We start from the raw sequence: 55,859 nt of genomic DNA on the forward strand, positions 1-55,859 counted from the left end.
GGGCTTCCAGATGGTGACCGATCTGGGCGCGATCATCGGCCCGATGTGCGCCGGCCTGCTGGCCGACTCGTTCGGCTTCGAGGCGTCGTTCGCCATCACGGGTGCCGCGCTGCTGCTGTCCGTCGCTTTCTGGCTCGTTTCCCCCGAGACCCTGCCCACACATGAGGAGGAGCACACGGCCGTGGCCGTCGCACCGGAATGCGGCTGCCTGGACGAAAGTGCCGAGATCCCGACGGGCGAGCGCGTGGGAGGCAAGCCACGTCACCCGGAAGCGTGATTGCGCCCTCAGCTTCTTTTTAGTTTGGCTCGCTACCCTCGTCGCCGTGGGTGGTGCAGAGCGCAGTGCGCGGAAGAAGAAGCAGGCCGCGCGTGCGGTGGCCCAGGCCCGGACCTCGGGCGGGGATCGAACCAAGGTGATCGCCGGCATCGCGGTCGTGGCGGTGCTCGCCGTCGCGGTCATCGGCTACGTCGTGTTCCAGCAGATGAAGCCCTCGACGTCCACGGCGGACGGAATCCCGCTGGCCCCGGCCGACCACGTGATCTCGGCCCCGGCGGTCCGTGACGGCAACACGGTGCTGGTGGGCAAGGACACCGCCACCGTGACGGTCGACGTGTACGAGGACTTCCTGTGCCCGATCTGCGGCACGTTCGAGAAGACCTACGGCACCGACATCAAGAAGGCCGTGGAAGACGGCAAGGTGAAGGTCCGCTACCACATCCTGCCGATGCTGAACCGCCTCTCGAAGCCGGAGGGCTACTCGACCGACTCGGCCAACGCCGCCCTGTGCGTGGCCGACGACGGCAAGTTCAACGCCTACCACGCGGCGCTGTTCGCCAAGCAGCCAGAGGAAGGCGAAGCGGGCTACACCAAGGACCAGCTCATCAAGCTGGGCAAGGACGTCGGCGTCACGTCCGCCGGTTTCGAGGCCTGCGTGCAGAACCAGACCTACAAGTCCCAGCTGGACGAACTGATGTCGAAGACGAGCAACGACCCGGTGTTGAAGGACCCCGAGACGGGCCGCTTCCGCGGCACGCCCAGCGTCGCCTCCGGTGGCAAGCTCATCGACCTCGACAACAAGAACTGGCTCTCCGACCTGACTAAGTGAGCCCGTCGATCGGCGCCTGGCCCTGAGTCCACCGGGCCAGGCGCTGTGCTTTGCCCACCTCGGTGCGCGGCAGCTTGCCGGGCTCCAGCACGTGCACCCGGCACGTGACGCCCAGGCGCTCCTTGAGCTTGTGCGTCAACGTGTTCCCGATGTCCTGTGTGGACTCGACCGCCACGTGCAGCTGCGCCGTGGTCGTCCTGCGATCCTCGACGATCAGGTAGTGCGGGCTCGCGTGCTCCAGCACGACCGCCTCGATCTCCGTCGGGAACACGTTCACACCGCGGATGACGAGCATGTCGTCCTTGCGCCCCTTGAGCTTGCTCATGCGCCGGAGAGTCCGCTCACCTGCCGGCTCGTGCAACGTCGCCACGTCCCCGGTGCGGTACCGCAGAAGCGGCATGCCCGTCTTGGTGAGCGTGCTGAAGACGAGCTCGCCGTCCAACGTCTCGGGGTAGAAGTGATCCTCCGCGATGTTGAGAAGCCCTTCGGAGTCAAGGGATTCGCACGCCACCCCAGGACCGATCACTTCGGACAGTCCGTAGATGTCCAACGCCCTGATCCCGAGCCTCCGCTCGATCTCCTGCCGCATCTCCTCGGTCCACGGCTCAGCGCCGAAGACGCCGACCTGGATGCTGTTGTCCTCGCCGAGGTCCTCCGCCAGGCGCAGCGCGTACGACGGCGTGCAACAGAGCACGTCCGGCCTCAAGTCGTTGATGAGCCTCACCTGCCGCTCCGTCATGCCGCCCGACATGGGGATGACGGTGGCCCGCAGTCTCAGCCCACCGTGGTGCACACCGAGGCCGCCCGTGAAAAGCCCGTAGCCGTAAGCGTTGTGGACGACCGACCTCTCGGTGGCCCCGGCCCCCTTCAACGCCCTGGCCATCACCTCGGCCCAGATCTCGACGTCGCCGGCCGTGTACGGAATCAAGGTGGGCCGCCCACCGGTCCCCGACGACCCGTGTACGCAGACGACGTCCTCCTCGGCCGCGATCCGCAGCCCGAAGGGGTAGTGGTCCCACAGGTCCTGCTTGCTGATCGTCGGCAACAGGTGGATGTCGTCGAGCCGCACCTCTGTGCCGCGCATCACTCCAATTTCCCGGAGCCTCCGCCCCTGGAAGTTGTCGGTGCCGAGAAGACGATCAACGAGCCCCTGCAACCGCTGTTCCTGCAGCTCGCGGCGTGCCTCGGGGTCCATGCACTCGATCTTGGGGTCGAACGGCGCTCCGGCGGTCATCACCCGGTCCTACCAGGCCGAATGCGCTTTGGGTACCCCCGATTTTTATCTCGTGGACCTCTTGATGTACGGTATTGCCACACGAGAACGGAAGGGAAACCTCCCGGGAACGTGGACCTTCAAGGGGCTGTGGCGCAGCTGGTAGCGCATCACACTGGCAGTGTGAGGGTCAGGGGTTCGAGTCCCCTCAGCTCCACGCATCGAAGGCTCGTGCTCGCAAAGAGCGCGAGCCTTTTTGCGTTCCGCAGTATCTTCTGGGGGACGACCCCCAGACCCCCGCGGGCTCAGGCGCTGCGCGCCTTCGCGACAGATGTTGGAGTAAGTCCCCGCAAGGTTCACTCCACTCGGAGCGAGTTGTGTTCGCGGAAAGCGCGAACCTGCTCGCTCCGTTGTGTTTTCTGGGGGTGCAACCCCCAGAAACCGCCCGGCGGGCTTCGCACCCGGACCCCGGCCGATTGTCGTGGAGTTGTTGTCTGGCTTCGGGTGCGACATGGATTTTGTTGCTGGAGCAGGCGTGCAACGGGTTCAGCTGGATCGCGACCTGATCGCACGGTGATATGGGATGTCCTTCACGCCCATCGGCGGGTTTACTCCGGGCGGCCCAGAACCTTCACGGTGTCGACGAAGAATTCGACGAGGAAGTAGAACGCATACCCGCCGTGTCGCCGCCGCCGGCGACCACGACCGGATCGATGTTGTGTGCGAGCGTGACGCCCAGCCGAGCTTGGTGCAGCCCGGCAACGGAGCCGGCTCGTCGGCAGGTCAGCGAAGGTGCGTCGGACGGGTTCGTGTCGAGGGCGACCTGAGCTACGCGCCGGAGTCGGGCAAGGGGCGTCGGCACAGTTCGCGAGCTTCGTCGGCGGACAGGCCGAACATGCGCAGGAGATCCTCGGTGACCTGGTCGGTCGCCGCGGCGGCGTCACGGTCGGGCTGGTCGTGCAGCAGCCGGCCGAGGCACAGCATCGCGCCGGCCGCGGTGACCATGGCGAGTTCGGGGTCGCGCACGGTGAATCGGCCCGCTTCGACGGCGGCCTCGATGTCGCGGCGGGCTCTGGGTGCCAGCCCGCGTTCGGACGTTGCCAGGCTGAGTTCGTTGTTCAGCAGCACACGGCTCAGCTCGGGTTGCAGGCGGTGCAGGCGGCCGCTCAGCCGGAAGCTCTGCGCGAACGCCAGCGCCGGGTCGTCCAGCTCTGCGGTCAGTTCGTCGAGCAAGGCGCCGTAGCGGTCGAGCGCGTCCTCCACGGCGGCCTGGTAGAGCTGCTCCTTGCTCTCGAAGTGGTTGTAGAACGAGCCCATTCCGACGTCGGCGGCCTGCGTGATCTCCAGGATCGGGACGTTCGTGTTCCCGGCCGCGATGAAGGTCTGGGCTGCCTGGAGCAGCGCGGCACGGGTGCGCGCCTTGCGTCGCGTCAACCGGTCGCCGGTCACCTGCTCGGCCATGCCCTCACCTTAGCTGATCGTCACAGAACTGAGGAAATCGTCAGAGTCGCTTGACTGACGATACGGTCGTAAGTGACGATATCGTCAACTAGAAGGGAGGGGCGATGATCGATCACCACGCTGACCTGCACAGCGAGCAGGGCGCGTTGCCAGGGGAACATCCGGGGAGGGCGGGCAATCCGGTCATCAAGGTGCACGACCTGGCGTGGCTGGAGTTCGAGAAGCCGGACCTGGGCAAGGCGGAACTGTTCGCGCACGCCTTCGGTTTCACCACGTCGCTGCGCACCGCGGACGAGCTGCAGTTGCGCGGCACCGACCCTGGTGCGCCCTGCGTGCTGATCCGGCGCGGCTCGCGGTCGCGGTTCACCGGACCGGCGTTCCTGGCCGCTGACCCGGCGGACGTGCTTCGCCTGGCGGACGCGACCGGGCGCCAGGTGACGCGCCTGCCGGAGAGCCTCGGCGGGGTCACCGCGGACCTGCACGACCCGAGCGGCGCCCGAGTGCGGGTCGTGTCCGGCACGCACGAACTCCCGGCGTTGCCGGGGCAGGAGCCGCTGACCTTGAACTTCGGGCACGACGTCAGGCGGGTGAACGCCACCCAGCGGCCGCGGCGGGAGCCGGTCAGGGTGCAGCGGCTCGGTCACGTCGTGCTGCAGACGACGAAATACCGCGAAACGCTCGACTGGTACCTCAGCCACCTCGGCCTGATCGTGAGCGACTTCCTCTACTACCCGGGCCGGCGCGCACGGGGACCGGTGATGAGCTTCATCCGCTGCGACCGCGGCGACACCCCCACCGATCACCACACCCTCGCGCTGGTGCTCGGACCGGCGAACCGGTACGTGCACTCGGCCTACCAGGTGCCCGACCTCGATTCGCTCGCCGCCGGCGGCGAGTACCTGCTCGACCAGGGCTACCGGCGGTCGTGGGGCATCGGCCGGCACGTCCAGGGCAGCCAGCTGTTCGACTACTGGCGCGACCCCGACGGGTTCCTCGTCGAGCACTTCAGCGACGGCGACATGTTCGACTGCTCGCTGGAGCCGGGCTGGGCGCCGATGACCGCGTCGGGGCTCGCCCAGTGGGGGCCGCCCGCCACCAAGGACTTCCTCGGCGTCAGACCCGGCCGGGAGGCGTTCAGTGAGCTGCGCGCCGTCATCGACGCGCTGCGCGAGGAGAACGAGTTCGACTTCGACCGCCTTCGCGGCCTGCTGAAAGTAGCTGTGTCATGAGCATTTCCGTCCTGCGCACCGCCGACGCCTGGTGGGTGGCCACCCCGGCAGGGGCGGCCGAGGTCGCCACCGACGCCACGACCACCGCACAACTGCTGGCCGACCGGGAAGCCCTCGACGTTGCGGCGGCGAGCGGGCCCACGGTCGACGTGGCGACCCTCGACCTCGTCTCGCCGGTCACCGCCCCGTGCCGGCTGGTCGCCCAGATGACCAACTTCGCCTCGCACGTCAAGGACACCGGCGGGAACCCGGACACCGTGCCGCTGACGTTCTTCCGCAAGTCGTCCGGCTCGATCAGCGGTCCGCACGACGACGTGGTGCGGCCCGCCCACGTGCGGCTGCTGGACTACGAAGTCGAGATCGGCCTCCTCATCGGCGCGGAGATCCCGGTCGGCACGGAGATCGGCGAGGACGTCTCCGGGTACGTCGCGGGTCTCGTCGTGACCAACGACATCTCCGCGCGCGACATCCAGCTGCCCCAGACCCAGTTCTATGAGGCCAAGTCCTACCCGACGTTCACCCCCACCGGGCCTGCGCTGGTCCTGCTCGACGCCGACGAGCTCAAGCGGTTCACCGATCTGCGGTTGACGCTGACCGTCAACGGCGAAACCCGCCAGAACCAGTCGGTCGCCGACATGATCTACCAGCCGGCCGAGGCCCTCCGTGCCCTCACCCGCTTCCAACGGCTCGATCCGGGCGACCTCGTCCTGACCGGCACCCCCGTCGGCACGGCGTTGTCCGCCCCGCCCAAGCCGGTGGAGATCATCGGTTCTCTCCTGCCACCGGCGCTCAAGTGGAAGCTGTTCTTCCGCGGCCAGCAACGGAATCCCCGCTACCTCCAGGACGGCGACGTCATCGAGGCCACCGTGGCCACCGACGACGGCGCGATCGACCTGGGCACCCAGCGCACGGTGGTGAGGCACGCCCGATGACCGGAAACCTGCTGTGGCCGGAGTACTCCGCCCCCACCGACATCGCCGCGATCGAAGCAGTGCACGGGCACGTCCTCGACGGCCTCGACCCCGACGGGTTCGTCCACCTCGCCGGCCGCGCCAAGGACCTCATCATCCGCGGTGGCCACAACATCGACCCCGCGCTCGTCGAGGACGCCCTGCTCGCCCACCCCGCGGTCACCGCCGCCGGTGCGGTGGGCCGGCCGGACGTCCACTCCGGCGAGGTACCTGTCACGGTGCTCGACGCCCTGCCGCTCACCGACCTCGGCAAGCCGTACAAGGTCGCCTTGCGCGCCGACGCCACCCGCCGCGAGCTCATCGAAGCGCTGGCCGGCGTGCCCGGCGTGCTCGACGTCGAAGCCGAGATCGACGAGGGCTCGGTCATCGCGGCGGTGCGGACCTCGGACGACGCCGACGAGCCGGCGAGCAAGGCGGTCCTCGGTCGCTACGCGATCGGCTGGCGCCTGGCGGGTGCCTCGTGACCGACGTTCCCGTGGTGATCATCGGCGCGGGCCCGACCGGCCTCACCGCCGCCACTTTGCTGGCCCAGTACGGCATCGAGTCCCTCGTGCTCGACCGGTGGGAGACGATCTACCCGCAGCCACGCGCCGTCCACCTCGACGACGAGATCTGCCGCGTGCTCGGCCGGCTCGGCCTCTACCAGGAGTTCTCGCAGATCTCCTGGCGCTGCAACGGTTTGCGGCTCGTGGACCGGGACATGCGCGTGCTCGCGGAGTTCCAGCGCGACGCGGCGAACGGCAGGCACGGCTACCCCGAGGCCAGCATGTTCGACCAACCCGAACTGGAAGCGCTCCTGCGCAAGGGACTCGAGCGGCACCGCGCGGCCACGATGCGCGGCGGTGTCGAAGTGACCTCACTCGCCCCGGAGTTCGACGGTGTGCGAGTCGCGTTCACCGACTCGGCCGGACGGCCGGACTCGGTGCGCGCGCAGTACGTGCTCGGCTGCGACGGAGCGAACAGCCTGACCCGGACCTCGATCGGCGCCGTCATGCGCGACCTCGGGTTCACCCAGCGCTGGCTCGTCGTCGACATCCGCACCGACGTCGAGCTCGGCGCCTGGGAAGGGGTGCACCAGGTCTCCGATCCGGTCCGGGCCGCCACCTACATGCGCGTCGGCGAGAACCGCTACCGCTGGGAATTCCAGCTGACCGACGGCGAAACCGCAGACGACTACCGCGAACCGGCCGCGCTGCTCCCGTTGATCAAGCCGTGGACGGGGGAGGCGCCTGCCGACCGGTTCGAGATCGTCCGCGTCGCCGAGTACACCTTCCGCGCCCAGGTCGCCGACCGCTGGCGCGATCGGCGGGTCTTCCTGCTGGGCGACGCCGCCCACCTCACCCCGCCGTTCATCGGGCAGGGCATGGGCGCCGGGATGCGCGACGCCGTGAACCTCGCCTGGAAGCTCGCCGGCGTGCTGGACGGGACGCTCGCGGACACCGTCCTCGGCAGCTACGAGGCAGAACGCAAACCCCACGCCACCGCCATGATCCGGCTCGCCAAGCTGATCGGCACCGCGATGACAGAAGGCGGCGAACTCGGCAACCTCCTCCGCCGCGTCGCCGCACCGCGCCTGCACCTCGTGCCCGGCCTGCGCAAGCGCGTGCTCGCCACCGAAACCCCGGCCCTGCACCGCTCCGCTCTGGTCGTGCGCCCGCGGCTGGGGCACTCCCTGGCCGGGCGGCAATGCCCCAACGCACCCGTCGGTGGCGGCCGCCGTCTCGACGACGTGACAGCGGGCCGGTTCGCCCTCATCAGCACCACCGAGCCGGCACCCGCCCAGCGCGCGGACATCGAACGACGCGGAGCCGTGCTCGTGGTGGCCCGGCCGGGAAGTCCCCTGCACCACTGGCTGCGCCGCGGCTTCGCCCACGCCGCGGTCGTCCGTCCTGACGCGACAGTCCACAGCGCAGGCCGCGACCTGGCCGCCCTCTGCGCGGCGATACCTGCTCGCCAGCCGAGCAAAACCCCGTGAGACGGGGGACCACACGCGTGGCCGCGACAGCGCGGCCGCACCGGTCGACGGCGCCCGGAAGCGCTCGACCAGCTCGGCGAGGTGACCGGCGGGGCCGTGAACGTCGGCCTCACGATCCTGCACCACCCGGCGCTCGCGCTACCAGCCGTTCGGCCCCGGTTTCCTCACCGACGGGATTCTCCCGGCCCGCGAACGGGAACTGGTCACCCTCCGCACCTCCTGGCGGTGCCGCAGCACCTGCGAATGGGCCCACCACACGAAAATCGGCCAGGCCTGCGGGATTTCCACGGAGGAGTTCCGCCGGGTCACCTCCGACGACCTCAGCGAGGGCCGGGTCCGGATGCCGATCTCCTGGACGCCGTCGACGCCGTGGTGCGTGATCGTTCGCTGCCCGAAGCGCAGGGGACGACTCTCTCCGGCCACTACGCGATGCTGGCCGGAGTTCTCAACAGTGCCGGCACCCGCATCGAACCGGGCATCGAAGTGCCGGTGCCGTTGAGCTGACGGAGCACGCTGTGACGGTAGGCCGGGCTCGTACGGCGGTGTACGAGCCCGGCGCCGTTCACCGCATCGCTTGCGCCACCAGTGTGGCGATTCTCTTCTCCACGGCGGGTGTCACGTCGGTCAGCGCGAAGGCCGTCGGCCACATCTGGCCGTCGTCCAGGGCGGCCTGGTCGCTGAAGCCCAACGTCGCGTAGCGCGACTTGAACTTCTCCGCGCTCTGGAAGAAGCAGACGACCTTGCCGTCGCGGGCGTAGGACGGCATGCCGTACCACAGCTTCGGCTCCAGAGCCGGTGCGGTGGCCGTGACGACGGCGTGGACGCGCTCGGCCAGCACGAGGTCCGCCGGGGCCATCTCGGCGATCTTCGCGAGGACGTCCCGCTCGGCCTGCGCGGCCTTGTCCGCCAGGGAGGCGCGCCGGGTGGCGGCCTTCAGCTCCTTGGCGTGCTCCTTCATCGCGGCGCGCTCTTCGGCCGTGAAGGTGCTCATGTGAATCCTCCTCAGGCTTTTCGGCACGGTGCGTGCCGATAAGCGTAATAATCATCGGGCGGTCGGCGGGCTGTCAATGGCACGGTGCGTGCCGATAGGCTCGGGACATGGCCGAGGAACCGCGGCGGCGAGGCGCCGCCCGCACCGACGAGCTGCTCAGGGTGACCCTCGAGCTCGCCACCGAGAGCGGCTACGCCGGGCTGAGCATCGAGGCCGTCGCACGCGCGGCAGGTGTTGGGAAGCACACGATCTACCGGCGCTGGCCGTCGATGGCGGCGCTGCTGCTGGACGCGCTCAGCCGCGTGTGGACCACGGACCTCGACTACCGCGACACCGGCGACGTCCGCGCCGACCTGCGCGAGCAATTCCTGCGGTCGGTCCCCGCACTCGCCGCGCCGCCGATCGGGCCCGTCTACCGCGCGCTGATCGCGGAAGCCCAAGGGGACGAAACCCTCAGGGCCACGCTGTACGACCGGTTCCTCCGCACCGTCGAGGAACGCACGCTCGCCAGGATCGTCAGGGCCCAGCTGGCCGGGGAGCTCGTGGCCGGCGTCGACCTGACGTTCCCGGCCGAAGTCCTGTGCGGCGCGTTGTACTACCGCCACCTGCTGTCGACGCGCCTTCCCGACGAGAAGGCCGTCGACGCGTTGCTGGACATGTTCATGGCCGCGTACGGGCGTTAGCCGGAAGGTCTCAGCGGAGGTGCTTCGCCGGTGTGGTGGCGAGGTTGAGCAGGTACTCCAGCGGTCCCCTGCGGAAGAAGCGGGACCAGATCCAGGCGAACACCACGGCCCCGAAGATGAAGACGAGCACCGGCGTCCAGGACGACTGCGACTCCGTCCCGGCGGGCACGGCCATCTGGGACGACAGCACGAAGTGGCCGACGTAGGCGGTCAGCGACATCGTGCCCACCGTGATGATCGGTGCGGCCAGGCGGCGCAGCAGCGGCAGGCGGTCGACCGCCGCCATCGCCAACACGATCACGGTGATCGCGACTCCCACGCAGCCGATGATGTCGAACGTCATTCCGCTGTGCGGTCCCGCCGTCAGCAGCGACCAGGCAGATCCGACGGCGTCGGGCGGCATCATGTCGCCGGCGGAGCCCAAGTCCTTCAAGCCGGAGCCGGAGCCCGGGCCCGCGGCGCTCTGCATCTCCGCGGCTTCGCGGACGCCGTCGATCAGCTGGGACAGCAGCCAGGAGGTGCCGTAGGCGAACACGACGAGGGCGGGACCGACCACGGCCAGCCGCCGGCGGACGTTGCCGGACGTCAGGTCCAGCCGTCCCAGTGCCATGCCGGCGATGACGAACGCCATCCAGGTGATCGCCGGGTAGAAGCCGGTGAGCAGGAGGTCCAGCACGCCCACGCCGCCGATGCGGTCAAGCGGGTCGTAGGCCTTGAGAGCCGCCGTGATGTCCTCGGTGAGCAGCGAGCGGAGGGCGAAAGCGAGTGGTGGCATGACGACGGCGAGGCCGGCCGCGATGATCGCGAGCGTCCTGGCGCTCAGTCGCACCAGCGGCAGAGCCAGCAGGAAGTACAGGCCGTAGAAGGCGAGGATCACCACGCCGCCGTAGGCCATCGCCATCACCGTGCCGAGCGCCAGCAGGATCACGGCCCGGATCGCGATCCTGGCTTTGGCCTGCCGGCCGGCCAGGCCGGTCTTCGGTTCCAGGCGGCCCGCGATGAGCATCAGGGAGAACCCGGCGAGAGTGGCGAAGAGGGCTGCTGAGCGGCCTTCCACCAGGTGCCGCACCACGGCGCCGACGCCGTCCGCGTTGGCCGCCGAGGGACCGAGGTGCACGACGTACATCCCGAAGACGGCCAGCGCGCGGGCCAGGTCCACCCCGACCAGCCGTGCCGTCGACGGAGCGGGGTCCGGCTGCGGCCCAGGAGGCGATGTCTCCGGCGCAGCCGAGGTGTCCTGCGGGGGTGGAGTCTTCGTCATACGTCGACTTTCGCGGTGCGGCTGGGCGGCGGGACATCCGTCAGGTCGCGGTACCGACCCCGCCGACCGGCCGGATCCGGTGAGCCGGCCGGGTCGGTCCACTGTGGTCGATCACGACCGGGCGATCATCTTGGCGGCCAGGCGGAAGCCCTGGCGCGGCGTCACGTGCGGCAGGTAGGCGCGGCTGACCGCGTTGGCGATGCGGGGCAGCGCGGCCGCGTCCGGGTAGGCCAGGTACAGCGGCCGGCAGGTCGGCTGGAACTTCGCCTTGAACGCGAACAGCGAGCGGAACCCGTAGACCGGTTCCATCACCTGTCCGGTGACGTCCAGCACCCGCTGCAGCAGGCGAGGGCGTTCGCCCCGGTCCAGCCGGGCGAGCGGTGCACCGGACAGGCTCAGGAACCGGACTCCCTCGGCCTTCAGCTCCAGGGCCGCCGAGGCGATCAGGAACTCCATCGTGCCGCGGAAACCGTTGGCGCGGCGGCGCATGAAGTCGAGCGTGTAGCCGACGACCTCGCCGTCGGCGTACACCGGTAGCCAGCTCGTGACGCCGTGCACGGTGCGGTCGGCGTCGATCGCGAGCAGGCAGCGCACGCCGTCGCCGGTGAGCTCGTCGAGGCCGCCGAGCGTGAAGCCCATCTCGGGCAAACCCTTGTCCGCCACCCACTCCGCGGAGATCGACCGGATCTGGTCGGTGATCGCGAACGGCGCTTCGGCGTAGGTGCACCACTCGGCGGTGATGCCTTCCTTGGCCGCCTTGTTCAGCGCGGTGCGCACGTCCTGCCACTTCTTGCCGGTGAAGGCCAGCGAGCCGAGCTCGATCACGGTGTCCTCGGCGACCTGCACCGCCGGCCAGCCGAGCGAGGCGACCTCGTCCCTGGTCTCGGCGCCAATGCTGTACAGGCACGGCGTCCAGCCGTTCTCCTGGCAGAACTCGGCGAAGCCGCGGACCGCGTCGAGCCGCGCGGGCCCGATCGGGTCGCTGACGGTCAGCGCGATCGTGGCCACCACCCGGTACGCGATCACGGTCTGGCCGTCCGGGGTGAACCAGTACTGGTTGCCGCGCCAGGTCGTCATGTACGACAACGACGAACCTCCGTGCTGCCGCATCAGTTCGCGGGCACGGGCCGCTTCTTTCTCCGACGACGACGGCCACGCGCGCCACGAGGCCATCAGCAGACCTGCCAGCACGATCAGCCAGAACACCACGCCGGTGTACTCGAACAGCAGCGTGCCGGCGAACCCGTTCGCCTTGAACCGCAGCGGTGTCAGCCCGAGGTAGCCCGGCGGCAGGAACCGCGCCGGCAGGTCCGCGAGGAGCTGCGCGAATCCCGGCTCCGGTGAGAACTGGTCGCGCACCAGGTAGCCGCCGAACACGTACAGCGCGGACAGCAGACCGATGCTGCCGAGGGTGAACCGCCAGAACTTCCGGATGGCGTGCCGAGGCAGCCGCACGGTGAAGTACTTGCGCGTCAGCAGCAGCACGACGGCGATGGCGAGCGGCGCCAGGATCGGCACACCGTAGGAGAAACCGACCTCCAGGTCACCGACGTCCGGGAACCGCGCGGCCTCCACGACGTACCACCCGGTGACCGCCGCGTACGCCGCGGTGCAGCCCAGCGCCGACCACCAGGCGAACCGTCGTCCGCGCCGCAGCCCTTCCGCGAGCACCAGCAGCAGCAACGCCGGCAGCAACGACATCACCAGCGCCGGGAACCGTCCGTAGGACAGCTGGATCAGCATCGTGCGGCATTGTTCGACCGCGTCCGAGGCGCACGCGAGGTCCACGTCCTCCTGCGCCGGCTGGGCGACGGCCACCACGTCGGAGAACCACGACAGCGGGCCGTTCGGGGACGGCGACATCATCGCCACCACCGGTCCGAGCGCCGACGCCGCCACCAGAAGACCGACGAGGACCCGCTTCTCCGTCAGGGTTCCCGGCGTGCGGGCTTCGTCGCCGCGCAGGAAGAACACACCGATCAGCAGTCCGGCCACGCCACCGGTCAGCCTCAGCAGGTCCTCCAGCCAGCCCGAGTACAACGTGAGCACCAGCAGTGCCAGGACGGTGATGAGCCGGACGCGGCGCCGCCACAGCACCGGCATCCGGAACGTCAGCGCCAGCGCGAGTCCCACCCCGCCGATCGACGGGCCGGCCGCGACCGCGCCCGTGAGCGAGGCGAGCCAGGACCAGCCAAGGACGCTGCCGAGCAGCACCACCCCGTGTCCCAGGAACACACCGATCACGTGGGAGGCGAGGAAGATCGCCGCGGTGCGCAGCGTGCCGAGCTCGCGTTCCGCCAGCGTTCCGAAGACGAGCAGCAGCGCGGTGGTTGCCACGTAACCCGAGAGGTCCATGGCCCACAGCGCGGAGGTAAATGCCGTCCACAAAGGACTTCCGATGCCGGAGCCGATGTGCTCCAGCAGCTCGTCGTCCGGACCGGTCAGCGCGCCGACGGTCCAGAACGCGATGAGGAAGACGCACGTCAGCGGAGCGGTCCGGAACAGCCTGCCGATCAGCCTGGTGATCCGGTCCATCTGTGTGCTCATCGCTCTCGTTTCCTCGTGGTCACCGCGGTCATCCGCTCAGGCCCGTTCGCGCGGCGAGCCACGGCAGGGAGTCGTAGAGGCCTGGTCGCCAGACGTTCCAGTCGTGCGCTCCCGGCAGTTCCTTCCACCGCACGTCCATCCCTGCCCTGCGGCAGGCCTCGAACACCTCGGCGTTCGCCTGGCGGTAGAGCAGGTCGTCCCGTCCCGCGACGATCACGCCGGCCGTCTGCGGAAACTGTTGGCGGGCAAGGACGTCCATCGGGTTGACCCGCACGAACGCGTTTTCGTCGCCGCCGAACGCGGCCTTGACGGTGTCGGCGCGTGAACCGAGTGAGGGCTCGCGCTGGCCGGTGAGGTCGATGAAGTTGCCGTACACGTCCGGCGCGCGCACGGCGAGTTGAAGAGCGCAGGTGCCGCCCTGGGAGAAACCCGCGATGGTCCAGGCCTCGCGGCGTTCGTCGACGGTCAGCCGACGCTTGATCCACTCGGGTACCTCGCGGGCCAGGTACGTCTCCGACTGGCCCAGCTTCGAGTCCAGGCACAGCGGGTTCGCCATGCGCGCGCCGAGCTGGTCGGCCACGACCACGATCGGCGCGAGGCCTTGGTGCTCGCGCGCGAACTCGTCGAGCCGTTCGGAGAGCCGTCCCGCGTCGAACCAGTCACGCGGTGAGCCGGGCTGGCCCGGCAGCAGCACCACGACGGGCAACCGCGGGCGGGGCGTCGCGGCGTAGGCGGGTGGCAGGTAGATCCACGCCGGACGCGCCTTGAACACGCCGGGAATCTCGGCCTCCGAGACCGTGCCCTTCTCCGGAAGGTCCGCTGGCTTGTGCCAGACGTCGGCGAGCCTGCTCCCCGCGGGCATCACGCTGGACGCCGGCTTCGCGGCCTCGTCGAGGTCGACCCGGTTGTTCGTGAACAGCTCGAGCACCGCGCGTGAGGTGGGGTAGAAACCGAAGTACGCGTTCGCCGCCGCTACCGCGCTCGCCGTGACGACCAGCACCAGCACCGCGCTCAGCACCCGCGAGCACCACCGTGCGGACCGCAGCCGTGCGACCGCCAGGCACACCGCGAGCAGCGTCGCGCCGGCCCACCCGGTGAGGACCGCGGGCAGCGGCTCCGGCCACGGCTTCCACACGTGGTCGACCACCAACTTCAGCGCGGCCACCGACACCGCGCAGGCCACCACCACCATCGGCACGGTTCGGGTCCACCACGAACGGTTTCTCCGGATCGTCAGAGCTGCCAGTGCCAGCACACCGGCAACGGTCGCCGTGGCGGGGATCGGCCCGTTGATCAGCGACAGGTCCAGGGAGCTGAGCATGCGTTCCTCGGCGAGGTCTTCCGGTCCGGCAACTGGGCGAGTGCCGTGCCCAGTGTTGTGGGCTCTTCGCGCTGCGCCCAGCTGCCGGACGTCCGGAACAACCCGTCACCCGGCTGGACTCGACCCCGCCAGTCGGCCGGACCTGCCGGGACGAGGACTTGTCCGGTTTGGAGGGACGTGCTGTTCGTGCTACGGGGCCTTGATCACGGTGAGCATGCGGGCGAGCTTCCACGGCCGAAGACCCCAGGCGGCGAGCTTCCCGCCGAGCAGCGGCGCGCCAATTCCCCGGCGGCCGATGAACACCAGCATGAGAGCTGCGGGGTCGGCGGAGATGTGGGCGTCGACGTCACCTGCGCCCGCCGGGTCGAGCGCCAGCGAACCGCGGTCGAAGACCATCACCGTGCTGCCGCCTCCGCGCAGGTGCAGTGCGATGCGAGCCCGGAAGGGGCCGGCCTCCTGATCCACGAAAGCGGTGGGCGGAAGAGCCGAGATGAGCGGGAGCACGCCGCCCTCGACGGCCAGCAGGGCGTGGTGGCGCGGTATCGACCACGGGTGTCCGATGGCGCCGGCGATGTCGTGACCGTGGATCAGGCACTCCACGAGCAGATGACACGCCACTGCGGACGGTGGCAGGCGCACGCCCTGCAGCCAGTCGGCGCTGCCTGGCCGTGGACGCGATGCGACGTCGTCGAACTCCTTCGCCAGCGCGCTGATGCGATCTGCGAGCGCGGCCGGGGCCCGTTCGCCGTCCTCGGTCAGCGCCTTGGCGTTGACCTCGGCCATTCCCTCCGACGTCACGACGGCTTCCGGCACCGGCCTGCCCGCGATGGCGTCGGTGTCGAAGCGGAAGACGTGGGACAGGTGAGCCGCGACGTCGCCCACCGTCCACGTGCCGACCGAACCGGAGTGGGCGTCCGGGATTCTCCGCACCAGCGCGACGAGGCCGGGGACGATGTCCCGCAACGCCGTGCGGGCCTGGGTGAGAACGTCTGGGCAGGTGGTCTTCGTCATCGGCGCGCTCCCACAGCGTGCTGGATGTTTTCAGGCGAGCTTGAGATTGTAAAGTGAACGCGTGAGTCGAAGCTACGGCCAGTACTGCGGGCTCGCCCGCGCGCTCGACGTCGTGGGCGACAGGTGGAACCTGCTCATCGTCCGCCAGCTCCTCATCGCGCCCGCCCGCTACCGCGAGCTGCAGGACGGGCTCCCCGGCATGGCCACCAACCTGCTCGCCGACCGCCTCCGCGACCTCGAGGCCGCCGGCGTGGTCGAGCGCCGCCTGGCCGAGCAGGGCAACGCCATCACCTACGCCCTCACCCCCTGGGGTGCCGAGCTGCGTGAGCCGGTCGAAAGCCTCATCCGCTGGTCGACCCCGCTCATGACACGCGGGCCCGGAGGCGATCACTTCAGCGCCGGGTGGCTCGTCGTCGCCCTCCGGGCGCTGTTCGCCGGCAGGAAGAGGGCACGGCGGTCGTCGACGGTGGGCATCGACGTCGACGGCGACCTGCTCCAGGTGCGGATGACGCGCTCGGGCGTGGAGGTGAGTCCGCACGACGGCCGCGAGCTCGACGCCGTGCTGCGTGCCGACGCCTCGATCGTGCTCGGGCTGGCCGCGGGTGTGCTCTCCCTGGACAACACCACCGGACTCGTCGACGTCGAAGGTGACGATGCTGCCGTGCGGGCGGTCTTCAGCCCTCCAAGCGCTGGGATGTGAGCGTGACCGCCAGGCGGCGGCTCACGGCACGCACCCGCTGCCGTTGCTGAGCCGCAGCTCGGCCCGGACGGCGTCGAGATACGCGCAGCCGTCGCGCTCGTTCGGTTCGATCACGCCGCCTTCGTGCCACTCGTTCCAGGCGTAGAGCAGCACGAAGTTGTCCACAGTAGATGGACGGGTGGAGGCGTCGACGTCGGCTCTGATGTCAGCGAGCAGCCTGGTGAAGGCGGCTCGTGACTGGTCCTCGTACCACCTGAAGCTCTTGTGCAGCTTCGCTTTCGCCTCTTCCGGGCTGTCCTCCGGCTGCACCGGGTCCGCGATGCTGATGCCGATGCGCGGGCGTTCGTCGAAGTCCGAGGTGGCGCACCGGATCAGGCTGCCGGGGATGGTGGCGAACCAGCGGCGTTCCGCGGTCACGTAGTTCTCGTACGAGCCCGTGGCGTAGTCCCACCGGCCGGGGCAGTAGCTGCCGTCGAGGCCCAGTTCCGGCTTGGGGACACCGTTGTCGGTGGTCAGCACGATCAGGACGTCCTCGCCGAGCCTCGTCCTGGCCCGGTCCCTGATCGCGTCGGAGAACTGGCGGACCGCCTCGGCGTTGATCGTGTTGTCGACGGGGCCGCCGTTGGGCTTGCCGATGCCGCGCACGTCGCACAGCTGCAGGAGCGGGCGGCCGTCGTTGGCGCGCAGGATGTTCGGCTGGCTCAGGTAGTCGTTCACGAGGACGTCGGCGGCCTGGCCGATCTGGTCGGACGGCATGCGCAACGTACCGCCGGCGCCGCCGTTCCAGGGGTGGATGCAGGGCAGCACCGTGAACTTCATGGCGGCCCGGTTGCGGGCGGCGAGGAACGCGCGCAAGCCCGCGGCGTACTGCTCGGTGGCGGCGCCGGGGTTCCAGTACCAGTAGAAGGCGAAGTGGTCCAGGCCCGCGCCGGACGCCTGGGTGATCTGGCGTTCCAGGGTTTCGGGCTTCGAGTCGTCGTAGTAGCCGATCGACGGCTTCAGGTGGGAGAAGTCCTCGCCCGGCCAGTGGCCGACCGCTTTGGGGTGGCCGTCGTGGGCGTGCCGGACGCCGCCCCACCAGTCGTCCTTGGCCTCCGGGCCGTAGTACTGCTCGATGCGGTCCATCATCGCGCGGTTGCCGTTGGCGTCGAACGTGCCGAAGTAGATCGCTCCGGCGCGGATCCACCTCGGGTGCACGTGACCCAGCGGGCCGTCGACCTTGTCCCAGCCGAGCGCGCGCATCTCCTCCAGGCGTGAGGCCAGCACCGGGCGCCAGGAGTTGGCCAGGCCCTCCTTGCGCACGCGGTAGAGGATCTCCGTGCCCGGCTGCGAAGCCGCGAACGCGTGGCCCACCACGCCCTCGTTGAGGAACGGCGGATTGGCTCCGGTGGTGAGCTGGTCCCGTTCGGACGTCGACGCGGTGAGCAGGTAGGCGCTCTGGCCCTGCTTGCGCAGCCGGAAGATCGGCTGCGAACCGGAGAAGGGCTGGCGGCGCAGGTAGCCCACCCGCGCGTCGGCTCGCACCCGCATGCCGTACCGGCTGACCGCCGACTGCATCTCCGCCTGGGACAACGTCCAGAACATGCCCTGGTCGCCCGCGGTCGAGAGTTCCAGCAGCGGCACCGGATCTGTGACCTTGCTCTCCGAACCGGTGCCGGCCGCGGCGGTCGGCGTACCGCTCGTGCTCATCGTGATGAGTGATGCGGCAGCGGCGATGGCTGCCACCAGGGAGACATGTGCCCGCACAGCGCGAATCATGCAGGAACTGGCGCCGGACTGTGGCCAACTGCGTCACGTTCTCCGTGCTGGGGACGATCCAGTAGATGTCACCAGGGTGAGGAGAGGCGGCGTCATGAGCAGATCCGGTGCGGATGTGCACGAGGTCGAACGGATCGCGGCGAACACCGACCCCGTCGTTCGGAACTTGCAGATCACCCACTGCTACCACCGGTTGTCACGGGCGCTGGCCGACCGCACGGGTGGCGGCGCGAACTGGTGCACCTTCGCGGTGTGGGCGTCCAAGCAGGTGGGGCAGACCATTCGGCAGGAGGATCTGGCGCACGCGGTGGAGCGGCTGCTCAAGTCCTCGCCCGAGGTGGCTGCCGGGGTCGGCCTGGTGGCGCGCGGTCTGCGACGGGCTGTCGCGCGGAAGGACGTGGACCGTGCGCACGAGCTGGTGCGGCAGGCCGTGGTGACGACCGCGCGGCTCGACGACGTGAGTGCCGCGTCGGCGCGGGGCAACCTCAAGGTCTTCGAGGAGATCGCGCGGGAGTTCGCCCGGTTCCTCGCCGAGTACGAGGACGACGAGCGGTGGATCGCGCAGTTCTGCGACGCGTTGCGGCCCGGTGAGCCGCCGGAGGGGCAGCGCTATCTCCGGCAGGCCTTCGCGCGGTACCACCGTGCGATGCGCACCACCGACCCGAAGCGGCGGGCGGAACTGTTGCTGCTGGCCAACATCGAGGTCGGCCTGCACGAGCAGACGCGGCTGCAGCCGGAGATCGCCGCCGCTCTGGAAGCACCGGTGGTCGATCCCCGTGACCTCGAACGGCGCCTGTTCGACCTGCTCCTGCCGGGCAACCGGGTGGTCAGGTGGCTGCGCCTGGTGTGGCTGACCGTGGTCGGCAGGCGGACCGCCGTGCGCATCGCGAGCGAGCACCTGGCCGACCAGGTGCGTGTGCTGGTCCGTCGGGCGGTCACCGAGCACCTGATGACGCTGGCGCTGCCCGGCGGCGAACTGCTCGACCTGAGCGAGGACCTGCCCGCGACGTTCCCGCCGCTGCTCGCGGAGCTGGCCGACCCGGACCTGCTGGCGTTGCTGAAAGTCGTCGACCCGACCGCGGACAGCGTGCTCGGGACGGCCGCGCGCGACTGGGCCGATCTGCCGGACCGCATGCACTACATCGCGGACATGTTCCGCTGCCACGCCCTGCGCGAAGACCTGCTCGATCCGCCGTTCACCGCGGCGCAGGTCGAGGCGCTGACCAACGGGCGGCGGCCGGACGGACCGCTGTAGGGAGTTCCGGTCAGGACAGGATCTCGAGGTAGCCGTCCGTTCCGTTCACGCGGATCCGTTGCCCGTCCTCGATCAGCCGGGTGGCGTGCTCCACCCCGACGACGGCGGGCAGGCCGTACTCCCTGGCCACCACCGCGCCGTGGGTCATCTGGCCGCCGACCTCCGTCACCAGGCCGGCGATCGCGACGAACAGCGGCGACCAGCTGGGGTCGGTGTACGCCGTGACCAGGATGTCGCCCGGTTCGAGGTCGGCTTCCGCCATGTCCAGGATGACGCGGGCCCGGCCCTCGACGGTTCCCGCGGACACCGGCAGGCCGACCAGCGCACCGCTCGGCAGGTCGTCACGCCGGTACGTTCCCGAGATGCCCTCGCCGTCCGAGGTGAGCACTCGGGGTGGCGTGAGGGCCTGGTACGACCGGAACGCCTCCCTGCGCTGCCGGATGAGCTCGGCGTCGGCCTCCTTGGTGCGGACGACTTCCTGGAGTTCCTGGAACCGCAGGAAGAAGATGTCCTCCTTCTCGTCGAGCACTCCCGCGCGCACCAGGCGCTCGGCCTCGTCGAGCAACGCCTGCTTGTAGACGAAGTAGCGGCTGACCATGCCGTACTTCGGGTACTCGCGATACCCGGCGAACGTCCGGACGCGGTCGATCATCCGCTTGGTCTCCTCGGCCTTCCGCTCGCCGTCCGGCAGGGCTCGCAGGCGCTCCAGCACTTCCTGTTCCTTCTGCCACGCCTCCTGCCGCCCCTGCTCGAAGCGGCGCTCACCGGCACCCGGTTCGAAGTTCCTGACGTTGGAGAGGATCAACGGCAGCAGCATGGCCGGGCGTTCGCTCCAGCGCGGCCTGGTGATGTCGATCTCGCCGACGCACCGCATGCCGTACTTGTCCAAATAGGACTGAATGGCGGCACGTGCCTCCTTCCCGCCGTCGAACTCGGGCAGCTCGTCCAGGAAGCCGTCGCCGGCGTTCTCCAGGAAGGCGACGACCTCCGGATGCGGGCGGATCGCGTCGGCGACGTCGAGGAGAGCCAGCCCCATCTCCGACGTGACGTTGTGGGGGACGGACTGCGTGAGGACGTCGGCCGCGTTCTTCTCGCCCAGCCAGTCCCGCAGGTGCTCGCCCAGCCACCACGACGCCTGCATCCCCGCCATGATCACCTGGTGGCTGCGCGGGTCGAACAGGATCCGCCTGAGTTCCTGGAAGTCCGCGAGGACGAAGTCGAGCAGGTCCGCACCTGACCTGTCCCGGATGTCGCGGCGCAGCGCGGCGACGGACGCCTCGCTCTGCTCGATCAGCTCGGTGACGACGGCCGGGTCGGTCTCGATCGTGGCCGGTGTGGCGCCGGGGATCGGCTGGCCGGGGGCGTCGTCGTGCAGCGACGGGACGAAGCCGCGTTCGAGGACGGTCCGCAGCGCGTCACCGATCAGTGTGTCGGACTTGCCAGCGACGTCCAGGAACCCCGCGCGGCTCGTCGGTGAGGCCAGGATCTGGGTGATGTCGACGAACAACCGCCCGCCGGCCTCTGCCATGGGCCTCGGGGTCGTCAGCTGCCACACGGAGAGCCCCAGCGGCGTCATGGCGTCGGTCATCATCTGCTGGTGGCCGACCGAGACGTAGACGCGGTTGGCCTGGTCCGGGGCCTCCGGTACGGGGAACAGCGTGGTGATCGGCCTGCTCTGGACGAACTGGAAGTCGCCGCCGGCGAGGCACCACTCGATGTCCTGGGGGCTGCCGAAGTGCGCTTCGATCCGCCTGCCCAGTTCCGCGAGCCGCACGACCTGTGCGTCCGTCAACGTCGGCTCGGAGGCCACGGTCCTGGCGATGACCTCGCCGTCGCGCACCTTGTAGCTGTCCGGGTTCACGAGACCGGAGACCAGGTCTTCGCCCAGGCCGAAGACGGCCTCCACGCTGGTGACCTTCCGGTTGGACGTGACGGGGTCCGCGGTGAACAGGACACCGGACGCCTGCGGGGAGACCATTCGCTGCACGACCACGGACATGGTGACCTTGCGGTGGTCGTAGCCGTTGCGCAGGCGATAGGTCACGGCCCGCTCGGTGAACAGCGAAGCCCAGCACCTGCTGACGTGCCGCAGGATCTCCGCCGGCCCCACGACGTTCAGGTACGTGTCCTGCTGGCCCGCGAAGGACGCACCCGGCAGGTCCTCCGCCGTCGCGCTCGACCGGACCGCGTAGGCGGCCTGCTCGTCGAGTGCCCCGGTGATCTCGGCCGCCAGGCCGGGAGGGATGACGATTCCCTCGATGGTCTCCCGGATCTCCGCGCTGCAGGCGCGGATCGCGTCCCGGTCGTCCGGGGCGACGCGCGCCAGCCGGTCCAGCTGGTCGGCGATCGACGGCTCCACGACGTCGCGGAACGCGTCCGTCGTCACGCAGAAGCCGTCCGGCACGCGGATGCCCTCGATCCGTGACAGTTCGCCCAGGTTCGCACCCTTGCCGCCGACGACCGCGATCTGAGTCCGGTCGATCTCGCCGAGAGCGAGCACGTAGCTGCTCATTCGTTCGTCCCCCTGTTGCTCATGAGTCCAGTGTGCCCGTGTCCGGCGCTGACTGTCCGGTGACTTCGGGTGTCAGCGAGATGTCAGCGGCCGTCGAGATGCTGCGTCCAGCGGAAAACAAAAGCTTCCCTGCACCAAGTGGGCTCCGGCGATTTAAGCGGGGCCGGATCCTGCGAAGAAGAGAAGGACGCATCGTGCTCAAGAAATTGGCCCTCGCGACGATGATGGGCGCGCTGATCAGCGCGTCTTTCGGTGCGGCCGCGGCAAACGCCGCCACGGACCGCAACGGTGTCTGTGAGTCGGGCGAATTCTGCCTGTACTACAACAGCAACCAGGAGGGGTCGGTTTCCGACTTCGACACCTCCATTTCCGACTACGGCGACGAGCAGCCCAGCTGCTACGAGTTCAAGGGCGCCGGCAACGGCAAGGGCAAGTGCGTGAAGAACGAGGCCGCCTCGGTCTGGAACCGCACCGGCCACCCCGTGACCGTGTACTTCAACAGCGGTTACGCCGGTCCGAAGCAGACGATCGCCGCGAACACCAAGGCGAACCTGAACTCGGACCTCAAGAACGAGAACGCCTCGCACAAGCTCAACGACAGCGGCAGCGGTGGCGGTGGTGGCGGCGGTACCTACGGCGCGCCGGACAACAACCCGCACCCGTCGGCGGCGGCCCGCGCGCCCCAGGCGACGAAGCGCACGCAGTTCGTCGACGACGAGATCCGTCGCCTGACCGGCGAGAAGGACTGCTGGGTGGGCGACTACCGCAGCAACGAGCCGTCGACGAGCAACCACAACACCGGTAACGCCCTCGACTGCACCATCTCCAACGCGATCGGCACCTACCCGACGGCGGCGCAGAAGGAGCAGGGCTGGAAGCTCGCCAACTGGCTCAGGAAGTACGCGAGCAAGCTCGACGTCCGCTACGTGATCTGGCAGGGCAAGATCTGGAGCGTTGCCCGCGACGACGAGGGCTGGCGCAACTACACCGCCGGCACCGGTGTGACCGCTGGTCACTACGACCACGTGCACGTCTCGATCCAGAACCCGTACGGCGACTGATCTCCAGCCGCTGAACCGGAACAGCTGAAAGGCCGCCTGATCTCTTCCGATCAGGCGGCCTTCTCGCGTTCACGGGCGCAGGTCGTGGACGATCAGCGACGCGGCCAGCAGCCGGATGTCCGCGGGATCGGCCGGGTTGTAGCCGGTCAGTTCGGTGACGCGGCGCAGGCGGTAGTTCAACGTGTTGCGGTGCAGGTGCAGCTTCTCGGCCGTGCGGTGGCGGTTGTGGTCGCTGTTGATGAACTCCCGCAGCGTGTGCAGCAGGTCGGGGTGTTCGGCCAGCCGGTCCATCACGCGGGCGAGCCGTTTGCGGCCGGGACCGGGACGGCAGAGCTGGTACTCGAGCAGCACGTCGTCGAGGACGTACGCACCGGGCGGACGGCCAAGGCGCTGCACCAGTTCGGCGATGTCGGCGGCCTGGCGGGCGGCCGTGGGGATGTCCTCGCGGCTTTCCGCGGCGGCGATTCCTCCCACCAGGCCGATGCCCGCGGCGGTGTGCAGATCGCGGACCAGGTCGGCGGCATCGGCCAGTTCCTGGTCGAGGGTCTCGGCCGTGGTGGGCAGGAGAACCGTGCCGCCGTCGTGGTCGAGTGCGGAGAGCGCGTGCTTCGGCAGTTCGGCCCGCAGGCGCCGGACCAGGGCCTGGGCGGCGAGCCTCGCTTCCTGACTGCTCGCGCCCTCGGCCAACGGAGGTGCCTCCACCCGAACGGCGAGAACCACGTGGTGGCTGGCCAGGTCGAGACCGATCCGCTCGGCCAGCGGTTCCGCCTCGCGGCCGGTCAGGAGAGCGGCGACCAGGGCGCGGGCGGCCTCGCGGCGTTCGGCGTGCAGGGCCTGCTGCTCGGTGAGGTACGAGGCGGCGACGGCGGGCACGGCGACGCTCAGGTACTGCAGCAGCGCGGGCACGGTCGCGAGCAGGTCGTCGACGTCGTCCTCCTCGGCGACGCGCGCCATCGCGGTCCAGCCGACGTGCGCGGCGACGTGGTAGGTGCTCAGCACGACGTCGAGCGGAACGCCCTGCTGGGCTCTGCGGACGGCCGTGGCGATCTGGGCCGCCAGCTCCTCGGGGGCGGGCGGGCGTTGTTCGCGCAGGGCCCGCAGGAAGACCTGGAGGTTGCGGCTCACCGCCTCGGTGATCTCGCGGTCGACGAGCTGGTGGGGTAGCTGCCGGTACGCCGCCGATCTGGCGAAGAACGCCTCCAGCACCTGTTCGGCGATGGCGGGAATCTGCGTCGCCGCCCGCTCGTACAGCGGGGCGAGCGGGTTCGGTGCCGGTATGTCGACCACCGGCAGAGGCTTGCGCATGCGGCAGGCCCCGTGCCATCGCCCGAAGCGGTCGTCTTTCGTCGGCACTGTGCACGAACGGACGCACGTGGTGTTGTGCATCTGCCCCAAACGGTTGCCCTGATCGAGTGATGGACACCGGGTGGACAGGTGTGTCGGGACAGAATTGGCAGTTCGTACGAGCAGGGGCAGGAGACTTGGCGCACAACGTGAGCAGTGTCCAGGAGTGCATGAAACTGTTGCTGCGGCGTGGATTTCAGCGGACTGTCGTGCAGGACCGGCTGACGTGCGTCAACGCCGTGATGTTCCGTCGCGTGTGGAAGGGCACCAACGAGACGGTGCTCGCGCTCTCCGAATCGGAGGCGCTGGCCTATCGCGTGCGCGAGGACGACGTGGATCCGGCGGACCCGTTCGTCGTGGATCCCGATCTCACGCTGTGGCAGTGCGGCGGCGAGTTCCTCGACGTCGCGAGCCAGCTGCTGGACCTGCCGCCCGTGCCCGGGCAGTCGGCGTTCGCTAGGCGTTCTGGCGGCGCACCATCTCGGTGATCCAGACGGGAGCGAACGGCGACGTGCAGTTCGGCGGCGTCGGGTAGTCCTTGAGAACTTCGAGCCGTTCGCCGATCTCGATCGCGCGGGCCCGGTGCTCAGGGTGCTCGATGCCGATCTGGGCCAGGCAGTGGTTCATCGCCCACTGCAGCCGGTCCGGCGCGCCCTTCATCTCCGCCTCGACGGTGTCGAGCAGCGCGTCGAGATCCAGGCCCTCCGGCTTGCGCGCCACGCGGTCGGTGGTCAACGCCCAGCCCGCGCTCGCGACCACCGGGTCCGGGTCGGAGAACCAGGCGACCCGCAGATCCTCGGCGTGGGCGCTCTTCTTCACCACGTAGTTCACGAGCCAGTCGTGCACCTTGGGACGGCGGGCCTCGCGCAGCATCGTGTCGAGCTGGTCGCGGGAGAACGCCTTGGGGCGGCAGATCAGCAACGCCAGCAGCCTGGCCGCCGTGTCGCCGGTCGCCCACAGTTCCAGTGCCAGGTCCTGCTGGGTCTTGAGGCGCTTGGCGAGCGCGCGGAGCTTGCCGAGGTTCACGCCGTGGTCGTCGCCGTGCTTCTCGTTGACCGCACGTGCCTTCGGGTCCTCCAGCGCGGCCAGTTCGGCCATCACCTCGGCGACCGTCGTCTCCGCCACGTCAGACCTCCTGTCCCGGTGACGGACAGTTTAAGTGGTCGGTGCACAATGTGCCCTCCGCTTCGAGGCTTCGGCGGCTCCTGAGGGGGAGTTCAGTGGTGGAGTTCGGGCTGCTCGGCGACGTCGAGGTCCGGGTGGGCGGCCACGTGGTGGACGTCGGTCACGCGCGGCAGCGGTGCGTGCTGGCCGCGTTGCTGGTGGACGCGAACCGGCTCGTGCCCGTCGACGTGCTGGTCGACCGCGTGTGGGGCGACCGGGTTCCGCACCGGGCGCGCAACGCCGTGGCCGGGTACGTGTCGAGGCTCAGGCAGGTTGTCCCGGACGTGCCCATCACCGGGCGGCAGGGCGGGTACGTGCTGGCCGTCGACCCGATGTCGGTGGATCTGCACCGTTTCGACGCCCTGGTCGCCCGCGCGCGGGCGCGGCCCGGCCAGGCCGTCGTCCTGCTCACCGAGGCGCTCGGGCTGTGGCGGGGCGAGCCTTTCTCCACTTTGGACACTCCGTGGCTCGCGATCGTGCGGCAGGGACTTCAGTCGCGCCGCACGGCCGCGCTGCTGGACCGCAACGACCTGGTGCTGGACCAGGGCGGGCACACCGAGCTGCTGGCCGAGCTGGAGGCGACGGCGGCGGCGTTTCCGTTGGACGAACGCCTCGCGGGACAGCTGATGCTGGCGCTGTACCGGTGCGGGCGGCAGGCCGACGCGTTGCTGCGGTACGAGCAGATCCGGATGCGGCTGGCCGAGGAGCTCGGCGCCGATCCCGGACCGGCGCTCAGGTTGCTGCACAAGCAGATGCTGACGGCGGACGAGGCGCTGGCGGTCAGCTCACCGGCCGCGAGACCCGTGCCGCGGCAGCTGCCGGCGCCGCCGCGCTGGTTCGCCGGGCGAGGCCGCGAGCTGGCCGCGCTCGACGCGATCATGAACGGACAGCACCAGATCGTCGTGTCCGGCACGGCAGGGGTGGGCAAGACGGCGCTCGCGGTGCACTGGGCCCATCGGGTGGCGGAGCGGTTCCCGGACGGTCAGCTGTACGTCAACCTGCGCGGTTTCGACCCCAGCGGCGCGGTCACGGCGCCGGGCGAGGCGGTCCGCGCGTTCCTCGACGCGCTCGGTGTCGACCCGCAGCGCATCCCGGCGAGCCTGGACGCGCAGGCCGCGCTGTTCCGCAGCACGGTGGCGGGCAAGCGCGTGCTCGTCGTGCTGGACAACGCCCGTGACGCCGACCAGGTCCGTCCCCTGCTGCCGGGCAGTCCCGGCTGCGTCGTGCTGGTCACCAGCCGGAACCGGTTGGCGGGCCTGGTCGCCACGCACGGCGCGCACCCGCTCGCGCTGGACCTGCTGTCCACAGTGGAGGCTCGGGCGCTGCTCGCCGACCGCCTCGGCGAGGACAGGCTGCGTGCCGAACCCGAAGCCGCCGACGAGATCATCACGCGCTGCTCCGGACTGCCGATCGCGTTGACCGTCGTGGCCGCGCGCGTCGCCTGCACCAGCTTTCCGCTGCGGGCCATCGCCGCCGAACTGCGCGGAGGCCTGGACCCGTTCGACGGCGGCGACTCGGCCACGGACGTCCGTGCCGTCTTCTCCTGGTCGTACCATGCGCTGGAGCCGGCCGCGGCCCGCCTGTTCCGGTTGCTGGGCCTGCATCCCGGCCCTGACGTCTCCGCCGCCGCTGCCGCCAGTCTCTTCGGTGCCCCGGTCCGGCCTGTGCTCGCCGAACTGACCCGCGCGCACCTGCTCACCGAACACCAGCCGGGTCGGTACGTGCTGCACGACCTGCTCCGGGCCTATGCCGCCGAGCAGGCTCGGATCCACGACTCCGACGCGGAACGGCGTGCTGCCACGACACGGCTGCACGACCACTACGTGCACACCGCGCACACCGCGACCCGGTTGCTGAGCCCGGCCCGTGAGGTGATCACCCCGCCGTCGCCCCAGCCCGGCGTGCGGCCGGAGAGGCTCGGCGACTTCGACCAGGCGCTGGCGTGGTTCACCGCCGAGCACCACGTGCTGCTCGCCGCCGTCGACCACGCCGCCGCCACCGGTCTCGACCCGCACGCCGGGCACCTGGCCTGGGCGCTGGCGGAGTTCCTCGAACGCCGCGGCCACTGGCTCGACCTCGGCGCCGTCGGCCACGTCGCCCTCGCGGCCGCGCTGCGCCTCGCCGACCCGCTGGCCCAGAGCCACGCCCACCGCTTCCTGGCCCGCGCGAGCACGCAGCTCGACCGTCTCGACGACGCGCACCTGCACCACCGGCGCAGCCTCGACGTGGCCGGTGACCCGATCGGCCAGGCGCGGTCCCACCGCGAGCTCGCCTACGTGTGCGAACGGCAGGGACACCTCGGCCAGGCCCTCGACCACTCCCGGCAGGCCATGGAGCTGTACGAGGCGGCAGGCCACCGGCGCGGTCAGGCGGGCGCGCTCAACGCCGTGGGCTGGTACCAGGCGTTGCTCGGCGACCTCGAGCAGGCGCTGACGTCGTGCCAGGCGGCACTGGCGTTGCTGGAGGAGCTCGACGACCCCGACGGCGAGGCGTCGACCTGGGACAGCCTCGGCTACATCCACCACCACCGCGGTGACCACCCCGAGGCGATCGCCTGCTACCGGCGTTCGCTCGACGTGTTCCGGTCGCTGGGTGACCGGTACTGGACCGCTGACGTGCTCGTGCACCTCGGGGACAGCCACCTCGCGGCCGGTGACCCCGGATCCGCCCGTGCGGTGTGGCAGGAAGCGTTGGGAATCCTGGAGGATCTCGGCCATCCGCACGCCGGCGCTGTCCGGGCGCGGATCAGTTCTCGTTGAGCGCGGCGATGATCGGGCACTGCTCCCGCACGCCGTTCTCGGCCACCTCCAGCAGGGCCAGGCGCACGCGGTCCAGGTCGCGGATGCGTTCCTCGATCTCGGTGACCTTCTCGGTGATCACGTCGCCGAACTCGTCGGCGTCGAGGAGCTGCTCCAGCTCGGTGAGCGTGAAGCCGAGACGCTGGGCGCGGCGGATGAACTTCAACCGCCGCAACGCCTCCTGGTCGTAGTGGCGGTATCCGCCGTGCGTGCGGGCCGTGGGCACGACGAGGCCGCGCCGCTCGTAGAACCGCACGGTGCTGACGCCCACTCCGGCAGCGCGGGCCAGTTCGGATATGCGCACCACCGGAAACTACCTCCGCAGCAACGCGCGCAGCTGGGCCGCGCCCCAGAACAGCTCCAGCACCAGGAAGAGCGCCAGGACCGGCGTCTGCCCGTGCCACAACGCCCACGCGAACCAGAGGCTGAACAGTCCGCGTCCGACCGTGTCGATGCCGATCAGCAACGGCTCCGGGCGCCGCCACCTGGCGACCGACCACATCACGACCACGGTGCCGAACAACGTGGCGAACAACAGGGTCATGGGGTCCTCGGTCGTGGTGCCGAACAAGGTCAGCATCCCGGCCGCGGTCCAGGGCGTCACGAAGGCGATGCTCGCCACCAGGTCGTACAGGGCACCCGCCCGGCCCCACCGGGCCACGTCTCGCGTCATGGCGATCACGATGGACCCTGAACCGTGGTGCAGGGTCAAGCCGCGAGGAGGAAGGTGGTGACAGGACAAGTACTTCGGGGGTTCCTGTGCACGACTTCATCGTTGCCGGGGCCGGAAGTGCGGGGTGTGTTCTCGCGAACCGGCTGAGTGAGGATCCGGCGAGCCGGGTGCTGCTGATCGAGGCAGGACCGGAGGACGACGCGCAGGAGATGCGCGTGCCCGCCCAGGCCGCGACCCTGTGGCAGGGCCGGTTCGTGTGGGACAACATCACCGTGCCGCAGGACGACGCCGGGAAGCGGCAGGTCCCGTGGCCCAGCGGGCGCACGCTCGGCGGCAGCTCGTCGATCAACGGCATGATCTACATCCGCGGCAACCGCGCCGACTACGACGCGTGGCGCGACACCTACGGCTGTGCCGGCTGGGGTTACGCCGATCTGTTGCCGTACTTCAGGCGCGCCGAGGACCAGGGACGCGGGGAGTCGGTCCACCACGGCGTCGGCGGGCCGTTGTCCGTTCAGGACGCCCGGTACGTCCACCCGCTCGTGCAGGCCTGGCTGCTGTCGGCGCAGGAGCACGGGCTGCCCGCGAACAGCGACCACAACGGCGCCGAACAGGACGGCGTGGGGCCGTACCAGGTCACGCAGGACAACGGGGAGCGGTGTTCGACCGCCGCCGGCTACCTGCGGCCCGCGCTGGACCGTCCCAACCTGACGGTGCTGACCGGCGCGCAGGTCACGCGGGTGCTGATGGAGGACGGCCGGGCCGTCGGCGTGCGCTACGTCCGTGACGGCGTCGAGGAGGAAGCGCGGACGACTGGCGAGGTCGTGGTGTCCAGCGGTGCGGTGAAGAGCCCGCAGATCCTGATGCTGTCCGGGATCGGACCCGCCGAGCGGTTGCGCGAGCTGGGGATCGAGCCGGTGGTGGATCTGCCGGTGGGAGAGGGGTTGCAGGACCACCCGCTGTGCATCGCGCAGTGGGCGACGCCCGAGGTGCCGAACTTCTTCGAGGAGCTCACGCCAGAGGCGATGGAGGTGTGGCAGCGGGAACGGCAGGGGCCCTTCGCCTCGCACTTCGCCGTCGCCGGCGGGTTCGCCAGGACCAGGCCCGATCTGCCGGCGCCGGACGTGCAGTACGACGCGGTCGCCGTGGCCGCGTCGATGGGGCCGGACGGGCTGGTCATCGATCCGGAGAAGCGGGCGGTGTCGCTCGTCGTCGTGTCCGCGCAGGTGCGCAGCCGCGGCCGGGTCGCCTTGGCTTCGGCGGATCCGTTCGAGCGGCCGTTGATCGACCCCGGCTACCTCTCCGATCCCGGTGATCTCGACACGCTGGTGGCCGGGCTTCGCGAACAGCGGGAGATCGCCGCCTGCGGGCCGCTCGCCTCGTTCGTGACGGAGGAGTTGTTGCCGGGGCCGGACGTGCAGACCGACGAGGAGCTGCGGGCCTACGTGCGGCAGACCGTGACGACGGTGTGGCATCCGGCCGGCACCTGCGCGATGGGTTCCGTCTGCGATCCGCAGCTGCGGGTGCTGGGTGTGGACGGGCTGCGGGTCGTCGACGCGTCGGTGATGCCGGCGGTGCCACGTGGCAACACGAACGCGCCGACGATCGCCGTCGCCGAACGCGCCGCCGACCTGATCAAGGGGTGCACGCCGCTGGAACCGATCTACGATTAGGCGTCCGCTGGAGCCGAGGGGGAGGCGTGACCGGCCAGATCCTCCGCCATGCCTGCCACATCGAGGCCGTGCGCGTGCGGTTCGCGGCCGTCCACCGGGCCAGCGCGGTCGTCGTCGGCGACGAGACCGTGTACGGGCGGCTGTGCCGGTGGATCATCGGGCTGGTGCTGGAGAAGCACGTCAGGCAGGACGAGCTGGTCTCCTACGTCGAGGAGAACCTGCGGCTCATCGTGGCCGGGCTGTGCGACCTGGCCGGCGAGAAGCCACCGGAACCGGATCCCGTCCGCGAGGCCGCCGTGCCGTCGCTGATCGCGCCCGCACGGGAGACGGCCAGCTCGGCCATGGAGCAGATCGGGCCGCTCAGGGACGTGCTGGACGAGCTGACGGGACTGCCGGACGTCATCGCCGCGCACGCGACGACCTGGTGGAACATCGCGGTCGAGCAGCGGGCCATGGCCGACGAGCTCGCGGACTTCCTCGAACGGGACGTGCCGGCGTGGGACGGCGCCGCTGAGCACCAGCGGCTGATGGGGCACAACATCGACGCGATCAGAGGGCTCAGCTCGGTGTCGGCGGCGTTCGCGGAGATCACCGAGAGCGTCGGGGTGCTGGTCGCGCAGACGCGGCGGCTGGTGCGGGAGCTGGTGATCAGCCTGGTGGTGGCGCCGTCCGACGTGACGTTCCAGCGGCTGACCTGCCGGATCGCGGTGTACGGGGTGGCGTTGAACGCCACCCTCACGCACCTGGAGAACCGGCTCGAAGGCTAGGCGGCGGCGCGGCGGGCGCGGCGCTTCGCGATCGACGGCAGGAACCACATGTAGACGCCGGTGCCCATGAGGATGAACAACGGCAGCAGCGGCACGTAGGACACCCACACCACGGAGTTGTCCACGGTCAGCGCGACGGCCGTGAAGACGACGGTGGCCATGAAGATCATGCTGACCACGCGGTGGAACTGCCGGATTCGCTTGGTGCCGCTCATTTTCGCTGTCCTCCAGTTTGCTCTGGTCCGTTGCGGACAACGTTAGGAGCGGAGGGATCGACCGTGCTTCTCGATTCCTGACCACTAGGGTCTCGGGCCATGCGGTACACGTCCCCCGTGCTCGTGGGCAGGAGCGAGGAGGCAGCGGCACTGCGGGCCGCGGTCACACGGGCCGAACACCGTCGCGGCGGCGCGATGTTCCTGGTGGGGGAGCCGGGAATCGGCAAGTCGCGGCTCGCGTCGGAGATCGCCGGGCACGCCTCGCAGCGCGGCTTCCGCGTGCTCAGGGGGCGGGCGAGCCGGGCGGTACCGCTGCGGGCGCTGTGCGAGGCGGTGCTGTCGGCATTCCGGCGGACCGTGCCGGACGAGGAGCAGCTCGGCGCCTATCTGCCCGTGCTGCTGCGGATGACGCCGGACGCGCCCGCCGGTGTGCCGGATCCGGCCGTGGTCAGGGCCGAGGCCGTTCTCCGGCTCGTCACGGCAGGGAAAACCGTTGTGCTGCTGGAAGATCTGCACGACGCGGACGGCGAGACGCTGGCCGTGGTCGACTACCTGCTCGACAACCTCGCCGGCGAACCGGTCCTGCTGCTGGCGACCCTGCGACCGCATCCCGATGCCGCGCAACGACTCGCTGACGAGGCCGCGGCGCGCCGGGTCGCGGATGTGGTGCGGCTCAACGGGTTGGCCGACGCCGACGTCGCAGAGCTCGCCCGCCACTGCCTCGGCACACCCGCGCCCGCGGACGTCCTGGCCACGCTCACCAGGATCGCCGACGGGGTGCCGTTCGTCGTCGAGGAGCTGCTCAACGCCGATCTGCGAGCCGGTGTGCCGCCCACGGTCGCCGCGGCCACGGTGCAACGGGTCGACGCGCTCGATCCCGCCTGCCGCGCGCTGCTCGACGCCGCCGCGATCTTCGGCCGCACGTTCCCGCTCGACGTCGTGGCCGCCGTCGCCGATGTCGGCAACGCGACAAAGCTGTTGCAGGAAGCCGAACGCGCGCAACTCGTGCACGGCCACAGGTTCCGCCATGCGCTGACGGCCGACGCCATCCGCGGCCGGATGACCCCGACGGCCCGCGCCGCGCTCGCCAGAAGAGCGGCACGAGCCACGGAAGCGTTGCGGCCCAACGAACTGGAGCTCATCGCCGAGCTGTGGGAAGCAGGCGGTGACATCGAGCGGGCCGTGGGGTGCCTGGTGCGCGCCGGACGGCACGCCGCCGCGCTCGGCCGGTTCGGCACCGCCGTCGAGCTGCTCGAACGCGGCCAGGCGATGACCGACGACCCGGACCTCGCCGCAGATCTCCTCGACGCGCTCGCCGCCGTGCTGCCGTTGGCCGCGGTGGTCGTGCCCGCGGACAACGGCGCGCGGGCTTTCGCGTTGGGAGAACGGCTTCAGCAGTCCCTCACCGCGCACCACAGGCCCGAGCGACAGGCCGCTGTCCGGCTGGCGCAGGCACGGGTGGCGGCCGTCGCGGGTCAGTGGGAACGCGGGCTCGACCTGATCACGGCGGCCGAGGAGCCCTGTGCGGCCGTCGTCAAGGCGACGCTCCTGCTCGGACTCAACCAGCTCGACCTCCTGCCGCAGGCCCGCGCGCTCGCCGAACGCGCCGCCGCCACGGGAAGCCCCGAGATCGTCTGCGAAGCCCTCGAAGTGCTCACCCGGTGCACGCGAGGGCACGATCTCGCCGAGGCGCGGCAGCACATCCAACGCTGGCTGCGGGTCGCAGAAGAGCACGGGCTCGCGGCGTGGCGGCTGCGGGCGTTGCTGGAACTGGGCATCACCGACAAGTACCTGACCATCGGCGTCGACACCCTGCTGGCAGCGCGGAACGCGGCACTGGACGCCGGGGCCATCGTGATCCTCATCGCCGCCGACCTGCACCTCGGCGCCACCTATCTCGTGCGCGGTCAGTACGACGAGGCCGCGAAACACGGTGCCAGTGCGGGTGAAGCCGCAGAGAAGCTCGGGCTGCACGCGTTGAAGTCACTGGCGGTCGCCATCGAGGCGGGCATCGCGTCCCTGCACGGCAACCGCAAGGCCACCGACCAGGCGCTGGCCCGGTTGCGCGACCACGGCGGGTCCGAGGAGATCTGGTCGTACAGCTCGGCGATCTGCGCGTTGATGGAGGAGCAGCACGACCGCGCGCTGGCCGAGTTCGACGAGATCGAGAAGACCGTCACCGAACCCCGCATCCTGCGCGGCACCTTCTACCAGGGATCACGGCTGCTGGTCAGGGTCGCGCACGGGCTCGCGGGCTGGCCGGAGTACGAACTGCTGGCCGCGTCCCACCTCGCGCAGGTTCACCTGCACCGCACGTACTTCGCCTGGAGCCGGGCGATCCTGCTCGGCCGTGACGGCAGGACCAGCGAGGCGACCGAGGCCGCGCGGGAAGCGCTCGACCTCAGCAGCGGACTCGGCCTGCCGCGTCACCTCGGGCTGCGGCTCGCCGGGCCGAGGGCGCTGGCGGAGGGCTGGGGCGAGCCGCTGGAGTGGTTGCGGGAAGCGGAAGAGCACTTCCACCAGCACGACGTGCCCGCCGTCGCCGCCGCGTGCCGGGCGGTGCTGCGCGAGGCGGGCGCACCCCAGCGACGACGCCGGCGCGATCACGGCACCGTCCCGGCCGAACTGCGCAGAACCGGTGTGACGGTGCGGGAGTACGAGGTGCTGCGGCTCGTCGTGGAACGGTTCGGCAACGCCGAGATCGCCGAAAAGCTGTTCCTCTCGCCAAGGACCGTCGAACGGCACGTCGCCAGCCTGCGCGTCCGCACTGGTCAGACGTCCAGGGCGGACCTCATCAGGTACGCCGGGCCACTAATTGAGGGAACCGCCCGCATGTAGCCGGGGGCGGTGATCGTGACACTCTCCGCGACCGGCGGCGCTGGACTCGGTGGGGTGTCCAGCGCCGCCGTGACGCATGGCGGAAGATTTCCCGGCGCGAGATGTCGATTCCCGCCATCTCCCGTTCGACGCACTGATGACAGCACGTCCGAACAGTCAAGGAGAACCCCGATGCGCACCCTGATCGCCACCGCGTTCATCTCGCTCGACGGCGTCGTCGAAGCCCCCGGCGGCGAGCCCGGTCACCGCAGCTCCGGCTGGACCTTCAAGGACATCGAGTTCGACGAGGCCGCCTACGAGATCAAGGGCCGCGAGCAGGAGGAAGCCGCAGCGATGATGATGGGCCGCGTCAGCTACGAGGCGTTCTCCCCGGTGTGGCCGACGCTCGACTACTTCCCGCAGTACAACGCGATGCCGAAGTACGTCGTCTCCAGCACGCTCAAGGAGGACCAGCTCGTCGACAACTGGGGCGACATCACGATCCTCCGCTCGCTCGACGACGTGGCGGCGCTCAAGGAGACCGACGGCGGCCCGATCTCCATCCACGGCAGCGCCACGCTCAACCGCAACCTGTCCGACGCGGGCCTGATCGACCGCTACCACCTGCTGGTGTTCCCGCTGCTGCTCGGCGCGGGCAAGCGGATGTTCAGCGAGACCGACAAGGACAAGCAGATGCTGAAGCTGGTCGAGAGCGAGTCGTACTCGAACGGCATCCAGAAGCTCGTCTACGACGTCGTGCGCTGAACCCCGCATTCGGGCCGGGCGGTGCTCACCGCATCGCCCGCCCCACCGGCGGCAGCACCGAGACCATCGACGCGGTCAGCCACAGCATCAACGCGATGCCCGGCACGATGATGAGCGTGCCGCCGTGGTTGATCGTCAGCCTGATGACGGCGTAGACGTAGTAGGCGACCACCAGGAAGCCCAGTCCTGCGAGGATCCAGCGCGCGAACCCGAGCCGGGCGAGGACCAACGCGGTGAACAGCAGCACCACGCCGCCCGCGACGTAGGTGGCCACGATCGCCGGGTCGCCGTTGCCGATCACGGAGCGGGGGAACGCCAGCCCGAGCAACGCGACCGCGGCTTCCGGGGTCTGCCGGACGCCGTCCGCGGTGTTTAGCCCCGCCAGCACGAAGCACAGCACGGAGACGAGCAGCCACAGTCCACCCGCGAGGAACGCGGGCGCGGTGCTCGGCCTCGGCGGCGGACCCCAGCCAGGTGGCGGTCCATATCCCGGTGGTTGCTGCGGCCAGCCCTGGTTCGGATGCACGGCCCACACGATACGAGCTGACGTGGCGCCTGATCAGCCTTTTCGGACAGCGGCGAGCGCGAGCCGGGTGAGCCGCCGCAGTTCGTCGAGGCCACCTTCGCCGCCCTCGCGCAGCCAGGCCGTGGACGCCGCGTCGAGGCACGCCAGCGCCGTGGCCACGATCGCTTCGCCGACGAGGCCTCGCGGGGCGTCCCCTGTCGACACCCTGCGCTCGACCTCCGGTGCCAGAACCTCCTGCCAGCGCAGGTGTTTTTCCAGATGGGCGGCGCGCAACGCGGGGCTGGTGGCGACCAGCCTGCCGATCATCGCGCCGCGTTCCGGGTTGACCTGCGTGGCCAGCACGCCGAACGCCTGCTCCAGCGCGTCCCAGATCGGTTCGTCGTCGGGGCGTTCGCGCAGCGCTTCGAGGATCACCGGGCCCAGTTCGGCGAGATCACCGAAGACGATGTCCTCCTTCGTGCCGAAGTAGCGGAAGAAGGAACGCCGCGAGATCCCGGCCGCGGCCACCACCTGGTCGACCGTCGTCTCATCGAAGCCGTGCTCCAGGAACAACGCCAGCGCGGCGTCCACGACCTCTTCCTGGACCCGGCGGCGGGTGCGGTCCCACAGACGATCTGACACGTCGGCCAGCCTAGTGCCACCTCGACTCTTGGCGCCCGGATGGCATCTGATGCTAACTTGGCACTCGATGCCAAGGAGGAATTCAGTGACAATCGACTACCGGGGCGCGCGGGTGCTGATCACCGGAGCCAGCGCGGGAATCGGCGCCCAGTTCGCTCGTGAGCTCGCCCGCAGGGGCGCTGACCTGGTGCTCGTCGCCCGCCGGACGGAACGGCTCGAAGCGCTCGCCGCCGAGCTGAAGAACGTCGAGGTGACGGTGCTGCCGTGCGACCTCACCGAACAGGGCGCTGTGGCAGGTCTTGCCGCAGAGCTTCGAGCGCGCGGGATCACGCTCTCCGGACTGATCAACAACGCCGGGTTCGGCACGCACGGCCCGTTCGCCGAAGAGGACGCCGAACGGCTGCGCAGCGAGATCGCACTCGACATCACCGCCGTGGTGGATCTGACCAGGACGTTCATCGACGAGCTCGTCGAGTCCGGACGCGGCGTGCTGATCAACGTGGCGAGCATGGCCGCGTACGTCCCGGTGCCGCGGATGGCCGTCTACGGTGCCGCGAAGGCGTTCGTGCTGAACTTCACCGAGGCGCTGTGGCAGGAGTACCGCCGCAGCGGCCTGCGGGTGCTCGCCCTCTCACCGGGTGCGACCAGCACGGAGTTCTTCGACGTCGCAGGCCCGCAGGCCGCAGCGGGTGCGCGGCTGCACACGCCGGAACTGGTGGTGGAGACGGCGTTGCGGACGCTGGACCGGCGCAATCCGCCGCCGAGCATCGCGGTCGGCAGGATGAACCGGCTGATGGCGACCGCGTCCAGGCTCTTCACCCGGCGGCAGGCGGTGCTGGCGATGGGCGCGATGAACGCGTGAGCTACGAGTGCTTGCGATCGGTGTGCCCCAGCGACCTCTCCGGCGCCACCCGGTCGCGGACCAGCTGCTTGAGCACGGCGAGGTCGGGGAAGCCGTCCTGCTCCTTGCGCGACCACACGGTCTCGCCGTCCAGCCGCACGTCGAACACGCCGCCGGTGCCGGGGATCAGCGCGACCTCACCCAGCTCCGTCGTGAACGTGGTCAGCAGCTCCTGCGCCGTCCAGCCGGCCCGCAGCAGCCACCGGCACTGGGTGCAGTACTCGATCTCCAGACGCGGTGTCCTCATGCCTGAGTATTAACAGAGGTGCCGGCCCTGGTCGCGTCCGTGCCCCAGTTCGCGAGCAGCTGCAACGCCTCGGCGGACGCGGTGCCGGGTTCGGCGTGGTAGGTGCTCAGGAACAGGTCGGGGTCGCTCGGCATCTTCAGCGTCTCGTACGACAGCGTCATCTCGCCGACGAGCGGGTGCTTCAGCACCTTGGTGCCGAAGCTCTTCTCCTTGACGTCGTGCTTGGCCCACAGCTGCCGGAACAGCTCGCTCTTCACCGAGAGCTCGCCGATCAGCGCGGCCAGCTCGGGGTCGTCGGGGTAGCAGCCCGCGTCCATCCGCAGGAACCCGACGACGTCCTCGGCCTTGCTCTGCCAGTTGACGAAGAGGTCCTGGTAGGACGGTCGCAGGAAGATCAGCCTGGCCCAGTTGCGCTCCTTCGGCGGCAGCTCGCCCCAGTCGCCGAACAACGCGGCGGCCATCGGGTTCCACGCGTGGATGTCCGAGCGCCGCCCGCCGATGTACGCGGGCACGCCGACGCCGTCGATCAGGTGCTTGAGCGCCGGGCGGACCTGGGTTCGCGCGGTCTTCTTCTTGCCCGGCTTGCTCGACGTCAGGTTGCGCAGGTGCGCGCGTTCGGCGTCGTTGAGCCGCAACGCGCGGGCGATCGAGTCCAGCACCTCGGCGGAGACGTTGCGCCCGTTGCCCTGTTCCAGACGCGTGTAGTACGCGACCGAGACGCCCGCGAGCTGCGCCAGTTCCTCGCGGCGCAGGCCGGGAACACGCCGGGTGCGGCCGTACTGGGGCAGGCCGACGTCGTCGGGGGACAGCCGCGCTCGACGGCTGCGCAGGAACTCGCTCAGCTCGGTGCGCGGATCGACGGTCATGGTGCCGAGTATTCCCGCACGTGCCGCGTCGTGCCTGCTACTGCCAGTGGTAGGCACGCCAGTCGTACGAAAACCAGGTGTCTGGGTAGCGCCCTCGAACTCCAGCAGTGTCGTCAAGCGACACGACAGAACGAGGAGAAACCTGATGAGCACCGTCGCTGCCTACGCCGCTCCCGCACCCAAGGCACCGCTGGAGCACACCACCATCGAGCGTCGCGCGGTCGGCGCGCACGACGTTCTGATCGACATCAAGTACGCGGGCATCTGCCACTCGGACATCCACCAGGTCAACGAGGGCTGGTTCGAGGGGATCTTCCCGATGGTGCCCGGCCACGAGATCGCCGGCGTGGTCGCCGAGGTCGGTTCCGAGGTGACGAAGTACGCGGTCGGCGACCGGGTCGGCGTCGGCTGCATGGTCGACTCGTGCCGCGAGTGCGACTTCTGCCTGCGCGGGCTGGAGCAGTACTGCGCGAACGGCAACACCATGACCTACAACGCCGTCGACAAGAACGGCCAGGTCACCTACGGCGGCTACTCGAAGCAGATCGTCGTCGACGAGAACTACGTCGTGCGGATCCCGGACTCGCTCCCGCTGGACGTGGCGGCGCCGCTGCTGTGCGCGGGCATCACGCTGTACTCGCCGCTCAGGCACTGGAACGTCGGCCCCGGCAAGAAGGTCGCGATCGTCGGCCTCGGCGGACTCGGCCACATGGGCGTCAAGATCGCCCGCGCGCTCGGCGCCGAGGTGACCGTGCTGTCGCAGTCGTTGCGCAAGAAGGACGACGGCCTCAAGCTCGGCGCCCACGACTACCGCGCCACCAACGACCCGGCGACGTTCACCGAGCTGGCCGGGAAGTTCGACGTGATCGTCTCGACGGTGTCCGCGCCGCTGGACTTCAGCGCCTACCTCGGGCTGCTCAAGACGGAGGGCGCGCTGGTCAACGTCGGTGCGCCGGAAGAACCGGTCTCGATCAACCTGTTCGGGCTGCTCGCCGGTCGCAAGACGATCGCCGGGTCCATGATCGGCGGCATCGCGGAGACCCAGGAGATGCTGGACTTCTGCGCCGAGCACGGCCTGGGCGCGGAGATCGAGCTGATCACCGCCGACCAGATCAACGTGGCGTACGACCGGGTGCAGTCGAGTGACGTGCGCTACCGGTTCGTGATCGACACCGCCACCATCTAGTGGCGTGTCACGCAACGTTGGCGAGGTAATTCACGCTCAGCAGGACGCCTCACGGCACCGCCCCCACTCCCACAGCCAACCAGGATGAGGAAGCGGGGGCGGCGCCGCGATGCGCCCGTCTGACCGCGAATTCCCCCGGCAACGTTGCGAGCCACGCCACTAGTCCGGTGCGCAGGGCACTCCGGACTCGTGCGACTTGACGGCACCTGCCAGCACCGAGTCGAGCTGCCGGAGCGTGTCCTGGAGGTCCTCGATCTGCTTGACGACCGACGACCGGTGTCCCCGCAGCTTGGCCAGCACCTGCGGGGACGCCACCCCGGTGACCACGCACGGCAGCATCTCCCGGATCGACGCGCTGGAGATGCCGGCGGCGTAGAGCTGCTGGATCAGCCGCACCCGGTCGACGGCCTTGTCGCCGTAGTGCCGTTGCCCGCTCTCGCTGCGTTCGGCGGCGAGGAGACCCTGCTCCTCGTAGTAGCGCAACGCGCGCACGCTCACGCCCGTCTTCGTGGACAGCTCGCCGATGCGCATGAGACCTCCGCCACAAAACCTACCTCTGACGTCAACGTCAGGTTTCTAGCGTAGCTCTCATGCTTCTCACCAGCTATCGACTCGGAAACCTGACCCTGCCGAACCGTCTCGTCATGGCGCCCATGACCCGCGCACGAGCCGTGGACGGCAAACCGGTTGCGTCAACGGCCACCTACTACGCCCAACGTGCCACCGCCGGCCTCATCGTCACCGAAGGCGTGCACCCCAACGCGGTCGGCCAGGCCGGTCCGTTCATGCCGGGCATTCACACCGACGACCAGGTCGAGGCCTGGCGGGTGGTCACGGATGCCGTGCACGCCAACGGAGGCCGGATCTTCGCCCAGCTCATGCACGGCGGCCGGATCGGTCATCCCGAGGTCGCCGGGCATCATCCCGTTGGGCCGTCGGCGATCGCGGCCAACAGCGAGGTGTTCACGCCGAGCGGCATCGTGCCCGCGCCGGTGCCTCGGGCGTTGAGCGTCCCCGAAGTGCAGGACCAGGTGCAGGCGTTCGGCGACGCGGCCCGGCGCGCGGTCGAGGCCGGGTTCGACGGGGTTGAGCTGCACGGCGCGAACGGGTACCTGATCCAGCAGTTCCTGTCCTCCAACGCGAACCAGCGGGATGACGCCTACGGCGGCTCGATCGCCGGGCGCATCCGGTTCGCCGTCGAGGCGGCCGAGGCGGCGGTGGACGCCATCGGCGCGGACCGCGTCGGCATCCGGCTCTCACCCGGCGGCGAGGTCCAGGACATCGTCGAGTCGGACATGCCCCAGCTCTACGACGCGCTGCTGAAAGCGTTGCCGGACATGGCATACATCCACGTGCTGGCCACGGCGGACGACGAGGTGCTGATGGATCTGCGCAAGGCCTGGCCGACCGCGTTCATCCTCAACCCCGGCGGCCAGATCGGCCCGCACGAGAGCACGCGCGACCAGGGCGAGCGCTGGCTCGCGGGCGGCGCCGACCTGATCAGCTACGGCCGCGCGTACCTCGGCAACCCCGATCTCGTCGAACGGTTCCGGCTCGGCCTGCCGCTGGTGAGCACCGACCGCGAGACGTGGTTCCAGACCGAGGCCGGGTACATCGACTACCCCAGCTATCAGCACTGAAGCGCGCGCATGAGGTGGTCGACGAGCCGTTCGAGGTAGTCGGGCTCCACGTCCGCCCGCCGCACCGCCAGCCGCCAGTAGACCGGCGCGGCGACCAGGTCGAGCGCGATCTCGACGTCGAAGTCCGCCGGCAGCTCGCCCCGGTCGACCGCGCGCCGCAGCGTGACGGCACCGAGCGCGCGGCGCGGTTCGCCGATGGTCGCCGCGATCGCCTCGGCCAGCGCGGGATTGCGGACGGCCTCCGCGGTGAGGTCCGGCAGGATCGTCGCGAACCGCGGGTGGGTGAGCCAGTCGTGCACGGCGGTCACCGTCGCCAGCAGGTCGCCCCTGAGTGAGCCGGTGTCCGGAACTTCCGCCAGTGGCACGGAGAACTCCGACAGCGCCGCGACCACCATGTCCTGTTTGGACGGCCACCGCCGGTACAGCGCGCTCTTGCCGACCTCCGCGCGTTTGGCGACGGCTTCCATCGACAGCCGGCCGTAACCGTGTTCGGCCAGCTCGTCGAGCACGGCCTCGGTGATCGCCCTGGTCACCTGCGGCTGCAGGACGGCGGCGCCGGTCGGGGTGCGCTTGGTCATGGCGCACATCATAGGACTGGACGAGACGGTCCCGTCCCGCCTAACGTTGTGGACGGGACGGTACCGTCCCGTCCATTTCGTTTGGAGGATCACTCGTGGACCTCATCCCGAGGGCGTTGCAACTGCTGCTGGACAAGGACATGGCCGGGTTCGCGGGCCTGTGGGCCGTCGATGGCGTGCTGGAGTTCCCGTTCGCCCCGCCGGGCTACCCGTCCCGGCTGGAAGGCAGGGCGGCGATCGAGGACTACCTGCGCGACTACCCGAAGCTGCTCGACATCCGGGGCTTCCCGAAGCAGGTCGTGCACCGCAGCGTCGATCAGGACGTCGTCGTGGCCGAGTTCGACGCCGAGGGAGTCGTGGTGGCCACGGGCAAGCCGTACCGGTTCTCGTACATCGCCGTGATCACGACGCGCGACGGTGAGATCGTCTCGTACCGCGACTACTGGAACCCGCTCTACGTGCAGGAGCTCGCGGCATGAGCGTGCTGGTCATCGGCGGTACGGGCACGACCGGCAGCCTGCTCGCGTCCTTGTTGCCGGACGCCCGCATCGGCACGAGGAAGCCGGTGCGGGACGACCACGTCCGGTTCGACTGGGACGTCCCGGCTACGTACGGGAGTGCTCTCGAAGGTGTGGACCGCGTCTACCTCATCCCGCCCGTCGGTGTCGTCGATCCTGTGCCTGCCGTCGAGTCGTTCCTCGTTCGGGCACGGCACGTGCGGCGGGTGGTGCTGCTGAGCTCGTCCGCCGTGCCGGAGAGCGCCACGGGCATGGGCGCTCTCCCGGCGCTGGTGCGGGCGATGCCGGAGTGGGCCGTGCTGCGGCCGTCGTGGTTCATGCAGAACTTCACCGGCGACCACCCGGTCGCGGCAGGTGTCCGTGCCGGCGAGATCGTCACGGCCACCGGTGCCGGCCGGGTCGGGTTCGTCGACGCCGCCGACATCGCGGCCGTGGCGGCACGGGCGTTGCTGGATCCGTTGCCGCACAACACGGACCACCTGATCACCGGCCCGGAAGCGGTGAGCTACGCCGATGCCGCCGCGATCATCACCGAGCTCACCGGACGCCCGGTGCGGCACCGCTCGGTCAGCACGGAGGAGATGACCGAACGGCTTGCGACGAGCCTGCCGAAGGAGTTCGCCGCGGTCCTCGCCCAGCTCGACGAGGACATCCGGGGCGGTGCGGAAGACCGGGTCACCACGACCGTCGAGGACGTGACGGGCAGGCCGCCCCGGTCGTTCCGCGACTTCTGCCGGGAGTTCCTCAGCTGAACGTCCAGCGCGTGGCACCACCCGGCGCCACGGAGGCCACGGCGTGCGCGGCCCGCAGCGAGATCCGGTACACGTACCAGGGCGGCGGGCCTCCGCTCGGCGCGGTGTAGGGCGCGGTGAAGGCCTGACCCTCCCGCCGGGCCGGCCAGCCGGACTCGCGGTACCGCGCGGCGACCCGGTCTAAAGTGGACTCGTCGGTGACCCGGTGCGCGTCGCCCTCCAGCACGAGGTCCATTCCGGTCAGCCGCACCGACACCGTGCAGGCCGGGTTCTCCGCGAGGTTGCGGGACTTGCGGGTGCCCGGCCCGCTCACGAAGTACAGGGCGTCCTCGAACCACACGGCACCGATGCCCACCGAGTGCGGCCGCCCGTCCGGCCGCACGGTGTTGAGGAAGAACGGCACGTCCTTCGACGCGGACTCGTTCACGAGGAGGTCCTGCGCGAGGGTCCACGACAGGGCGGCGTTGCCGTACTGGTCGAGGTTGCGGGTCTGGATCGTCGTGTTCGTCATGCACATGCGTCGAACGAGCGCCGCCGTTTTCGACAGGCGCTCGCTATCGGCCCACCGAGCGGCACGGCACGACGAAGAACCAGCCCTTCGGCTCGTGCTCCAGCCTGGCCTCCGGCGCACCGGCGGCACATTCCGCACGGGCCCGCGCGAGACTCTCGTCCCACGGGATGCCGGTGAGAACGGTTTTGGGCACTCGCAGGTGGGCGAAGATGCTGACCACGACGGCGATCCCGATCAGGTAGCGGCTCCCGGCCACGACCGCGCGTTCCCACGCCTTCGCGGGCGTCGCGTCGAGCCCCACGAAGATCGCGGTGAACAGGAACAGGCACGGCGCGATGCTGTAGCGCTGCCCGGCCATCACGACCTCGGGCGCCTGCACCTGCAGGACGTGCGTCCAGTTGAGCACCAGGCACGCGACGATGACGATCGCGCTGTACGCGGCCGCGAGCAGCACCAGCGTCCGTCCTGCGCGGTCGCCGAACCGCAGACCGGCCGCCATCGGCACCGCGGCGACCAGCAGCGCCACGACGATCACCAGGTTGCCGTGCGCCGGGTAGAACTGGCTGACCCGCTCGGAACCCGTCAGCGCCACCACCGGCACCCGCAGCAGGCTCGCCAGCAGCACCTGCACCGGGTCGACCTCGTCGTGCGAGTACGGCGTCCTCGTCGCGAACAGCATCGCCACGGCCTGCACCACCAGACCGGCGAGGAACGCGATCGGCACTTCCTTGCGCGCCAGGAAGAGCCGCACGACGGCGATGGGGGCCAGCACGAACACCAGCGGGCTGGACACGGCGGCGAGGAACACGAACACCGCGACCGGCACGCGCGGGGCGTTGCGCCACAACAACGCCCAGAAGGCGCCGTAGAGCAGGAACCAGTGCAGGTTCGACATGTTGTTCAACGTCTCGGAGTTGCCCGCCGGCAGCACGATGACGAGCGCTGCCAGCGCGAACCGCAGCGGCGCCGACCTGAGGTACGCCCCGGAGGCCGCGAACGTGATCAACGCGACGAGCGCCCGCAGCATGGCCGCGGCGATCGCGAACCCGGCGGCGGTCTGCTCGATCGGCAGCAACGCGACCACTTCGGCGACCAGGCGCGGCAACGTGTGCAGGTAGCCGCCGTACGGCTCGACGAGGTTGCTGAGCGCGGGCGAGCGGACCGCGTCGACCATGAACCGGGCGCCGTCCTCGGCCCACAGGTGGTCGAGCCGGGCCCAGCCGGCCGGGATGAGCAGCAGGAACGCCACCGACGCCACGAACGCGGCCGTGAAGCCGAGCCACGCCCGTTCGTGCGGAGGATCAGCGGGCAGCGGGATGACGCTGTCCGCGAGCGCTCTCTGTCGTTCGATCGTCGCCGTCATCGGTCCCCCATGTCCGTTTTCGAACCGGGGAAACGGTACGGGGTCAGGTCACCAGCCGCTCGTACCGGTCCCACTGCTCCTGGGTCACGACGGTGACCTCGGAGGAGTTGAGCTGGGCCGCGTCGAGCGAGTTCATGACGATCAGCTTGTTGTCGACCAGGAAGCCCAGCTGGTCGCTCAGGCTGCGCACCGCGGGAGCGCCTGCCGGGACGCGGACCGCGACCTTCATCGAGTCGGCGATCTTCGGACGCTTGGCCAGCACGCCGACGGCGTACTTGGCCGCGACCGAGCCGCGTTCGAACCGCACGATCTTGCCGTTCATCACGACGTCCGCCGTGCGTTCAGGGGAGGGCATCGCGAAGCCGTTGAGCGTCTTGGCCTCGTCCGCCGTGAGGCACCCGTTGAGGCCGACGACGTCCATGCCGAAGTGGCTGATGTTCGTCGGGGCCCCCGACCCGTCGCTCGAGGTGGCGCGCAGGACGTCCAGCGCGGCCCTGTTGCACGGGTCGTAGGTGGCCGACGCGTGCCCCTCGGGCGTGCGCACCAGGCCGGGGCCTTCCTTCCACGGGCCGGGGATCAGCACGGACTGGAACGGGTGCCGGGTGAACTCCTTGTTCCAGAACGTGACGGTCGTGCCGTGTTCGGTCGAGTGGGCGATCGCGAACGCCGACACCGCCTCGATCCACATCCAGTCGGCGCTGAACGCCTCGACCACCGACCGGGTGCGGGGCTGGTTGGTGCGCTCCACCGGCTGGAAGCCCTGCGGACCCAGTGCCTCGACGCTCTTGCCGAACAGCGGGTCCTTCGACCGCAGCACGTACTGGCCCGCGCCGTTCGAGGCCGCCGCGTACCCGGTGGTGTCGGTGAAGAGCAGGTAGACCCAGCCGTCGAGGTAGATCGCGGACTGCTGGCCCGCGCCGTAGGTGTTGGCGCGGATGACGTCACCGGACGGCACGATGATGGCCTGGCCGCCGTTGGCGCGCGTCCAGTTGATGCCGTCCTTGCTGGTCGCGACGCCGACCGAGCTGCCGTTCGCGTGGTTGTCGCGCGACGCCCCGGTGTAATACATGTAATAGGTGTCGCCGACCTTGATCAGCGACGGGTCGCACGTGTGCATCGCGTCGAAGCTGCCGCCGCTGCCGGACAGCACCGCGCGCGCCGTGCTGAACGGGCCGTCCGCGGTCGGACCCTCGCTGTAGAGGATGTCGTCGCCGTTCGGCTTGGCGCTGCCCATCTGGCTGCACCACCACGTGCGGACCTTGCCGCCGTCGAGCATCACCGCGGGTGCGTAGTTGTAGACCGCGTCCTCGACGCCCGCGACGACGACACCGGAGCTCTGCCTGGAGTTCTCGACGGTGAGCTGGAGGAGGTCCCGAGGCGCGACCGGTGCGTTGCTCTCCGGAACCTGCGGCTGTCCCAGCTGGGTGCCGACCGGGTCGCCGACCGCGGCGCTGGTGCACGCCGTGACCGCGCCGAGCAGCGCGAGCGCAGCCAGCAGCGCGAAGGGTCTACGTCGCAGGGGCACTCACCCATCATAGTGATCAAGTCCTCCGGAAGGGTGAAGTCCGTGATCGCGGGCCCGGTTCAGGCCGTGACCACGCCTTTCCGGTCTGTGACCGTGCGCACACCCTGGGGTTTCAGCTGGCCGGAGGGTGCTCGCGGACCGCGCACCGGCGGCGGAACCAGGCGAGGAACTTCGCCGGGTCCGCGCCCTGCCGGAGCGCGGCCACCGCGCCGGTCAGCGGGAACATCGCGGCGTGCGTGCGCGCCCGTTCGTAGAGCTCCGGCCGGACGCGGCGGACCAGTGGCCAGCCGTAGTTCGCGAACGCGGCGACGTCGAGCGCGGGGTCGCCGGCGCAGGCGAAGTCCCAGTCGATGATTCCGCTGATCTTCCCGTTGTGCCAGCGCAGGTTCACCGGGGCCAGGTCGCCGTGCACGAAGCCCGTCACGGCCGGCAGGTCCGCGAAGCGTTGCAGGACTTCGGAAGCCTGACCGCGTTCGTCGGCGGTGAGCAGAGGGAACACGAGTTCGGTGATCGTCTCGATGGTGTTGGGGCCTCCCGCGTGGTGCAGCGGTTCGTCCAGCAGGGCGAGGAGCTCGTCGTCGAGTTGTGTCGAGGCGAGCGCGTCGAGGACTTCGAGGACCGCCTCGTCGCTCGCGGTGTCCGACGGTGCGCCGGGCAGGTACGTCACGATCACGTGCGCCCTGCCCAGCGGCAGATCCAGCCGGTTTTCGATGATTTCCGGTACGGCGAAGGGCAGATCGAGCCGTGCGATCAGCTCGAGCGCCTGCGCGCGGCGACGGGCGCCTGCCAGGTCGGTGCGGGGGAAGCGCGCGACCCACCTGTCCCGCACCACAACGGCATCGTTGAACATCCCGTGCGCCGGCTCCGCGCCGGGCGTCGCGAGCAGCGCCTCGAACTCCGTCACAGGGTCCACCACGGTCAGCTTCCGAGGTAGCGGACCACGGCCATGACCCGGCGGCTCAGACCGGACGAGCCGGCGAGACCCAGCTTGTCGAAGATCGCGTTGATGTGCTTCTCCGCGGCGCTCTGCGAGATGTGCAGCTGCTCGGAGATGCGCGCGTTGGTGAGGCCCTGCGCCATCAGTTCGAGGACGCCCTTCTCCCGCGGGGTCAGGGTTTCGAGCGGGTCGACGTGCGTGGTCCTGGTCAGCAGCCTGCGCACGACCTCCGGGTCGAACGCCGCGCCGCCCGTCGCGACCCTGTCGAGCGCCTCCAGGAACTCGTCGACCTGGGCCACGCGGTCCTTGAGCAGGTAGCCGACCCTGCCGCCGGTGCTGGTGATCAGTTCGGTGGCGTAGCGGTTCTCGACGTACTGGGAGAGCACGAGCACGGCGACGTCCGGCCACCGCTCGCGGATCGTGAGCGCGGCGCGCATGCCGTCGTCCTTGTGGTCCGGCGGCATCCGGACGTCGGTGACCACGATGTCCGGCTTGTGCTCCTCGGTGGCCTTGAGCAGCTCGGGTGTGGTGCCGACGGCGGCGACGACCTCGTGGCCCTCCTCGGCGAGCAACCGGATCAGGCCCTCGCGCAGCAGCGTCGAGTCCTCGGCCAGGATCACCCGCACGGCAACCTCGCGTAGATCGTGGTGGGGCCGCCGAGCGGACTGGTCACCTCGAAGTCGCCGTCGACGGCCTTGACGCGGCGCGCCAGCCCGGACAACCCGGTGCCGGTCTCGTCGGCCCCGCCGATTCCGTCGTCCCACACCATGATCGTGATGTCGTTCTCGCCCGGCCACACGCAGACCTCGACGACCGACGGATCGGCGTGCTTGGCCGCGTTGTTGACGGCCTCGGACACGACGAAGTAGATCACCGTCTCCAGCGCGGTGCCCGGCGGGGTCTTCAGCAGGTTGTCGATGTCGACGCGCACGCTGGACCGTTCCGCCAGCACCTCGAGCGCCGCGTCGAGCCCGGAGTCGTCGAGCACGGCAGGGTAGACGCGGGTCGCGACCTCCCGCAGCTCGTCGATGGTCTCGGTGGCGGTGTCGTGCGCCTGCCGCAGCAGCTGCTGGAGCTGCTCGTCGTCCTTGGCCCGCCGAGCCCTGCCGATCAGCATGCCGAGCGCGACGAGCCGCTGCTGAACCCCGTCGTGCAGGTCCCGCTCGATGCGCCTGCGCTCGTCGTCGATCGCCTCGATCACCTCGGCCCGCGTGCTCGTCAGCTCCGCGACCCGTTGCCGCAACAGCGTCTGCTGACTCGTGCCGAGCATCCTGGTGGCGAGCCATCTGTCCAGCGCCGCCACACCGGGCACACCGGCCGTCGTCACGAAGATGACCAGCGCACCCGGTACCGCCACCGCCGCGAGCAGCACCGCGGTGACGTGCTCACCGTCCTTGATCATCCCCCACGTGCCGTCGAACAGCCACGCCGTCACCATCGAGATCGCGACGGTGTACCAGAACATCAGCATGCAGACGACACCCGCGCCGGTCGCACCGACGAGCCACCGCACCGCGAGATACCGCCGGCACCCGCTCCGGCTGAGCGGGTCGGTGTGCACCGCCCGGTCGAACCGCGCGATCCGCCCGAGCTCGTACTCGGTCAGCCCGACCACGCGCACGCCCAGCGCCGCCGCGACCAGACCCACCAGCCCGGTCACGGCCCCGAGCGACAACCCGAAGAGCATCCGGAACCACCCGAGCACCAGCGCGCTGAGCTGCCCCTCCTGATGCACACCGCCAACCGTACTGTCCGCCCGAGCACCCGGCATTGCGGTTTTCCACAGTTCCTCCCTGCGGTTCCCCCCACGATTCCCAACGGCTTACCTCATGGCCCACCCTCCCTCCCCTTCCTAGCGTTGACCCCGACCAACCCCCGTCCCCGCAAGGAGAATCCACAATGCTGGCTGAGTGGGCCGTAACCCTGATGGACACGCTGGGAGGCGTGGGCGCCGCCGTCGTGGTGGGCCTCGACAACCTGTTCCCGCCGATCCCGAGCGAGCTGGTGCTGCCCCTGGCCGGCTTCTCCGCGAGCAAGGGCGTGTTCAGCCTGCCCGCGGCCCTGTTCTGGACCACCCTGGGCTCAGTGGCGGGCGCCGTCGTCGTCTACTTCGCGGGCATGCTCCTGGGCCGCGACCGCACCCGCCGCCTCGTGGCCCGCATCCCACTGGTGAACGTGAGCGACTTCGACAAAACCGAGGCCTGGTTCACCCGCCACGGCACCAAAGCCGTGTTCCTCGGCCGAATGGTGCCGCTGTTCCGCAGCTTCATCTCCCTGCCCGCAGGCGTGGAACGCATGAACTTCCCGCACTTCTTACTGCTCACCACGCTGGGCAGCCTGATCTGGAACACCATCTTCGTGGGCGCGGGCTACCAGCTCGCCGAGAACTGGCACCGGGTCGAGTCCTACGCGGGCATCTTCCAGAAGCTGGTCCTGGCCGCGGTGGCCGTCGCCGTGCTCCTGTTCGTGGTCACCCGCCTGCGCCAACGCGCCAAGGGCGATCCGGAAGCCACGGCGGTGCTCCCACGTGTCGGCCAATGACGTTGCCGCGCAACACAATCAGGCTCGGCCGCATCCGCGCGCCCAGGTCCTGGTGCACCGGCAACCGCCGACGAGTCGCCGTCCATCAGCGTAGATAGGCTGCGCCGCTCGACTACCTCGCCGTACTGCAGGCGAGCGCCCCGAGAGGCTCAGCAGATTTCGTTGTAGCGCAACATGATCCGTGTCGGCGGCGACAGCGCATCCGCGTCGTCGCTGTGCCCGGCAACCGCCGACGAGCCCGCCATCCTTCAACCCAGGCATGCCGCGCCGCTCGACCACCTCGCCGCACTGCAGACGAGCGCCCCGAGAGGCTCGGCGAACTTCGTTGCTCCGCAACACGATCCGCGTCGGCTGCAACAGCCCGTCCGGATCCTCCACCGGATCCGAGTCATACCCGCCGTCCATCGGCCTCGGCGAGCCGAGCCACTCCGCGCGACCCGCGACCCGGCCACGATCGTGGCCACCACTGCCACACCGGCGTCACAGGCCGCGCCAACGGTGGGAACCGTGTGCTCTCGCGTGTCAGCCGGTTACCTTGCCGCGCAACACAATCAGCTTCGGCCGCATCAGCACGTCCGGATCCTCCACAGGATCCGCGTCGTACCCGACAACGTCCGCGAACCCGCCGTCCACCAGCCCAGGCAACCCGAGCCACTCCCGCGCAGTCCACGACCCGGCCCCGATCGCGGCCTCCACCGGCATCCCGGCCTCGATCAGCCACGAGATCTCCCTGGCCACCTCGCCGCACGGCTGGGTGTCGGTCCCCGCCAGCACGGTCACACCGGCCTCGTAGGCCGCGCGGACGGTGGGAAACGCGTGTTCCCACCCGCTGCGGATCCACTCCACGTGGCGGGGGTTCTTCGAGTCGTCCAGGTTCTGCACCGTCTTGCCGAACGTCGTGAGCGTCGGCACGAACGCCGTTCCCTGCGCCGCCATCCGCGGAAGGAGTGAGTGGTCCAGATGCATCCCGTGTTCGAGGCTGTCCGCGCCTGCCAGCACCGCGTTGCGGCAGCCTTCGGCGGTCTGGCAGTGCACCGCGACGCGTCCGCCGGCGGCGTGCACCGCTTCCACCGTGGCCGTCAGCACGTCCAGCGGCACCGGCGGGTCGTCCGGCATCCAGTCGCCGATCACCTTGCACCAGCCGGAGACCGAGTCCTCGACTGCGGCTCGGGGCAGCTCCTCCTCGGTGACCCGGCGGCCGTAGCCCTCGAAGAACCGGCCGGGCGTCGCGAGCCACCGGCCGCCGCGGGCCAGGCGCGGCAGATCGGGGTCATCAGGCCGATCCAGCACGGGATCCGCCGAACCTGGCGACCGGACGGTCAGCACCCCGGCGGACCGGTGCGCGAGCATGTGCCGGCGGAACACCTCGTGGTCGTACGGATCCCCCGGAGCCTCAATCCCGGGGTGGGAATGCACGTCGACGAGTCCGGGCAGCAGCCACAGATCGTCCGAAGTGGACGAATCGGAAGTGCGCAGGAACTCACCGTCCACCACGAACGAGACCGGCTCCCGCGAAGGCAGGGCGATGCCGGAGATCCCCATGAAAACGAAGGTACCCCAGGCCGGGGGAGTGGCCTGGGGTACCTGGGAGGGGCTGGATCAGACGTCGTAGCGGTCCGCGTTCATGACCTTGTTCCACGCGGCGACGAAGTCCTGCACGAACTTCTCCGACGCGTCGTCACTCGCGTAGACCTCGGCGACGGCGCGCAGCTCGGAGTTCGAGCCGAACACCAGGTCGTTGCGGGTGCCGGTCCACCGGACGGCACCGGTGGCGCGGTCGCGGCCCTCGAAGTTCTCCTGGTCCTCGGTGACCGACTTCCACTCCGTCTCCATGTCGAGCAGGTTGACGAAGAAGTCGTTGGTCAGCGTCTCCGGCTTCTGCGTGAGCACGCCGGCGGTCGAGCCGCCGTAGTTCGCGCCCAGCACCCGCAGACCACCGACGAGCACGGTCATCTCCGGCGCGGAGAGGCCGAGCAGGTTGGCCTTGTCGATCAGCAGGTACTCCGACGGCAGCGGGTTGGCCTTGGTGCCGTAGTTGCGGAAGCCGTCGACCTTGGGCTCCAGCACCGCGAACGACTCGACGTCGGTCTGCTCCTGCGTGGCGTCGGTGCGGCCGGGGAGGAACGGCACCTCCACCGAGTGCCCGGAGGCCTTGGCTGCCTGCTCGATCGCCGCGGCGCCGCCGAGGACGATCAGGTCGGCCAGCGACACCTTCTTGCCGCCGGTCGCGGAGCTGTTGAACTCCTCCTGCACGCCTTCGAGGACACGCAGGACCTGGGCGAGCTGGTCGGGCTCGTTGACCTCCCAGTTGCGCTGCGGCTCCAGGCGGATGCGGGCGCCGTTCGCGCCACCGCGCTTGTCGCTCTGGCGGAACGTCGAGGCGGACGCCCACGCGGTCTTGACCAGCTGCGACACCGAGAGACCGGTCTCCAGGATCTTGGCCTTCAGCGCGGCCACGTCCTCGGCGGAGATCAGCTCGTAGTCGCGGACCGGCACGCGGTCCTGCCAGATCAGCTCCTCCTGCGGCACCAGCGGGCCGAGGTAGCGCTGGATCGGGCCCATGTCGCGGTGGGTCAGCTTGAACCAGGCGCGGGCGAACGCGTCGGAGAACGCCTCGTGGTCCTCCGCGAACTTGCGCGAGATCGGCTCGTAGATCGGGTCGAAGCGCAGCGCGAGGTCCGTGGTCAGCATCATCGGCGTGCGGTTGAGCGTGCCGTCCTCGGGGTCCGGCACCGTGTTGGCGCCCGCGCCGTCCTTCGGCTTCCACTGGTGCGCGCCGGCGGGCGACTTGGTGAGCTCCCACTCGAACTGGAAGAGGTTCTTGAAGAACAGGTTCGTCCACTTGGTGGGCTGCTGCGTCCAGGTCACCTCCAGGCCGGAGGTGATGGCGTCACGGCCCTTGCCGGTGCCGTGCGTGCTGATCCAGCCGAAGCCCTGCGCGTCCATCAGCGCGCCCTCGGGCTCGGGGCCGACCAGCGACGGGTCGCCGGCGCCGTGCGCCTTGCCGAAGGTGTGGCCACCGGCGATGAGCGCGACGGTCTCCTCGTCGTTCATGCCCATGCGGCCGAACGTCTCGCGGATGTCGCGGGCGGCGGCCAGCGGGTCCGGGTTGCCGTTGGGGCCCTCCGGGTTGACGTAGATCAGACCCATCTGGACCGCGGCCAGGGGCGACTCGAGGTCGCGCTCACCGCTGTAGCGCGCGTCGCCGCCCAGCCACTCGGTCTCCGGGCCCCAGTACACGTCCTCGTCCGGCTCCCACACGTCCGCGCGGCCACCGGCGAAGCCGAAGGTCTTGAAGCCCATGGTCTCCAGCGCGCGGTTGCCCGTGAAGATCATGAGGTCGGCCCAGGAGACCTTCTTGCCCCACTTCTTCTTGACCGGCCACAGCAGACGGCGGGCCTTGTCCAGGTTTCCGTTGTCCGGCCAGCTGTTCAGCGGGGCGAACCGCTGCATGCCCGCGCCGGCCCCACCGCGACCGTCGTGGGTGCGGTAGGTGCCCGCGCTGTGCCACGCCATGCGGATCATGAACGGGCCGTAGTGCCCGAAGTCGGCAGGCCACCAGTCCTTCGACTCGGTGAGCACCGCGTCGACGTCACGCGCGAGCTCGTCGAGGTCGACGGTCAGGAACTCCTTGCCGTAGTCGAAGTCACCGCCCATGGGGTTCGCCTGGACGGGGTGCTTGCGGAGGATCCGGAGGTTGAGCTGCTTGGGCCACCAGTCGCGGTTGCTGCCGCCCTCGGTGGGGTGGCTGAGTCGCCCGTGCGCGACCGGGCAGCCGCCAGCCTCCTCCACGTTCAGCTCGCTCACCTTGGCGTCAGTGCTGTCGGACACGGGAATCCTTCCGGGTGTTCAGGAACTTTTCGCGGCGGTCGTGCACTCGGGGCAGGTGCCCCAGTAGATGACCTCGGCCTCGTCGATGACGAACCCGTGGTCGTCGGATGCGTCCAGGCACGGCGCGGCGCCGACAGCGCAGTCGACGTCGGCGATGGCGCCACAGGATCTGCACACGACGTGGTGGTGGTTGTCCCCGACGCGCGCCTCATAGCGCGCGACCGAGCCCTGCGGCTCGATGCGGCGCAACAGTCCGGCCCCGGTCAACGCGCGAAGCACGTCGTACACGGCCTGGTGAGAGACAGCGCCGAGGTTCTGACGCACGACACCGATGATCGAGTCCGTGTCGGCGTGCGGGTGTTCGTGCACCGCGGACAGCACAGCTATCCGCGGAGCAGTCACGCGCAGTGACACTCCACGCAACATGCGCTCGAAATCGGAAGCCGTGGGCACGGGCACCACCTTGCCGCCTTTTCTGGAGCGAGTCAAGTTAATGAATGATGCCATTCACCCGAACCGGTCACCCCCGCACGGCGGCCACGGCGTCGGCCAGCCGCCGCACACCCTCGGCGAGCACGTGCTCAGGTGCTCCGCCGTAGGTCAAACGGAGAAAACTGCCCGGCGGTTCAGCGGCGAACCACGGCCGGCCGGGAAAGACCACGACGTCGCGGGCCGCGGCGGCCGCCGTCAGCTCCAGGTCGTCCACGCCGTCCGGCAACCTCGCCCACAGGTGCAGGCCGCCGGACGACGGCGCGATGTCGAACTCGGGCAGGTGCTCGCGGACCGCGCGAACGAGGAAGTCGCGCCTGGCCCGCAGCGACTGCTGGAGCGTGCGCAGGTGACGGCGCCACACCGGCGACGTCACGAAGTCGATCGCCGCCTCCTGCAACGGCCCCGCGACGTACAGGTCCTGCTTGGACCGAGTGTTCTTCAGCCGGATGCCGGCCGGTCCGCGCGCCCCGATCACCGCGACCCGCAGCCCCGGCGCGGCGACCTTGGTCAGCGACCGGACGTGGACGACGTGCCCGTCGACGTCCTGCGAGGCCAGCGTTGGCGGAGCGGTACCGTCGACGGTGAAGCCGCGCGCCCAGTCGTCCTCGACGAGGAACGCGCCCGCTCCGCGGACGATCTGCGCGACCTCTGGCCGGCGTTCCTCCGACAACACCGCGCCGTGCGGGTTCGCGTGCAGCGGCTGGCAGTAGAAGAGCTTCGCGCCGGTCCGTTCGAACGCGGCCCGCAGCAGATCCGGCCGCACCCCGTCCTGATCCGCCGGCACCGGCACGACCTTGAGCCCCGCGTCGCGCGCGGCCGCGATGGCACCGAGGTACGTCGGCGACTCCACGAGAACCGCGTCACCGCGGTCGGCCAGCCCGCGGAACACGGTCGCCAGCGCCTCCTGGGCGCCGGCGCACACCGTCATGTCTCCGGCCCTGAGCTCACCACCGGCCTCCTTGGCGAACCACGCGCGCAGCTCCTCCTTGCCCTCGACCGGCACCCGCCCCCACGAAGCGGGCCTGCGCGCCGCCCGGCTGAGCGCGGCCCCGAGCGCCTCGGTCGGCTGGAGGTCGGGGTCGAGGTAGCCGCTGGACAACGGGATGGCCTCGGGCTTCGGCACCGCGACGAGGTTCGCCACGAGATCCTCGCCCGGCCTGCCCTCCCCGAGCGCGACGGCCTGCCACGACAGGTCCTGCTCGCTCGTGGCCTGCCGCCGGGCGACGAAACTGCCGCGCCCCGGCCGCACCTCGACGAGCCCTTCGGCCGCTACCCGTTGGATCGCTTGCTGCACGGTCGCGGGCGAGGCTCGATGCCGTGCCATCAGCTCGCGCACCGACGGCATCCGATCGCCCGCGCGCCCGGCGTGTGCCGCAGCTCTCAGGTCCTCGATAACGCGGACAGCTGCGTTATCCTCATTCATGAGAGCCAAGAGTAACGTTATCGTGCCAGCGGGGGTAACACTCGGCGCGCTGGGCGTCCTGGGTTTCAGCTTCTCCCTGCCCGCGACCCGCCTGGCGGTGGCCGGACTCGACCCGTGGTTCGTGGCGTTC

Annotated in this window: 54 protein-coding genes, 1 tRNA gene and 1 pseudogene (2 of these 56 running past the window's edge); 26 read left to right on the forward strand and 30 right to left on the reverse strand. The window is 70.0% G+C overall.

Annotated elements, in window-relative coordinates:
- Both IEZ09_RS22910 and IEZ09_RS22915 read left to right on the forward strand, forming a co-directional pair.
- Positions 1-277, forward strand: partial view of an MFS transporter gene (locus IEZ09_RS22910; protein WP_189255790.1) — the 3' portion only. 1,010 nt of this gene lie to the left of the window's left edge; 277 of the gene's 1,287 nt are visible here — the last part of the coding sequence; its start codon lies off the left edge, out of view; its stop codon occupies positions 275-277.
- A gap of 46 nt (positions 278-323) precedes the next feature.
- Positions 324-1,106 (forward strand): DsbA family protein, encoded by a 783-nt coding sequence (locus tag IEZ09_RS22915; protein WP_189255791.1) that lies wholly within the window; start codon positions 324-326, stop codon positions 1,104-1,106.
- Here the strand turns inward: IEZ09_RS22915 and IEZ09_RS22920 are convergent.
- Entirely contained in the window at positions 1,099-2,340 is a 1,242-nt protein-coding gene (locus IEZ09_RS22920; protein WP_229812856.1) for a phenylacetate--CoA ligase family protein, read from the reverse strand. The genes IEZ09_RS22915 and IEZ09_RS22920 overlap by 8 nt on opposite strands.
- A 123-nt stretch (positions 2,341-2,463) precedes the next feature.
- Between IEZ09_RS22920 and IEZ09_RS22925 the strand changes: the two genes are divergently transcribed.
- Positions 2,464-2,536 (forward strand) — tRNA-Ala (locus IEZ09_RS22925).
- A gap of 611 nt (positions 2,537-3,147) precedes the next feature.
- Here the strand turns inward: IEZ09_RS22925 and IEZ09_RS22930 are convergent.
- Positions 3,148-3,780: a TetR/AcrR family transcriptional regulator gene (locus IEZ09_RS22930; protein ID WP_189255792.1), complete on the reverse strand. Its 633-nt coding sequence runs from the start codon at positions 3,778-3,780 to the stop codon at positions 3,148-3,150.
- 104 nt (positions 3,781-3,884) lie between these two features.
- Between IEZ09_RS22930 and IEZ09_RS22935 the strand changes: the two genes are divergently transcribed.
- From IEZ09_RS22935 to IEZ09_RS47500, 6 genes and pseudogenes are all read left to right on the forward strand, one after another.
- The gene (locus tag IEZ09_RS22935) at positions 3,885-5,009 is read left to right on the forward strand and encodes a VOC family protein (protein ID WP_189255793.1); all 1,125 of its coding nucleotides are present in this window, start codon (positions 3,885-3,887) and stop codon (positions 5,007-5,009) included.
- On the forward strand, positions 5,006-5,941 hold the full coding sequence (locus IEZ09_RS22940; protein WP_189255794.1) for a fumarylacetoacetate hydrolase family protein: 936 nt from the start codon (positions 5,006-5,008) through the stop codon (positions 5,939-5,941). Before IEZ09_RS22935 ends, IEZ09_RS22940 begins: the two co-directional genes overlap by 4 nt.
- Positions 5,938-6,444 carry a hypothetical protein gene (locus tag IEZ09_RS22945; RefSeq protein ID WP_229812857.1) on the forward strand — a complete coding sequence of 169 codons (507 nt, stop codon included), beginning with the start codon at positions 5,938-5,940 and terminating at the stop codon, positions 6,442-6,444. Before IEZ09_RS22940 ends, IEZ09_RS22945 begins: the two co-directional genes overlap by 4 nt.
- A complete protein-coding gene (gene mhpA / locus IEZ09_RS22950; RefSeq protein ID WP_189255795.1) occupies positions 6,441-7,955 on the forward strand; it encodes a bifunctional 3-(3-hydroxy-phenyl)propionate/3-hydroxycinnamic acid hydroxylase MhpA in 1,515 nt (504 codons plus the stop codon). The genes IEZ09_RS22945 and mhpA overlap by 4 nt, the downstream gene beginning before the upstream one ends.
- A gap of 175 nt (positions 7,956-8,130) precedes the next feature.
- Positions 8,131-8,247 (forward strand): annotated as a pseudogene (locus tag IEZ09_RS47955) (hypothetical protein); the annotation flags it as partial.
- Between the two features lie 80 nt (positions 8,248-8,327).
- Positions 8,328-8,459: a hypothetical protein gene (locus IEZ09_RS47500; RefSeq protein WP_268247643.1), complete on the forward strand. Its 132-nt coding sequence runs from the start codon at positions 8,328-8,330 to the stop codon at positions 8,457-8,459.
- 58 nt (positions 8,460-8,517) lie between these two features.
- On the opposite strand, the gene IEZ09_RS22960 is transcribed toward IEZ09_RS47500, so the two are convergent.
- Positions 8,518-8,946, reverse strand: a complete 429-nt coding sequence (locus IEZ09_RS22960) for an iron chaperone (RefSeq protein WP_189255796.1) — start codon at positions 8,944-8,946, stop codon at positions 8,518-8,520.
- Positions 8,947-9,053: 107 nt separating this feature from the next.
- Here IEZ09_RS22960 and IEZ09_RS22965 point away from each other — a divergent pair, with 107 nt between their 5' ends.
- Positions 9,054-9,629 carry a TetR/AcrR family transcriptional regulator gene (locus IEZ09_RS22965; protein ID WP_189255797.1) on the forward strand — a complete coding sequence of 192 codons (576 nt, stop codon included), beginning with the start codon at positions 9,054-9,056 and terminating at the stop codon, positions 9,627-9,629.
- Between the two features lie 10 nt (positions 9,630-9,639).
- Here IEZ09_RS22965 and IEZ09_RS22970 read toward each other — a convergent pair whose 3' ends face one another.
- The 4 genes from IEZ09_RS22970 to IEZ09_RS22985 form a co-directional block, all read right to left on the reverse strand.
- Positions 9,640-10,890, reverse strand: coding sequence for a DUF418 domain-containing protein (locus IEZ09_RS22970; protein WP_189255798.1), 1,251 nt, complete (start codon positions 10,888-10,890; stop codon positions 9,640-9,642).
- A 111-nt stretch (positions 10,891-11,001) separates the two neighbouring features.
- Entirely contained in the window at positions 11,002-13,437 is a 2,436-nt protein-coding gene (locus tag IEZ09_RS22975) for a phosphatidylglycerol lysyltransferase domain-containing protein (protein ID WP_189255799.1), read from the reverse strand.
- Positions 13,438-13,465: 28 nt separating this feature from the next.
- A complete protein-coding gene (locus IEZ09_RS22980; RefSeq protein WP_189255800.1) occupies positions 13,466-14,758 on the reverse strand; it encodes an alpha/beta hydrolase in 1,293 nt (430 codons plus the stop codon).
- Positions 14,759-14,947: 189 nt separating this feature from the next.
- The gene (locus IEZ09_RS22985) at positions 14,948-15,769 is read right to left on the reverse strand and encodes a maleylpyruvate isomerase N-terminal domain-containing protein (RefSeq protein ID WP_189255801.1); all 822 of its coding nucleotides are present in this window, start codon (positions 15,767-15,769) and stop codon (positions 14,948-14,950) included.
- Between the two features lie 61 nt (positions 15,770-15,830).
- Between IEZ09_RS22985 and IEZ09_RS22990 the strand changes: the two genes are divergently transcribed.
- Positions 15,831-16,469, forward strand: a complete 639-nt coding sequence (locus tag IEZ09_RS22990; protein ID WP_189255802.1) for a winged helix-turn-helix transcriptional regulator — start codon at positions 15,831-15,833, stop codon at positions 16,467-16,469.
- 21 nt (positions 16,470-16,490) lie between these two features.
- On the opposite strand, the gene IEZ09_RS22995 is transcribed toward IEZ09_RS22990, so the two are convergent.
- On the reverse strand, positions 16,491-18,215 hold the full coding sequence (locus IEZ09_RS22995; RefSeq protein WP_189255803.1) for a glycoside hydrolase family 99-like domain-containing protein: 1,725 nt from the start codon (positions 18,213-18,215) through the stop codon (positions 16,491-16,493).
- Positions 18,216-18,321: 106 nt separating this feature from the next.
- Between IEZ09_RS22995 and IEZ09_RS23000 the strand changes: the two genes are divergently transcribed.
- A complete protein-coding gene (locus tag IEZ09_RS23000; RefSeq protein WP_189255804.1) occupies positions 18,322-19,482 on the forward strand; it encodes a hypothetical protein in 1,161 nt (386 codons plus the stop codon).
- 10 nt (positions 19,483-19,492) lie between these two features.
- Here the strand turns inward: IEZ09_RS23000 and rph are convergent, their stop codons facing one another.
- Positions 19,493-21,994 (reverse strand): rifamycin-inactivating phosphotransferase, encoded by a 2,502-nt coding sequence (gene rph / locus IEZ09_RS23005; RefSeq protein WP_189255805.1) that lies wholly within the window; start codon positions 21,992-21,994, stop codon positions 19,493-19,495.
- A 194-nt stretch (positions 21,995-22,188) separates the two neighbouring features.
- Here rph and IEZ09_RS46665 point away from each other — a divergent pair, with 194 nt between their 5' ends.
- A complete protein-coding gene (locus tag IEZ09_RS46665; protein WP_229812858.1) occupies positions 22,189-23,055 on the forward strand; it encodes a peptidase inhibitor family I36 protein in 867 nt (288 codons plus the stop codon).
- Between the two features lie 69 nt (positions 23,056-23,124).
- Here the strand turns inward: IEZ09_RS46665 and IEZ09_RS23015 are convergent, their stop codons facing one another.
- The gene (locus tag IEZ09_RS23015; protein WP_189255806.1) at positions 23,125-24,360 is read right to left on the reverse strand and encodes a helix-turn-helix domain-containing protein; all 1,236 of its coding nucleotides are present in this window, start codon (positions 24,358-24,360) and stop codon (positions 23,125-23,127) included.
- A 209-nt stretch (positions 24,361-24,569) separates the two neighbouring features.
- Here IEZ09_RS23015 and IEZ09_RS23020 point away from each other — a divergent pair, with 209 nt between their 5' ends.
- Entirely contained in the window at positions 24,570-24,887 is a 318-nt protein-coding gene (locus IEZ09_RS23020; protein WP_189255807.1) for a hypothetical protein, read from the forward strand.
- On the opposite strand, the gene IEZ09_RS23025 is transcribed toward IEZ09_RS23020, so the two are convergent.
- Entirely contained in the window at positions 24,856-25,524 is a 669-nt protein-coding gene (locus tag IEZ09_RS23025) for a DNA alkylation repair protein (RefSeq protein WP_189255808.1), read from the reverse strand. The genes IEZ09_RS23020 and IEZ09_RS23025 overlap by 32 nt on opposite strands.
- Positions 25,525-25,622: 98 nt before the next feature.
- Here IEZ09_RS23025 and IEZ09_RS23030 point away from each other — a divergent pair, with 98 nt between their 5' ends.
- Entirely contained in the window at positions 25,623-28,322 is a 2,700-nt protein-coding gene (locus tag IEZ09_RS23030; protein WP_229812859.1) for an AfsR/SARP family transcriptional regulator, read from the forward strand.
- Here the strand turns inward: IEZ09_RS23030 and IEZ09_RS23035 are convergent.
- Both IEZ09_RS23035 and IEZ09_RS23040 read right to left on the reverse strand, forming a co-directional pair.
- Positions 28,309-28,665, reverse strand: a complete 357-nt coding sequence (locus IEZ09_RS23035) for a MerR family transcriptional regulator (protein ID WP_189255809.1) — start codon at positions 28,663-28,665, stop codon at positions 28,309-28,311. The two genes, IEZ09_RS23030 and IEZ09_RS23035, sit on opposite strands and share 14 nt — an antisense overlap.
- 9 nt (positions 28,666-28,674) lie before the next feature.
- The gene (locus tag IEZ09_RS23040; protein WP_189255810.1) at positions 28,675-29,034 is read right to left on the reverse strand and encodes a hypothetical protein; all 360 of its coding nucleotides are present in this window, start codon (positions 29,032-29,034) and stop codon (positions 28,675-28,677) included.
- Between the two features lie 86 nt (positions 29,035-29,120).
- Here IEZ09_RS23040 and IEZ09_RS23045 point away from each other — a divergent pair, with 86 nt between their 5' ends.
- Together IEZ09_RS23045 and IEZ09_RS23050 are read left to right on the forward strand one after the other, a co-directional pair.
- On the forward strand, positions 29,121-30,707 hold the full coding sequence (locus tag IEZ09_RS23045; protein ID WP_189255811.1) for a GMC family oxidoreductase: 1,587 nt from the start codon (positions 29,121-29,123) through the stop codon (positions 30,705-30,707).
- 26 nt (positions 30,708-30,733) lie between these two features.
- The gene (locus IEZ09_RS23050) at positions 30,734-31,474 is read left to right on the forward strand and encodes a hypothetical protein (RefSeq protein WP_189255812.1); all 741 of its coding nucleotides are present in this window, start codon (positions 30,734-30,736) and stop codon (positions 31,472-31,474) included.
- On the opposite strand, the gene IEZ09_RS23055 is transcribed toward IEZ09_RS23050, so the two are convergent.
- Positions 31,471-31,689, reverse strand: coding sequence for a hypothetical protein (locus IEZ09_RS23055; RefSeq protein ID WP_189255813.1), 219 nt, complete (start codon positions 31,687-31,689; stop codon positions 31,471-31,473). The genes IEZ09_RS23050 and IEZ09_RS23055 overlap by 4 nt on opposite strands.
- Positions 31,690-31,788: 99 nt before the next feature.
- On the opposite strand from IEZ09_RS23055, the gene IEZ09_RS23060 reads away from it, so the two are divergent.
- Both IEZ09_RS23060 and IEZ09_RS23065 read left to right on the forward strand, forming a co-directional pair.
- Positions 31,789-34,527, forward strand: coding sequence for a helix-turn-helix transcriptional regulator (locus IEZ09_RS23060; protein ID WP_189255814.1), 2,739 nt, complete (start codon positions 31,789-31,791; stop codon positions 34,525-34,527).
- A 171-nt stretch (positions 34,528-34,698) separates the two neighbouring features.
- The gene (locus IEZ09_RS23065) at positions 34,699-35,271 is read left to right on the forward strand and encodes a dihydrofolate reductase family protein (RefSeq protein WP_189255815.1); all 573 of its coding nucleotides are present in this window, start codon (positions 34,699-34,701) and stop codon (positions 35,269-35,271) included.
- Between the two features lie 25 nt (positions 35,272-35,296).
- Here the strand turns inward: IEZ09_RS23065 and IEZ09_RS23070 are convergent, their stop codons facing one another.
- Positions 35,297-35,797, reverse strand: a complete 501-nt coding sequence (locus tag IEZ09_RS23070) for a hypothetical protein (protein ID WP_189255816.1) — start codon at positions 35,795-35,797, stop codon at positions 35,297-35,299.
- Between the two features lie 33 nt (positions 35,798-35,830).
- Positions 35,831-36,418 (reverse strand): TetR family transcriptional regulator, encoded by a 588-nt coding sequence (locus tag IEZ09_RS23075; protein WP_189255817.1) that lies wholly within the window; start codon positions 36,416-36,418, stop codon positions 35,831-35,833.
- Between the two features lie 85 nt (positions 36,419-36,503).
- Here IEZ09_RS23075 and IEZ09_RS23080 point away from each other — a divergent pair, with 85 nt between their 5' ends.
- Positions 36,504-37,280 carry an SDR family NAD(P)-dependent oxidoreductase gene (locus tag IEZ09_RS23080; protein ID WP_229812860.1) on the forward strand — a complete coding sequence of 259 codons (777 nt, stop codon included), beginning with the start codon at positions 36,504-36,506 and terminating at the stop codon, positions 37,278-37,280.
- Position 37,281: 1 nt separating this feature from the next.
- Here the strand turns inward: IEZ09_RS23080 and IEZ09_RS23085 are convergent, their stop codons facing one another.
- Both IEZ09_RS23085 and IEZ09_RS23090 read right to left on the reverse strand, forming a co-directional pair.
- On the reverse strand, positions 37,282-37,566 hold the full coding sequence (locus tag IEZ09_RS23085) for an Rdx family protein (RefSeq protein ID WP_112265552.1): 285 nt from the start codon (positions 37,564-37,566) through the stop codon (positions 37,282-37,284).
- The gene (locus tag IEZ09_RS23090; RefSeq protein ID WP_189255819.1) at positions 37,563-38,432 is read right to left on the reverse strand and encodes a helix-turn-helix transcriptional regulator; all 870 of its coding nucleotides are present in this window, start codon (positions 38,430-38,432) and stop codon (positions 37,563-37,565) included. Before IEZ09_RS23090 ends, IEZ09_RS23085 begins: the two co-directional genes overlap by 4 nt.
- Before the next feature lie 145 nt (positions 38,433-38,577).
- Between IEZ09_RS23090 and IEZ09_RS23095 the strand changes: the two genes are divergently transcribed.
- Entirely contained in the window at positions 38,578-39,618 is a 1,041-nt protein-coding gene (locus tag IEZ09_RS23095; RefSeq protein ID WP_189255820.1) for an NAD(P)-dependent alcohol dehydrogenase, read from the forward strand.
- A gap of 159 nt (positions 39,619-39,777) precedes the next feature.
- Here IEZ09_RS23095 and IEZ09_RS23100 read toward each other — a convergent pair whose 3' ends face one another.
- Complete coding sequence (locus tag IEZ09_RS23100) at positions 39,778-40,149, reverse strand: MerR family transcriptional regulator (RefSeq protein WP_189255821.1); 372 nt, start codon at positions 40,147-40,149, stop codon at positions 39,778-39,780.
- A gap of 59 nt (positions 40,150-40,208) precedes the next feature.
- On the opposite strand from IEZ09_RS23100, the gene IEZ09_RS23105 reads away from it, so the two are divergent.
- Entirely contained in the window at positions 40,209-41,258 is a 1,050-nt protein-coding gene (locus IEZ09_RS23105) for an alkene reductase (protein WP_189255822.1), read from the forward strand.
- On the opposite strand, the gene IEZ09_RS23110 is transcribed toward IEZ09_RS23105, so the two are convergent.
- Entirely contained in the window at positions 41,249-41,836 is a 588-nt protein-coding gene (locus IEZ09_RS23110; protein ID WP_229812861.1) for a TetR/AcrR family transcriptional regulator, read from the reverse strand. The genes IEZ09_RS23105 and IEZ09_RS23110 overlap by 10 nt on opposite strands.
- A 95-nt stretch (positions 41,837-41,931) precedes the next feature.
- Here IEZ09_RS23110 and IEZ09_RS23115 point away from each other — a divergent pair, with 95 nt between their 5' ends.
- Together IEZ09_RS23115 and IEZ09_RS23120 are read left to right on the forward strand one after the other, a co-directional pair.
- Complete coding sequence (locus IEZ09_RS23115; RefSeq protein ID WP_268247644.1) at positions 41,932-42,315, forward strand: nuclear transport factor 2 family protein; 384 nt, start codon at positions 41,932-41,934, stop codon at positions 42,313-42,315.
- Positions 42,312-43,106 (forward strand): Rossmann-fold NAD(P)-binding domain-containing protein, encoded by a 795-nt coding sequence (locus IEZ09_RS23120; RefSeq protein ID WP_189255824.1) that lies wholly within the window; start codon positions 42,312-42,314, stop codon positions 43,104-43,106. Before IEZ09_RS23115 ends, IEZ09_RS23120 begins: the two co-directional genes overlap by 4 nt.
- On the opposite strand, the gene IEZ09_RS23125 is transcribed toward IEZ09_RS23120, so the two are convergent.
- The 6 genes from IEZ09_RS23125 to IEZ09_RS23150 all read right to left on the reverse strand — a co-directional run bounded on the left by IEZ09_RS23125 (position 43,099) and on the right by IEZ09_RS23150 (position 49,177).
- Positions 43,099-43,617, reverse strand: coding sequence for a pyridoxamine 5'-phosphate oxidase family protein (locus tag IEZ09_RS23125; protein WP_189255825.1), 519 nt, complete (start codon positions 43,615-43,617; stop codon positions 43,099-43,101). The two genes, IEZ09_RS23120 and IEZ09_RS23125, sit on opposite strands and share 8 nt — an antisense overlap.
- Positions 43,618-43,660: 43 nt before the next feature.
- Positions 43,661-44,980 (reverse strand): hypothetical protein, encoded by a 1,320-nt coding sequence (locus IEZ09_RS23130; RefSeq protein WP_189255826.1) that lies wholly within the window; start codon positions 44,978-44,980, stop codon positions 43,661-43,663.
- A 43-nt stretch (positions 44,981-45,023) separates the two neighbouring features.
- Positions 45,024-46,505, reverse strand: coding sequence for a glycoside hydrolase family protein (locus IEZ09_RS23135; protein ID WP_189255827.1), 1,482 nt, complete (start codon positions 46,503-46,505; stop codon positions 45,024-45,026).
- A gap of 112 nt (positions 46,506-46,617) precedes the next feature.
- Positions 46,618-47,409: a phosphotransferase gene (locus tag IEZ09_RS23140; protein WP_189255828.1), complete on the reverse strand. Its 792-nt coding sequence runs from the start codon at positions 47,407-47,409 to the stop codon at positions 46,618-46,620.
- 14 nt (positions 47,410-47,423) lie between these two features.
- Positions 47,424-48,068 carry a response regulator transcription factor gene (locus tag IEZ09_RS23145; protein WP_189255829.1) on the reverse strand — a complete coding sequence of 215 codons (645 nt, stop codon included), beginning with the start codon at positions 48,066-48,068 and terminating at the stop codon, positions 47,424-47,426.
- Positions 48,059-49,177: a sensor histidine kinase gene (locus IEZ09_RS23150; RefSeq protein WP_229812862.1), complete on the reverse strand. Its 1,119-nt coding sequence runs from the start codon at positions 49,175-49,177 to the stop codon at positions 48,059-48,061. Before IEZ09_RS23150 ends, IEZ09_RS23145 begins: the two co-directional genes overlap by 10 nt.
- Positions 49,178-49,341: 164 nt before the next feature.
- Here IEZ09_RS23150 and IEZ09_RS23155 point away from each other — a divergent pair, with 164 nt between their 5' ends.
- Positions 49,342-49,983: a DedA family protein gene (locus IEZ09_RS23155; protein ID WP_189255831.1), complete on the forward strand. Its 642-nt coding sequence runs from the start codon at positions 49,342-49,344 to the stop codon at positions 49,981-49,983.
- 522 nt (positions 49,984-50,505) lie between these two features.
- Here IEZ09_RS23155 and IEZ09_RS23160 read toward each other — a convergent pair.
- From IEZ09_RS23160 to IEZ09_RS23175, 4 genes are all read right to left on the reverse strand, one after another.
- Complete coding sequence (locus IEZ09_RS23160; RefSeq protein WP_189255832.1) at positions 50,506-51,525, reverse strand: amidohydrolase family protein; 1,020 nt, start codon at positions 51,523-51,525, stop codon at positions 50,506-50,508.
- Between the two features lie 57 nt (positions 51,526-51,582).
- Complete coding sequence (katG, locus tag IEZ09_RS23165; protein WP_189255833.1) at positions 51,583-53,814, reverse strand: catalase/peroxidase HPI; 2,232 nt, start codon at positions 53,812-53,814, stop codon at positions 51,583-51,585.
- 18 nt (positions 53,815-53,832) lie between these two features.
- The gene (locus IEZ09_RS23170) at positions 53,833-54,267 is read right to left on the reverse strand and encodes a Fur family transcriptional regulator (protein WP_189255834.1); all 435 of its coding nucleotides are present in this window, start codon (positions 54,265-54,267) and stop codon (positions 53,833-53,835) included.
- Between the two features lie 67 nt (positions 54,268-54,334).
- Positions 54,335-55,729, reverse strand: coding sequence for an aminotransferase-like domain-containing protein (locus tag IEZ09_RS23175; RefSeq protein WP_189255835.1), 1,395 nt, complete (start codon positions 55,727-55,729; stop codon positions 54,335-54,337).
- Positions 55,730-55,751: 22 nt separating this feature from the next.
- Between IEZ09_RS23175 and IEZ09_RS23180 the strand changes: the two genes are divergently transcribed.
- Positions 55,752-55,859 carry the 5' end (the start) of a DMT family transporter gene (locus IEZ09_RS23180; RefSeq protein WP_229812863.1) on the forward strand. 840 nt of this gene lie beyond the right edge of the window, so the window shows 108 of its 948 coding nt (coding positions 1-108); the start codon lies at positions 55,752-55,754; its stop codon lies off the right edge, out of view.

Source organism: Lentzea flava, assembly GCF_014648475.1.
GTDB lineage: Bacteria > Actinomycetota > Actinomycetes > Mycobacteriales > Pseudonocardiaceae > Lentzea > Lentzea flava.

What these genes read in the sequence shown, in the direction of transcription:
- IEZ09_RS23175 (WP_189255835.1), bottom strand. Translation starts at nt 55,729, where the DNA reads ATGAATGAGGATAACGCAGCTGTCCGCGTTATCGAGGACCTGAGAGCT.
- IEZ09_RS22930 (WP_189255792.1), bottom strand. Translation starts at nt 3,780, where the DNA reads ATGGCCGAGCAGGTGACCGGCGACCGGTTGACGCGACGCAAGGCGCGC.
- IEZ09_RS23060 (WP_189255814.1), top strand. Translation starts at nt 31,789, where the DNA reads ATGCGGTACACGTCCCCCGTGCTCGTGGGCAGGAGCGAGGAGGCAGCG.
- IEZ09_RS23055 (WP_189255813.1), bottom strand. Translation starts at nt 31,689, where the DNA reads ATGAGCGGCACCAAGCGAATCCGGCAGTTCCACCGCGTGGTCAGCATG.
- IEZ09_RS23155 (WP_189255831.1), top strand. Translation starts at nt 49,342, where the DNA reads ATGCTGGCTGAGTGGGCCGTAACCCTGATGGACACGCTGGGAGGCGTG.
- IEZ09_RS23015 (WP_189255806.1), bottom strand. Translation starts at nt 24,360, where the DNA reads ATGCGCAAGCCTCTGCCGGTGGTCGACATACCGGCACCGAACCCGCTC.
- IEZ09_RS22940 (WP_189255794.1), top strand. Translation starts at nt 5,006, where the DNA reads ATGAGCATTTCCGTCCTGCGCACCGCCGACGCCTGGTGGGTGGCCACC.
- rph (WP_189255805.1), bottom strand. Translation starts at nt 21,994, where the DNA reads ATGAGCAGCTACGTGCTCGCTCTCGGCGAGATCGACCGGACTCAGATC.
- IEZ09_RS23120 (WP_189255824.1), top strand. Translation starts at nt 42,312, where the DNA reads ATGAGCGTGCTGGTCATCGGCGGTACGGGCACGACCGGCAGCCTGCTC.
- IEZ09_RS23020 (WP_189255807.1), top strand. Translation starts at nt 24,570, where the DNA reads ATGAAACTGTTGCTGCGGCGTGGATTTCAGCGGACTGTCGTGCAGGAC.
- IEZ09_RS23105 (WP_189255822.1), top strand. Translation starts at nt 40,209, where the DNA reads ATGCTTCTCACCAGCTATCGACTCGGAAACCTGACCCTGCCGAACCGT.
- IEZ09_RS22975 (WP_189255799.1), bottom strand. Translation starts at nt 13,437, where the DNA reads ATGAGCACACAGATGGACCGGATCACCAGGCTGATCGGCAGGCTGTTC.
- IEZ09_RS23160 (WP_189255832.1), bottom strand. Translation starts at nt 51,525, where the DNA reads ATGGGGATCTCCGGCATCGCCCTGCCTTCGCGGGAGCCGGTCTCGTTC.
- IEZ09_RS23065 (WP_189255815.1), top strand. Translation starts at nt 34,699, where the DNA reads ATGCGCACCCTGATCGCCACCGCGTTCATCTCGCTCGACGGCGTCGTC.
- IEZ09_RS23085 (WP_112265552.1), bottom strand. Translation starts at nt 37,566, where the DNA reads ATGAGGACACCGCGTCTGGAGATCGAGTACTGCACCCAGTGCCGGTGG.
- IEZ09_RS23095 (WP_189255820.1), top strand. Translation starts at nt 38,578, where the DNA reads ATGAGCACCGTCGCTGCCTACGCCGCTCCCGCACCCAAGGCACCGCTG.
- IEZ09_RS23000 (WP_189255804.1), top strand. Translation starts at nt 18,322, where the DNA reads ATGAGCAGATCCGGTGCGGATGTGCACGAGGTCGAACGGATCGCGGCG.
- IEZ09_RS22970 (WP_189255798.1), bottom strand. Translation starts at nt 10,890, where the DNA reads ATGACGAAGACTCCACCCCCGCAGGACACCTCGGCTGCGCCGGAGACA.
- IEZ09_RS23110 (WP_229812861.1), bottom strand. Translation starts at nt 41,836, where the DNA reads ATGACCAAGCGCACCCCGACCGGCGCCGCCGTCCTGCAGCCGCAGGTG.
- IEZ09_RS23130 (WP_189255826.1), bottom strand. Translation starts at nt 44,980, where the DNA reads ATGACGGCGACGATCGAACGACAGAGAGCGCTCGCGGACAGCGTCATC.
- IEZ09_RS23100 (WP_189255821.1), bottom strand. Translation starts at nt 40,149, where the DNA reads ATGCGCATCGGCGAGCTGTCCACGAAGACGGGCGTGAGCGTGCGCGCG.
- IEZ09_RS23040 (WP_189255810.1), bottom strand. Translation starts at nt 29,034, where the DNA reads ATGACGCGAGACGTGGCCCGGTGGGGCCGGGCGGGTGCCCTGTACGAC.
- IEZ09_RS23090 (WP_189255819.1), bottom strand. Translation starts at nt 38,432, where the DNA reads ATGACCGTCGATCCGCGCACCGAGCTGAGCGAGTTCCTGCGCAGCCGT.
- IEZ09_RS22945 (WP_229812857.1), top strand. Translation starts at nt 5,938, where the DNA reads ATGACCGGAAACCTGCTGTGGCCGGAGTACTCCGCCCCCACCGACATC.
- IEZ09_RS22935 (WP_189255793.1), top strand. Translation starts at nt 3,885, where the DNA reads ATGATCGATCACCACGCTGACCTGCACAGCGAGCAGGGCGCGTTGCCA.
- IEZ09_RS22985 (WP_189255801.1), bottom strand. Translation starts at nt 15,769, where the DNA reads ATGACGAAGACCACCTGCCCAGACGTTCTCACCCAGGCCCGCACGGCG.
- IEZ09_RS23125 (WP_189255825.1), bottom strand. Translation starts at nt 43,617, where the DNA reads ATGACGAACACGACGATCCAGACCCGCAACCTCGACCAGTACGGCAAC.
- IEZ09_RS22920 (WP_229812856.1), bottom strand. Translation starts at nt 2,340, where the DNA reads ATGACCGCCGGAGCGCCGTTCGACCCCAAGATCGAGTGCATGGACCCC.
- IEZ09_RS22965 (WP_189255797.1), top strand. Translation starts at nt 9,054, where the DNA reads ATGGCCGAGGAACCGCGGCGGCGAGGCGCCGCCCGCACCGACGAGCTG.
- IEZ09_RS22960 (WP_189255796.1), bottom strand. Translation starts at nt 8,946, where the DNA reads ATGAGCACCTTCACGGCCGAAGAGCGCGCCGCGATGAAGGAGCACGCC.
- IEZ09_RS22980 (WP_189255800.1), bottom strand. Translation starts at nt 14,758, where the DNA reads ATGCTCAGCTCCCTGGACCTGTCGCTGATCAACGGGCCGATCCCCGCC.